Origin of the sequence: Methylobacterium sp. 1973 (assembly GCF_040545035.1) — a bacterium.
Classification (GTDB): Bacteria; Pseudomonadota; Alphaproteobacteria; order Rhizobiales; family Beijerinckiaceae; genus Methylobacterium; species Methylobacterium fujisawaense.
Genome location: NZ_JBEPLA010000005.1, coordinates 226,648 through 282,618, shown reverse-complemented (window position 1 = coordinate 282,618; position 55,971 = coordinate 226,648). Strand labels below are relative to the sequence as shown.

51 protein-coding genes (2 of these 51 cut by a window edge) are annotated in these 55,971 nt (G+C 71.9%); 12 read left to right on the top strand and 39 right to left on the bottom strand.

What is annotated here, in order from left to right:
- Positions 1–399 carry the start of an aconitate hydratase AcnA gene (gene acnA / locus ABIC70_RS12550; RefSeq protein ID WP_043356884.1) on the bottom strand. 2,301 nt of this gene lie to the left of the window's left edge, so 399 of the gene's 2,700 nt are visible here — the first part of the coding sequence; it begins with the start codon at positions 397–399; the stop codon falls past the left edge of the window.
- A 437-nt stretch (positions 400–836) separates the two neighbouring features.
- Complete coding sequence (locus tag ABIC70_RS12545) at positions 837–1,655, bottom strand: tetratricopeptide repeat protein (protein WP_446720978.1); 819 nt, start codon at positions 1,653–1,655, stop codon at positions 837–839.
- A gap of 129 nt (positions 1,656–1,784) precedes the next feature.
- Between ABIC70_RS12545 and ABIC70_RS12540 the strand changes: the two genes are divergently transcribed.
- Entirely contained in the window at positions 1,785–3,185 is a 1,401-nt protein-coding gene (locus ABIC70_RS12540; RefSeq protein WP_354439808.1) for a leucyl aminopeptidase family protein, read from the top strand.
- Positions 3,186–3,526: 341 nt separating this feature from the next.
- Here ABIC70_RS12540 and ABIC70_RS12535 read toward each other — a convergent pair whose 3' ends face one another.
- The 3 genes from ABIC70_RS12535 to ABIC70_RS12525 all read right to left on the bottom strand — a co-directional run bounded on the left by ABIC70_RS12535 (position 3,527) and on the right by ABIC70_RS12525 (position 7,922).
- Positions 3,527–4,699 (bottom strand): M20 aminoacylase family protein, encoded by a 1,173-nt coding sequence (locus tag ABIC70_RS12535; protein ID WP_043381111.1) that lies wholly within the window; start codon positions 4,697–4,699, stop codon positions 3,527–3,529.
- A gap of 278 nt (positions 4,700–4,977) precedes the next feature.
- Positions 4,978–5,451, bottom strand: coding sequence for a Cu(I)-responsive transcriptional regulator (gene cueR / locus ABIC70_RS12530; protein WP_043356871.1), 474 nt, complete (start codon positions 5,449–5,451; stop codon positions 4,978–4,980).
- Complete coding sequence (locus tag ABIC70_RS12525) at positions 5,448–7,922, bottom strand: heavy metal translocating P-type ATPase (RefSeq protein WP_354439807.1); 2,475 nt, start codon at positions 7,920–7,922, stop codon at positions 5,448–5,450. The genes cueR and ABIC70_RS12525 overlap by 4 nt, the downstream gene beginning before the upstream one ends.
- A 178-nt stretch (positions 7,923–8,100) precedes the next feature.
- On the opposite strand from ABIC70_RS12525, the gene ABIC70_RS12520 reads away from it, so the two are divergent.
- Complete coding sequence (locus ABIC70_RS12520; RefSeq protein WP_354439806.1) at positions 8,101–8,712, top strand: glutathione S-transferase family protein; 612 nt, start codon at positions 8,101–8,103, stop codon at positions 8,710–8,712.
- Here the strand turns inward: ABIC70_RS12520 and ABIC70_RS12515 are convergent.
- From ABIC70_RS12515 to ABIC70_RS12465, 11 genes are all read right to left on the bottom strand, one after another.
- Positions 8,694–9,965 (bottom strand): ATP-binding protein, encoded by a 1,272-nt coding sequence (locus tag ABIC70_RS12515; protein WP_078947064.1) that lies wholly within the window; start codon positions 9,963–9,965, stop codon positions 8,694–8,696. The two genes, ABIC70_RS12520 and ABIC70_RS12515, sit on opposite strands and share 19 nt — an antisense overlap.
- Before the next feature lie 15 nt (positions 9,966–9,980).
- Positions 9,981–11,069 (bottom strand): lysylphosphatidylglycerol synthase domain-containing protein, encoded by a 1,089-nt coding sequence (locus ABIC70_RS12510; protein WP_043350479.1) that lies wholly within the window; start codon positions 11,067–11,069, stop codon positions 9,981–9,983.
- A 151-nt stretch (positions 11,070–11,220) separates the two neighbouring features.
- Positions 11,221–11,850, bottom strand: a complete 630-nt coding sequence (locus tag ABIC70_RS12505) for a uracil-DNA glycosylase (RefSeq protein ID WP_043350466.1) — start codon at positions 11,848–11,850, stop codon at positions 11,221–11,223.
- Entirely contained in the window at positions 11,840–12,598 is a 759-nt protein-coding gene (locus tag ABIC70_RS12500; RefSeq protein ID WP_354439805.1) for a PIG-L deacetylase family protein, read from the bottom strand. Before ABIC70_RS12500 ends, ABIC70_RS12505 begins: the two co-directional genes overlap by 11 nt.
- Before the next feature lie 157 nt (positions 12,599–12,755).
- Complete coding sequence (locus tag ABIC70_RS12495; protein WP_287089100.1) at positions 12,756–13,994, bottom strand: glycosyltransferase family 4 protein; 1,239 nt, start codon at positions 13,992–13,994, stop codon at positions 12,756–12,758.
- An 85-nt stretch (positions 13,995–14,079) separates the two neighbouring features.
- Positions 14,080–14,952 carry a sugar phosphate isomerase/epimerase family protein gene (locus tag ABIC70_RS12490; protein ID WP_179697089.1) on the bottom strand — a complete coding sequence of 291 codons (873 nt, stop codon included), beginning with the start codon at positions 14,950–14,952 and terminating at the stop codon, positions 14,080–14,082.
- The gene (locus ABIC70_RS12485; protein ID WP_053609049.1) at positions 14,949–16,550 is read right to left on the bottom strand and encodes a YcaO-like family protein; all 1,602 of its coding nucleotides are present in this window, start codon (positions 16,548–16,550) and stop codon (positions 14,949–14,951) included. Before ABIC70_RS12485 ends, ABIC70_RS12490 begins: the two co-directional genes overlap by 4 nt.
- 224 nt (positions 16,551–16,774) lie before the next feature.
- Positions 16,775–17,770 (bottom strand): Gfo/Idh/MocA family protein, encoded by a 996-nt coding sequence (locus ABIC70_RS12480; RefSeq protein ID WP_354439804.1) that lies wholly within the window; start codon positions 17,768–17,770, stop codon positions 16,775–16,777.
- Positions 17,770–18,951, bottom strand: a complete 1,182-nt coding sequence (locus ABIC70_RS12475; protein WP_354439803.1) for a class I SAM-dependent methyltransferase — start codon at positions 18,949–18,951, stop codon at positions 17,770–17,772. Before ABIC70_RS12475 ends, ABIC70_RS12480 begins: the two co-directional genes overlap by 1 nt.
- Before the next feature lie 44 nt (positions 18,952–18,995).
- Positions 18,996–19,922 carry an HD domain-containing protein gene (locus tag ABIC70_RS12470; RefSeq protein ID WP_043348083.1) on the bottom strand — a complete coding sequence of 309 codons (927 nt, stop codon included), beginning with the start codon at positions 19,920–19,922 and terminating at the stop codon, positions 18,996–18,998.
- A 39-nt stretch (positions 19,923–19,961) separates the two neighbouring features.
- On the bottom strand, positions 19,962–21,152 hold the full coding sequence (locus tag ABIC70_RS12465) for an inositol-3-phosphate synthase (protein WP_043381133.1): 1,191 nt from the start codon (positions 21,150–21,152) through the stop codon (positions 19,962–19,964).
- A gap of 324 nt (positions 21,153–21,476) precedes the next feature.
- Between ABIC70_RS12465 and ABIC70_RS12460 the strand changes: the two genes are divergently transcribed.
- Positions 21,477–22,709: a transglycosylase SLT domain-containing protein gene (locus tag ABIC70_RS12460; protein WP_274927722.1), complete on the top strand. Its 1,233-nt coding sequence runs from the start codon at positions 21,477–21,479 to the stop codon at positions 22,707–22,709.
- Positions 22,710–22,923: 214 nt separating this feature from the next.
- On the opposite strand, the gene ABIC70_RS12455 is transcribed toward ABIC70_RS12460, so the two are convergent.
- Both ABIC70_RS12455 and ABIC70_RS12450 read right to left on the bottom strand, forming a co-directional pair.
- Complete coding sequence (locus ABIC70_RS12455; protein WP_354439802.1) at positions 22,924–24,606, bottom strand: DHA2 family efflux MFS transporter permease subunit; 1,683 nt, start codon at positions 24,604–24,606, stop codon at positions 22,924–22,926.
- 5 nt (positions 24,607–24,611) lie between these two features.
- Positions 24,612–25,889: an HlyD family secretion protein gene (locus tag ABIC70_RS12450; RefSeq protein WP_354439801.1), complete on the bottom strand. Its 1,278-nt coding sequence runs from the start codon at positions 25,887–25,889 to the stop codon at positions 24,612–24,614.
- Positions 25,890–26,080: 191 nt separating this feature from the next.
- Here ABIC70_RS12450 and ABIC70_RS12445 point away from each other — a divergent pair, with 191 nt between their 5' ends.
- Positions 26,081–26,752, top strand: coding sequence for an HdeD family acid-resistance protein (locus ABIC70_RS12445; protein WP_053609044.1), 672 nt, complete (start codon positions 26,081–26,083; stop codon positions 26,750–26,752).
- 161 nt (positions 26,753–26,913) lie between these two features.
- Positions 26,914–29,379, top strand: coding sequence for a PBP1A family penicillin-binding protein (locus ABIC70_RS12440; protein ID WP_354439800.1), 2,466 nt, complete (start codon positions 26,914–26,916; stop codon positions 29,377–29,379).
- A gap of 4 nt (positions 29,380–29,383) precedes the next feature.
- Here ABIC70_RS12440 and ABIC70_RS12435 read toward each other — a convergent pair whose 3' ends face one another.
- A complete protein-coding gene (locus ABIC70_RS12435; protein WP_354439799.1) occupies positions 29,384–29,812 on the bottom strand; it encodes a DUF1810 domain-containing protein in 429 nt (142 codons plus the stop codon).
- Between the two features lie 101 nt (positions 29,813–29,913).
- On the opposite strand from ABIC70_RS12435, the gene ABIC70_RS12430 reads away from it, so the two are divergent.
- Positions 29,914–30,297, top strand: a complete 384-nt coding sequence (locus ABIC70_RS12430; RefSeq protein ID WP_354439798.1) for a hypothetical protein — start codon at positions 29,914–29,916, stop codon at positions 30,295–30,297.
- A gap of 52 nt (positions 30,298–30,349) precedes the next feature.
- Here ABIC70_RS12430 and ABIC70_RS12425 read toward each other — a convergent pair whose 3' ends face one another.
- Complete coding sequence (locus ABIC70_RS12425) at positions 30,350–30,619, bottom strand: hypothetical protein (RefSeq protein WP_043381144.1); 270 nt, start codon at positions 30,617–30,619, stop codon at positions 30,350–30,352.
- A 425-nt stretch (positions 30,620–31,044) separates the two neighbouring features.
- On the opposite strand from ABIC70_RS12425, the gene pcaD reads away from it, so the two are divergent.
- Complete coding sequence (gene pcaD, locus ABIC70_RS12420; RefSeq protein ID WP_279899002.1) at positions 31,045–31,842, top strand: 3-oxoadipate enol-lactonase; 798 nt, start codon at positions 31,045–31,047, stop codon at positions 31,840–31,842.
- A 73-nt stretch (positions 31,843–31,915) separates the two neighbouring features.
- On the opposite strand, the gene ABIC70_RS12415 is transcribed toward pcaD, so the two are convergent.
- The 10 genes from ABIC70_RS12415 to ABIC70_RS12370 all read right to left on the bottom strand — a co-directional run bounded on the left by ABIC70_RS12415 (position 31,916) and on the right by ABIC70_RS12370 (position 40,199).
- Entirely contained in the window at positions 31,916–32,242 is a 327-nt protein-coding gene (locus ABIC70_RS12415; protein ID WP_043381150.1) for a hypothetical protein, read from the bottom strand.
- Between the two features lie 370 nt (positions 32,243–32,612).
- A complete protein-coding gene (gene lanM, locus ABIC70_RS12410) occupies positions 32,613–33,026 on the bottom strand; it encodes a lanmodulin LanM (RefSeq protein WP_043349950.1) in 414 nt (137 codons plus the stop codon).
- A 377-nt stretch (positions 33,027–33,403) separates the two neighbouring features.
- Positions 33,404–35,023: an ABC transporter substrate-binding protein gene (locus tag ABIC70_RS12405; protein ID WP_075380774.1), complete on the bottom strand. Its 1,620-nt coding sequence runs from the start codon at positions 35,021–35,023 to the stop codon at positions 33,404–33,406.
- Between the two features lie 147 nt (positions 35,024–35,170).
- Positions 35,171–36,232, bottom strand: coding sequence for an MBL fold metallo-hydrolase (locus ABIC70_RS12400; protein WP_043349954.1), 1,062 nt, complete (start codon positions 36,230–36,232; stop codon positions 35,171–35,173).
- A gap of 86 nt (positions 36,233–36,318) precedes the next feature.
- Entirely contained in the window at positions 36,319–36,555 is a 237-nt protein-coding gene (locus tag ABIC70_RS12395) for a DUF6894 family protein (protein WP_043349956.1), read from the bottom strand.
- 438 nt (positions 36,556–36,993) lie between these two features.
- Positions 36,994–37,689, bottom strand: coding sequence for a ribosome maturation factor RimM (gene rimM / locus ABIC70_RS12390; protein WP_043349959.1), 696 nt, complete (start codon positions 37,687–37,689; stop codon positions 36,994–36,996).
- Between the two features lie 11 nt (positions 37,690–37,700).
- Positions 37,701–38,063, bottom strand: coding sequence for a 30S ribosomal protein S16 (rpsP, locus tag ABIC70_RS12385; protein WP_020092607.1), 363 nt, complete (start codon positions 38,061–38,063; stop codon positions 37,701–37,703).
- 7 nt (positions 38,064–38,070) lie between these two features.
- A complete protein-coding gene (locus ABIC70_RS12380; RefSeq protein ID WP_043349961.1) occupies positions 38,071–38,403 on the bottom strand; it encodes a chorismate mutase in 333 nt (110 codons plus the stop codon).
- Positions 38,400–39,962 carry a signal recognition particle protein gene (gene ffh / locus ABIC70_RS12375; protein ID WP_043349964.1) on the bottom strand — a complete coding sequence of 521 codons (1,563 nt, stop codon included), beginning with the start codon at positions 39,960–39,962 and terminating at the stop codon, positions 38,400–38,402. Before ffh ends, ABIC70_RS12380 begins: the two co-directional genes overlap by 4 nt.
- 18 nt (positions 39,963–39,980) lie before the next feature.
- Positions 39,981–40,199, bottom strand: a complete 219-nt coding sequence (locus ABIC70_RS12370; RefSeq protein WP_043381159.1) for a glutathione S-transferase — start codon at positions 40,197–40,199, stop codon at positions 39,981–39,983.
- A gap of 299 nt (positions 40,200–40,498) precedes the next feature.
- Between ABIC70_RS12370 and ABIC70_RS12365 the strand changes: the two genes are divergently transcribed.
- On the top strand, positions 40,499–41,128 hold the full coding sequence (locus ABIC70_RS12365) for an ATPase (RefSeq protein WP_354439797.1): 630 nt from the start codon (positions 40,499–40,501) through the stop codon (positions 41,126–41,128).
- A 406-nt stretch (positions 41,129–41,534) separates the two neighbouring features.
- Positions 41,535–42,572, top strand: a complete 1,038-nt coding sequence (locus ABIC70_RS12360) for an aromatic ring-hydroxylating oxygenase subunit alpha (protein WP_502916021.1) — start codon at positions 41,535–41,537, stop codon at positions 42,570–42,572.
- Between the two features lie 7 nt (positions 42,573–42,579).
- Here ABIC70_RS12360 and ABIC70_RS12355 read toward each other — a convergent pair whose 3' ends face one another.
- A complete protein-coding gene (locus ABIC70_RS12355) occupies positions 42,580–43,299 on the bottom strand; it encodes a class I SAM-dependent methyltransferase (protein ID WP_354439795.1) in 720 nt (239 codons plus the stop codon).
- A gap of 75 nt (positions 43,300–43,374) precedes the next feature.
- Between ABIC70_RS12355 and trmD the strand changes: the two genes are divergently transcribed.
- A complete protein-coding gene (trmD, locus tag ABIC70_RS12350; RefSeq protein ID WP_043381166.1) occupies positions 43,375–44,124 on the top strand; it encodes a tRNA (guanosine(37)-N1)-methyltransferase TrmD in 750 nt (249 codons plus the stop codon).
- 352 nt (positions 44,125–44,476) lie between these two features.
- On the top strand, positions 44,477–45,646 hold the full coding sequence (locus ABIC70_RS12345) for a phosphoserine transaminase (RefSeq protein WP_354439794.1): 1,170 nt from the start codon (positions 44,477–44,479) through the stop codon (positions 45,644–45,646).
- A gap of 155 nt (positions 45,647–45,801) precedes the next feature.
- On the opposite strand, the gene ABIC70_RS12340 is transcribed toward ABIC70_RS12345, so the two are convergent.
- The 3 genes from ABIC70_RS12340 to tesB form a co-directional block, all read right to left on the bottom strand.
- Positions 45,802–47,301, bottom strand: coding sequence for an ammonium transporter (locus tag ABIC70_RS12340; protein ID WP_043381174.1), 1,500 nt, complete (start codon positions 47,299–47,301; stop codon positions 45,802–45,804).
- An 81-nt stretch (positions 47,302–47,382) separates the two neighbouring features.
- Positions 47,383–47,721, bottom strand: a complete 339-nt coding sequence (locus ABIC70_RS12335; RefSeq protein ID WP_010683623.1) for a P-II family nitrogen regulator — start codon at positions 47,719–47,721, stop codon at positions 47,383–47,385.
- 299 nt (positions 47,722–48,020) lie between these two features.
- Positions 48,021–48,920, bottom strand: coding sequence for an acyl-CoA thioesterase II (tesB, locus tag ABIC70_RS12330; RefSeq protein ID WP_078947062.1), 900 nt, complete (start codon positions 48,918–48,920; stop codon positions 48,021–48,023).
- Between the two features lie 99 nt (positions 48,921–49,019).
- On the opposite strand from tesB, the gene ABIC70_RS12325 reads away from it, so the two are divergent.
- Positions 49,020–50,285 carry an FAD-dependent monooxygenase gene (locus ABIC70_RS12325; protein ID WP_354439793.1) on the top strand — a complete coding sequence of 422 codons (1,266 nt, stop codon included), beginning with the start codon at positions 49,020–49,022 and terminating at the stop codon, positions 50,283–50,285.
- Positions 50,286–50,292: 7 nt separating this feature from the next.
- On the opposite strand, the gene ABIC70_RS12320 is transcribed toward ABIC70_RS12325, so the two are convergent.
- The 5 genes from ABIC70_RS12320 to ABIC70_RS12300 form a co-directional block, all read right to left on the bottom strand.
- Positions 50,293–51,192, bottom strand: coding sequence for a phosphatase PAP2 family protein (locus tag ABIC70_RS12320; RefSeq protein WP_354439792.1), 900 nt, complete (start codon positions 51,190–51,192; stop codon positions 50,293–50,295).
- Between the two features lie 43 nt (positions 51,193–51,235).
- Complete coding sequence (locus tag ABIC70_RS12315; protein WP_179697103.1) at positions 51,236–52,375, bottom strand: acyltransferase family protein; 1,140 nt, start codon at positions 52,373–52,375, stop codon at positions 51,236–51,238.
- 140 nt (positions 52,376–52,515) lie between these two features.
- A complete protein-coding gene (locus ABIC70_RS12310; RefSeq protein WP_043349987.1) occupies positions 52,516–53,019 on the bottom strand; it encodes a cupin domain-containing protein in 504 nt (167 codons plus the stop codon).
- A 183-nt stretch (positions 53,020–53,202) separates the two neighbouring features.
- Positions 53,203–54,735 carry a glycosyltransferase family 2 protein gene (locus ABIC70_RS12305; protein ID WP_354439791.1) on the bottom strand — a complete coding sequence of 511 codons (1,533 nt, stop codon included), beginning with the start codon at positions 54,733–54,735 and terminating at the stop codon, positions 53,203–53,205.
- Between the two features lie 19 nt (positions 54,736–54,754).
- Positions 54,755–55,971 carry the 3' portion of a rhamnan synthesis F family protein gene (locus ABIC70_RS12300; protein WP_043350000.1) on the bottom strand. 1,930 nt of this gene lie beyond the right edge of the window, so the window shows 1,217 of its 3,147 coding nt (coding positions 1,931–3,147); the start codon falls outside the window, past its right edge; it ends in the stop codon at positions 54,755–54,757.

Sequence of the window (55,971 nt, the reverse complement as noted above, 5' to 3'; positions counted from 1 at the left end):
CACCGAGTGGTCGATGACGAGGTCCACCGGCACCAGCGGGTTGATCTTCTGCGGGTCGCCGCCCAGCGCCACCATGGCGTCGCGCATGGCGGCGAGGTCGACCACCGCCGGCACGCCGGTGAAGTCCTGCATCAGCACGCGGGCGGGGCGGAACGCGATCTCGACCTCGGCCTTGCCCTTCTGGTCGAGCCAGCCGACGGCGGCCGCGATGTCGGCCTTCTTGACCGAGCGGTCGTCCTCGCAGCGCAGCAGGTTCTCCAGGATCACCTTCATGGAGAAGGGCAGCGCGGTGGCCGAGGCGAGGCCGTTCTTCTCGGCCGCGGGAATGGAATAGTAGGTGTAGGTCTTGCCGCCGGCTTCGAGCGTCTGGCGGGCCTTGAAGCTGTCGAGTGAGGGCACGGCTGGTTCTATCCTCGCTGCGGGTTGTCGAACACGCGCAGGCAAGACCTGCGCTACGAGATCCGTGTTCGGCCTGTGTAGCGCCCGACGGGCGCGCGCCGCCCCGGGAGTGCCCGGGCAGGACGATGCGCGGGGGCGATTTGGACGCCCGTGATGCCGCGCGGCGCAGCCGGGGAGGGATATAGAACTTTTCGAATCTGGCCGCTACCGGGTCGTCGTGACAGGTGCGTTTTCCTGTCGGGCACGGTGCGGAGGGGGCACGACGGCGGTGAGCGGGTGCGCGCGCCGTCCCGTTCCGCGCATGGGGTCAGGCGACCTCTGCGTCGGGTGCATCGTCGGTCGCGAACACTGAGGGCGGGCCCGGACCGGCGGGGTGACCGGCCGCCACGGGTTTCGGCGCAGATCGGACCGAAGTATCAGGCCGATGGGCCGTCGCGTCACCCCTGGCCCGGCGCCCCCAGGCCGGACAGCGACTTGGGCCGATTGGGCTGGGCCGCGAGCCGGCGCAGGGAAGCGACGTTCGTGGCCGCCTCCTCGGGGCTCATGTCGCGGCGCAGGACCGCCTCGGCATCGGCGAAGCGGCCTTTGAGGCCCAGGACCATGGCGAGATTCGCCCGCACCCGCGCGTCGGCGCCGGGCTGGTCGGCGGCCTGCCGGAGGGTCTGCTCCGCGAGATCGAGATTGCGCGACAGCGCGTAGGACAGGCCGAGATTGGACAGGAGCGAGGGCTCGTTCGGCCGGATCTTGAGGGCGGCCTCGTAGAAGCTCTGCGCACGCTCCTGCTCGCCGAGCTGGGCGGAGGCCGAGCCCTGTGCCGACAGGATGCGCCAGTCGGGATTGGCGGGCGTATGCGCGTTGGCGAGCACGTCGATCGCCTCGCGGAATCGACCCGCCTCGACCAGCGACTTGCCGTAGGCGCCGAGGAGGACCCGGTCGCGCGGGTTGCGCAGGGCCGCCTGCTGCAGCACCGCCGAGGCCTGGCTGATCTGATCGGTGGCCCGCAGGGCGCGGGCATAGGCGATCGCCGTGCGGCCGTCGGTGGGATCGGCGTTGAACCGCTCGGCCAGCCGGTCGATGTCCTGTCGCGCGGGCACCGCGGCGGCGGCCGGTGTGCCCTCGAGCGAGCCGATCGAGCCGGTCGTTTCCGGAGAGCGGGTGTTGCAGCCGGCAAGCCCCAGCGCGACGACGGCCGCCACCAGAGCGGCGCGGCCACCGGCATTGGCCTGGGATCGTGTGACCCGGATCAGGGCCGTCATCATGGTACGCTCCGCCGGCATCTGGCCTGGACGCGATGGCACGCGCTTCACGCTCCCGGCCGGCCGGTGATAGAGCGTTAACCCTAACCACCGGTTAAGCCGCCCATCCGGACGGCATGCGAGAGGCACATGACCCAGGCCGAGATTCCGGCGACGACCCTCGGGCTCCTGCCCGGCGACACGCAGGCCGTGCCGGTGAGCCTGGTCACGACCGGGAGCTGGGCAAAAGTCGAAGCCGGCCTGGAACCGACCCAGCGGAGCTTCGCCCGGGCCATCGGCTTCAAGCCCAAGGCGGGCGGCCTCGCACTGCTGCCCGGCCCCGACGGCAGCCTCGCGCGGGTTCTGTTCGGCCTCGGCGATCCGGAGGCGGCGGCCCACGACCGGCTGCTCGTCGGCAAGCTGCCGGGGCTTCTGCCGGAGGGCGTGTTCCGGCTGGACGACGCGCCCGAGCCCGCCGAGGCGGCGCTCGCCTGGCTGATGGGGAGCTACCGCTTCGGCCGCTACCGCTCCGGCGGCGGGAGCCAAGCCCGGCTCGTGGCGCCGGCCGGCATCGACGCGGCCGAGGTGGAGCGGATCGCCGCCGCGGTGGCGATGGGCCGCGATCTCGTCAACACGCCGGCCAACGATCTCGGCCCCGCCGAGATCGAGGCGGCGGCCCGGACGCTCGGCGCGCGCCACGGCGCCTCCGTCACCGTCACGCAGGGCGAGGCGCTCGCCACGGAGTATCCCCTGATCCACGCGGTGGGCGCCGCCTCGCCCCGGGCGCCACGGCTCATCGACCTGACCTGGGGGCCGGCGGATGCGCCGCGCGTGACCCTGGTCGGCAAGGGGGTGGCCTTCGACACCGGCGGCCTCGACATCAAGCCGTCGGCCGCGATGCTGCTGATGAAGAAGGACATGGGCGGGGCCGCCGCAGCGCTGGCCGCCGCCGACATGGTCATGGGCGCGCGCCTGCGCCTGCGCCTGCGCCTGCTGATCCCCGCGGTGGAGAACGCCGTATCGGGCAACGCCTTCCGCCCCGGCGACGTGCTGCCGAGCCGGGCCGGGCTCAGCGTCGAGATCGGCAACACCGATGCGGAAGGCCGGCTGATCCTGGCCGACGCGCTCGCCCTCGCGGACGCGGACTCCCCCGACCTGATCCTCGACTTCTCGACCCTCACCGGCGCCGCCCGGGTGGCCCTCGGGCCGGACCTGCCCGCCTTCTTCACGGAGGACGACGCGCTGGCCGAAGCGGTGGCACAGGCCGGCCGGGCGGCGATCGATCCGGTCTGGCGCATGCCGCTGCACGCGCCCTACGCGAGCCTCCTCGACTCCAAGGTGGCCGACCTCAACAACGTGTCCGGCGGGCCGTTCGCGGGGGCGATCACCGCGGCCCTGTTCCTGCGCCGCTTCGCACCCAACACCAAGGCGCACGGCCATTTCGATCTCTACGGCTGGAACCCCTCCACCAAGCCCGGGCGGCCCGAGGGCGGCGAGGTTCAGACCGCGCGGCTGACCTACACGCTGCTCAAGACGCGCTACGGGAACTGATCCGGCCTCCGGCCCGGCAGGGCCGGCGCTGCAAGCCCGTCCCCGCCCCGCTGCGCGCGAGGATCGCCTGATCGGGCCCGATCCGCCTGGCGTGGCAGGATCCCGGCCCCGGCGCACGATGCGGAGCGGCCCGAGACCGAACCGCAAGGCCACGCGGATCGCCGCCGGGGGGCAACCGCCGGCGCCCGATCAGCGGAGCCGTGACAAAGGCCCGTCGGGAGCAGAGCACGACCGTGCCGCCGACCGTCGCATCCCGGCGAATGGGCCGGAGACGGAGAGGTCGGCCCCCCGTTGCGGGACCGGAACGGCCTCCGCGAGGGTCGGGACGGCGGGGCGCGCGCTCAGGCGGTGAGCGGCAAGCCGGTCTCGATCAGGCGCGCCCATAGGGAAGCCCCGTACGGCGCAGCCGCGTCGTTGAAATCGTAATGCGGGTGATGGAGCGAGGCGCTGTCGCCGTTGCCGATGAACATGTAGGCGCCGGGGCGGCGGCCGAGCATGTAGGAGAAATCCTCCGCGGTCATCATCGGCGCCACCGCGCGATCGACGTTCTCTCGCCCCACCAGGGCCTCGGCGACATCGGCCATGAAGTCGGTCTCGGCGGGATGGTTCTCGGTGACCGGATAGCTCGATCCGTACTCGACCCGGCCGCGGGCGCCGAAGCCGCCGGCGATATCGGCCACGAGGGTCTCGATCCGTCCCTTGATCTGGCTGCGCACCGCCTGGGACAGCGTGCGCATGGTGCCGCGCATGGTCACGGTCTGCGGCAGGACGTTGAAGGCTTCGCCGGCCTCGAGCGCACAGACCGAGACCACCGCCTGCTGCACCGGGTCGAGGTTGCGCGACACGATGCTCTGCAGGGCGATGATCACGTGGCTCGACACGAGCACGCTGTCGATGGCGTTCTGCGGGAGCGCCGCGTGCCCGCCCCGCCCCTCGATGGTCACGGTGAAGCGGTCGGTGGAGGCCATGATCGGCCCCGGGCGGATCGCGAAGGTGCCGATCGCCATGCCGGGGATGTTGTGCATCCCGTAGACCGACTCGACGCCGAACCGCTCCATCAGGCCGTCCTCGACCATGGCCTCGCCGCCGCCCCCGCCCTCCTCGGCGGGCTGGAAGATCAGCACGGCCGCCCCGTCGAAGTCCCGGGTCTCAGAGAGGTACTTGGCGGCGCCGAGGAGCATGGTCGTGTGCCCGTCATGGCCGCAGGCGTGCATCTTGCCCGGCACGGTGGAGCGGTAGGGCAGGTCGCGCACCTCCTGGATCGGCAGGGCATCCATGTCGGCGCGCAGGCCGATGGCGCGGTTGGAGGCGCAGCCCTTGCCCCGGATCACGCCGACCACCCCGGTGCGGCCGATGCCGGTGACCACCTCGTCGCAGCCGAAGGACCGCAGCGTCTCGGCCACGAAGCCGGCGGTGCGGGTGACATCGTAGAGCAGCTCGGGATGGGCGTGCAGGTCGTGCCGCCACGCCGTCATCGTGTCGGCGAAGTCGCGGATCCGTTCGAGGACGGGCATCGGGTCGGGGCTTTCGTGGCCTTTGGGGTGGGCCGGACCAGCAAAGCCGGGGCCAGCGCCGCCGTCAACGGCCGCGCTTGGCGCATGCGCGGCGCCCAGGGCCCGATCCGGACGACGCGCAGAGCCCGGCCATCCGGATCACCCACCCGAACCGGGAGCGCCGCGCACCGACCTCGCAGGGGGATTCACCGGATCGCCCCGTTCTGAGAGGGAGGCGAGCCGGGATCGTGGCGCGCCACCGAGCCTCCGCCGGCGGACCAGTGCGCCTTCCGGTCCGCTCAGGCCGCCCCCCGCGCCGGTCCCCGCCCCGCCAGCCCGCGGCTGCGCCGCCGTGGTTCGGGCGGATGGTCGTCCGCGGCGAGATCGTCGAGGATCGGGCAATCCGGCCTCTCGTCGCCGCAGCAGGCCTCCGCCAGATGCTCCAGCGTCCGCGCCATCCCCTCCATCTCGGCGATGCGGCGGCGCAGATCGGCGATCTGCTCCTGCGCGATCGCCTTCACCCCGGCGCTCGGGCGGGCGCGGTCGCGCCAGAGCGCCAGCAGATCCGCGATCGCGTCGACGCTGAAGCCGAGGTCGCGGGCGCGGCGGATGAAGCGGAGCGTGTGGAGGTCGGCGTCGCCGTAATGGCGGTAGCCGGATTCGGACCGCGCGGCCGGCGGCAGCAGGCCGGTCGCCTCGTACCAGCGGATCATCTTGGCCGAGACGCCGGTGCGGCGCGCCGCCTCGCCGATCGTCAGACTCGCCGCGCTCATGCCGCCCTCGCGTTGAGCGCGGGCGCCGCGCCGGCCGCGGGCCGTCCGCCGGCCCGGCGCAGCCGCAGGGCATTGCCGAGGACGAACACGCTGGAAAACGCCATGGCGCCCGCGGCCAGGATCGGCGACAGGGCCGGGCCGCCGAACGGCACCAGCACGCCGGCCGCCACCGGGATCAAGGCGGCGTTGTAGGCGAAGGCCCAGAACAGGTTCTGGCGGATGTTGGCCATCACCGCCCGCGACAGCGCCAGGGCCTCGACCAGGGCCTTGAGGTCGCCCGACATCAGCACCACGTCGGCGCTCTCGACCGCGATGTCGGTGCCGGTGCCGATGGCCAGCCCGACATCGGCCTCCGCCAGTGCCGGCGCGTCGTTAATGCCGTCGCCCACGAAGGCCACCGGCCCGTGCTCGGCCCGGAACCGCTGGACGGCCTCGACCTTCCCGCCGGGCAATACCCCGGCGGCCACCGCGTCGATGCCGAGGCTCCGCGCCACGCCGGCGGCGGTGACGGGGTCGTCGCCCGTGACCATCGCCACCACGAGGCCGCGCGCCTTCAGCGCCGCCACAGCCGCACGGGCCCCCGCCTTCACAGGATCGGCCACCGCCAGGATCGCGGCATGGCGGCCGTCGAGGACGAGGTGGACCGGGCTGCGGCCCTGGCTGGCCAGCGTCTCGGCGCGGGCGGCGAGATCCGGGTTCAGGGCGACGCCGAGCCGTTCCAGGTAGCGCGGGGCGCCGACAGCCACGGCCCGGCCCGCGACCCGTCCGGAGATTCCGAAGCCCGCCACCGCCTCGAAGCGGTCCGGCTCGGGCATGGCGAGGCCGCGGTCGCGGGCGGCCGCCACCACGGCGCCGGCCAGCGGGTGCTCGGAGCGGGTCTCCAGCGCGGCCGCGAGGGCCAGGGCCTCGGCCTCGGCGATGCCCGCAGCCGGCACGATCTCGGTAAGCCGGGGGCGGCCCTCGGTCAGGGTACCGGTCTTGTCGAGGGCCACGACCCGCACGTCGCGCAGGCCCTGCAGCGCGGCACCGTCGCGGAACAGCACGCCGCGCGCCGCCGCGCGTCCGGTGCCGACCATGATGGCGGTGGGCGTCGCCAGACCCATGGCGCAGGGGCAGGCGATGATCAGCACCGCCACGGCGTTGACCAGGGCCGGACCCAGCGAAGGGGCCGGCGCCAGAAGCAGCCACGCCAGGAAGGTCGCCGCGGCGATCCCGATCACCGCCGGCACGAACCGTCCCGTGACGCGGTCGACCAGGGCCTGGATCGGCAGCTTGCCGCTTTGGGCGCGCTCCACCATGGCGGCGATCTGCGCGACCACGGTGGCGCCGCCCACGGCCTCGACCCGCAGGTCGAGGCTGCCGCGGCCGTTGAGGGTGCCGCCGACCACGGAATCGCCCGGCCCCTTGCGCACCGGCGCGGGCTCGCCGGTCACCATGCTCTCGTCGACATGGCTGGTCCCGGAGACCACGGCGCCGTCCGCCGCCACCCGCTCGCCCGGACGCACCCGGACGACGTCGCCGAGGCGCAGGGCGTCGAGGGGCACCTCGGTCTCGGCGCCGTCGCGGACGATCCGGGCGGTCTTCGGGGTCAGGTCCATCAGCCGGGCGATCGCCTGGCCGGTGCGCCCCTTGGCCCGGGCCTCCAGGGTCCGGCCGAGCAGGATCAGCGTGACGATCAGGACGCTCGCCTCGAAGTAGAGGTGCGCGGCCCCCGCCGGCAGGAGGTCGGGCGCCAGGGTCGAGACCAGCGAGTACAGGTAGGCGGCCCCGGCCCCGAGGGCGACCAGGGCGTTCATGTCGGGATGGCCGCGCAGCAGGCCCGGGACGCCGCGCAGGAAGAAGCGCCGCCCCGGCCCTGCGAGGACCAGGGTGGCGAGGATCGCCTGGACCAGGGCCGTCACCGGGCCGCCATGCAGCCCGGGAAGCAGGTGGCCGCCCATGTCGAGGACGACGACGGGCGCCGAGAGCACGGCGGCCGCGATCAGGTCGCGGCGCAGGGCGCGGCCCTCCTCCGCCTGACGGGCCGACGGGTCGGCCGGCTGGCCGGCCTCGACCGGGCGGGCGTCGTAGCCGGCAGCCGCCACGGCCGTCACCAGATCGTCCATCGACACGACGCCCTCGGGATGCCGGATCGCGGCCCGTCCGGCGGCGAGGTTGACGCTGGCTCCGGTCACCCCCGGCACGGCGGCCAGCGCCCGCTCGACCCGGCCCACGCAGCTCGCGCAGGACATGCCATCCACGGCCAGCAGGCTCTGCGTCTCGGGGACGGGGTAGCCGGCCTCCGCCAGCGCCATCGCGACCTCCACCGGGCTCGTGCCCCCATCGAGGACGAGGCTGGCGCGCTGGGTGGCAAGGTTCACCGCCACGTCCCGGGTGCCGGGCAGCGCCGCGAGGGCGCGCTCCACGCGGCCGACGCAGGAGGCGCAGGACATGCCCGTCACGGGCAGGGTCAGGGCGACGGATTTCGACATGGCGGTGATCCGGTTCGAAGCATCCATGCCGGGTCAGATGGGGCTTCCCATCATGGGAAGGTCAAGGGCGCGCGGGCCGGATATCGGACAGATCCGGGCGATGGCGAGCCGCTTCGCCCGTTGTCGAATCGCTCGCGCCCGGCCAAGCTTCCCGCATACCGGAGCGACGAGGGCGCGGATGAGCGAACCGCTGACGATCTATGGCGACCCGGGCTCCGGGAACTGCCTCAAGGTCAAGTGGGTCGCGGCCCATCTCGGCATCCCGGCGGTCTGGCGCGACGTGGATGTCCCGGGCGGCGGGACCCGCACGCCCGAATTCCTGGCCCGGAACCCCGCCGGGCGGGTGCCGATCGTCGTCCTGCCCGACGGCGCCGTGCTGTCGGAGTCGAACGCGATCATCGTCTATCTCGCGGAGGGCTCCGCGCTGATCCCTGAAGCGGCCCTGCCCCGTGCCCGGATGCTGCAGTGGATGTTCTGGGAGCAGTACAGCCACGAGCCCTACATCGCAGTCCGCCGCTACCAGCTCCATTACCTCAAGCGGGCGCCGGAGGATCTCGACCCGAAGCTCGCCGAGCGGGGCGCCGACGCCCTGCGGCTGATGGAGCGGACGCTGGCCTGTTCCGCCTTCCTGGCGGGCGAGGCCATGACCCTCGCCGATGTGGCGCTCGTCGCCTACACCCGCATGGCCCATGAGGGCGGCTTCGACCTCGCGGGCTACGGGGCCATCCGCGCCTGGATCGGGCGCGTCGAGGACGGCCTCGGGATCGGCCCCTATGCCGGGCCGGCCTGATCGGCCGGGGGCGGCAGCGCGGCGGTGCCGTATTCCGGCAGGCTGACCCGCACGGTGGTCCCCTCCCCCACCGCGCTCTCGATGGCGATGCGTCCGCGGTGGCGGTTGAGGCTGTGCTTGACGATGGCGAGCCCCAGGCCCGTGCCACCGCGGGCGCGGCTCGACGCGACGTCGACCCGGTAGAAGCGCTCCGTGAGCCGCGGGATGTGCTCGGGCGGGATGCCCGGCCCATCATCGACCACGGACAGGACGATCCGGGGCCCGAGCCGCGGATCGTCCTCGCGGGCGAGCCCGACGCTGATCCGGCCGCCACCGTATTTGACGGCGTTCTCGATCAGGTTCTCGATCACCCGGGCGAGCTCGTCGGAATCGCCGGGGACCGCGAAGGGGCCGGCGCCCTCCTCCAGGCGGATCGTGGCGCCCCGCGCCTCGGCGGGCGGCCCCTGGGCGTCGACCATCTGGCGGGCCAGCGCCGCGAGATCGACCACGGCGGTGGGGGCCACGTGCTCCCGCAGCTCGATCCGCGACAGCGACAGCAGATCGTCGATCAGCCGGGTCATGCGCAGGGCCTGGACGCGCATGATCTCCAGGAAGCGCTCCCGGGCCTGCGCGTCATCGCGGGCGGGGCCCTGCAGGGTCTCGATGAAGCCGATCAGGGTGGCCAGCGGCGTGCGCAGCTCGTGGCTCGCATTGGCGACGAAGTCGACCCGCATGGCCTCCAGACGCCGGGCCGAGGTGAGGTCGCGCAGGAACAGCAGCGCGCTGACGCCGGATCCGTCGGGCATCGGCAGGGCGCCGATCTGGACCTCGAAGGTCCGCTCCAGAGGCACCCGGGTCGACAGCGCGACGCGGCGCGGCAGGCCGGAACTCAGCACCGCCTCGACGCCGTCGAGGACCTCCGGGTCGCGGAGCGCAAAGGACAGGGGCCGGGCGTGGTGCAGGGCCGGCAGGAGGGCCCGGGCGGCGGGGTTCGCCTCCACCACCAGGGTGCGCCGGTCCACCAGGATCACCGGATCCGGCACGTGAGCCAGGAGCGCCTCGGCGACGGCGTGGCGCTGCGTGGTTGCAGCCGGACGCGGCACCGGGGCCTCGCGGCCGCGGCCGCCGAGCCAGCCGCCCAGGCAGACGGCCACGAGCCCGGTCAGGATCAGCGGGAGATCGAGCCGCCCGGCCAGCGCGGTGGCAAGCCCGAGCAGGCCCGCGGCGATCGCGGCGCCGGTCCAGGCGGGGGAGCTGCGCAGGCGACCGGACATGGCAGGCGCGGCGGATCAGCGGGTTTCGGACTCGTCGCGCCACGCCCGGCCGGACGGGCCGGCCGTGCCCTCCGGAGGCCCCGGATCGCGCGCGCCGCCCGCCCGCTTGACGATCTCGTACAGGCCGAGCATCGCCAGGGCGGTCACGAACGGGACGACGTAGTAGCAGCCCCGGAACAGCAGCAGCGAGGTCAGCACCTCGTTGCGCGGCAGGCTCGACAGGGCGAGCAGGACCGTCGCCTCGAACACCCCGATGCCGCCGGGGGCGTTCGACGCGATGCCCAGCATGGCGGCGAGCACGTAGATCGCCAGGAAGGTGGTGAAGCCGAGCGTCGTCTCCTGCGGCAGCAGAACGTAGAGCACGGCCGCCGCCGCGCAGACGTCGCCGATCCCGACGATCATCTGGCCGATGGAGACGGAGGCCCCGGGCAGTTCCAGGCGCCAGTGCTTGACGGTGATGCTGCGCTTCTTGGCCGAGACCCAGGCGAGGTAGCCGAGCACGAGGGCGAGCGCCGCGAGGCCGACGCCCTGGTTGATCCGGATCGACGTGAAGGCGAGCCCGGCGAGCTGGCCCGCCTCGATGATCAGGCTCAGACCCAGCACCACGCCCATGCCGAGCCAGAAGGTGAAGCCGGCGATCACGGTCAGAGCCGCGATCTTGGCGGTGGACAGGCCCTGCCGGGCATAGATCCAGTAGCGGATCGTGCCGGCGGTGAGCAGCGGGAAACCGAGGGTGAAGCTCACCGCATAGCTCGTGAACGAGGCGAGCGCGGTGATCCGGTACGGCACCTTGATCTTGAGCTGGCGCAGGGCCAGCGCGTCGTAGCCGGTGAGGAACACGTAGCTGACGCCGACGAACAGGAAGGCGAGCCCGAGCTGCTCGGCGGTCGCGGCCGCGATGGCGCTGCGCACCTCCGCCCAGCTCACGCTCTGGACGAGCTTCCACAGGACGCCGAGTGAGACCGCGAACAGCACGATGCTGGCGCCCGTGCCGATCCAGGCATAGCGGCTGCGCCGGACCTTCCGCTTCGCGTCCGCGGCGGCATCGTGCTCAACCGGCTCGACCGGCTCGGCCGGGCTCCGGTGCTGTCCCTGAAAATTCATGCCGATCGGCGTCCGCCCTTCCGGCTGCGCGGCCCGGCCGAAGGCCGTCAGCCCGAGCCGGAAACTCCCGGACCGCGGCCCGTTGCCCCGCATGTAGGCCGAACCGGCGCCCAAGACCAGGGAAGCGGCCGCCGGGACAGGCGTTCTATCCTCAGCCGGGCATCCGCCCGAGCCGCGCCGCCGCCTCGGCGAGGCCTCGCCGGATCCGAGCCGGCACCTCCGGCGCGGTGCAGACATAGGTCGGACTCGGATGCGGCACCCGGATGACCGGCAGGTCGGGGCGGAGCACCGCGAGCGCCGGTGCCGCCTCGCCGGCGAAGCGGCCGGCCAGCACCGCCACGGCGAGGCGCGGCAGGAGGTCGAGGAGCGGGGCCAGATAGGGCGCGGCGGCCGCGACCTCCGCGCGGCGGGGTGCGCGGTTGCGTGCGCCCTCCTGGTGGATCAGCCAGGGGACGGCGTTCCAGATCAGCGTGTCGGCGCGGGCGATGCCGGCCTCGGCGAGGAAGCGGAACAGGTTCGCGGCGGTGCCGTTCGCGCTGTCGCGGGTCACGAAGCCGGTGCGCAGCACCGCCGGGCCCGGCGTCTCGAGGAGGAGCAGCATCCGGGCGTCGACGCCGCCATCCAGGGGGTCGGGCGCCGGGACCGGGGCGCCACGCTCGGCCGCAATGCGCGCGGCGAGGGCCCGGATGGGGGCGATGTGGGGGCTGCCGATCAGGGCGCGGCGTGCCGCGAGGGCGTCCGGATCGGCCAGGGCCCTCGGCGCCTGCGGCTCAGCCGGCATCGAGCCCGGGGACGGTCACGCCGAGCGGGCCGGACAGGCGGAAGCGCTCGAGGCCCTCCTCCCGGGCGAGGCGCGCGTCGAGGCCGGCCACGCCGCCGAACTGGAAACCGATCTGGCTGGCATAGGCCGCGCAGGCGGCGCGCTTGCGGGCTTGCGCCTCCGGATCGAGGCGCATCACCGGCTCGGGAAGCCCCGCGAACAGCGCGGCCAGCGGCGCCTTCGGCGCGGCCTCCCGCACCGTGTAGGGAAAATCGCGCCACCACAGGATCGGTGACGGCACAGCGAGCCCGCGCAGCGCCCGGACCGCCTGGACGTGATCGACATGGCCGCCGATCGCCTGGGGGGCGAGGATCAGGTCGGGCCGCTCGGCGGCGATCAGATCCGCCAGGGCGGGGGCGAGGTCGCCCACGATGCCGTCGTCGGCGCGGGTCTCGGAGAAGAGCTCCGGCGGCGCGCCGTAGCCCCGGTGCGGCGCCTCCCGGAACTGCAGGTGGACGGGCGGCGCGATGCCGAGCGCGGCGGCGGCGCGGACATCCTCGTCCCGGCGCAGGGCCATGTAGTCGACCTCCGGCGCCAAGCCCTTGTCGAGCTGGCAGGCGAGGGCGAAGCCCGTCGGGTCGGCGACGCTGCCGGTGAACAGGGTCGCCATCACCACGCGCCAGCCGTCCCGCGCCAGGCCCGCCAGGAGGCCGCCGCAGGAGAAGGCCGCATCATCGAGATGGGGGGACAGGGCGAGGGCGATCGGCATGGTTCAGAGCCTGTCGGCTGGGGGGATGCTCCAACCCCGAGCCTCATCCGGAGGTGCCGGAGCGCAGTGCCGGCGCGAGGGCGCCTTCGCGGCTTGCGCCCCGCGGGCGCACCTCAGGACGAGGCCCCGGATGGGACGGCCCAAGTGCGGAGTCCCGTCAGAGCAGGTGTGGCTCGGCGCGGAACCGGCAGCTGGGATCGTCGGGCAGGTCCGTCGCAAAGTCGGTGGCCGGCGTCTCGGAGCGTACCCGCGCGTAGACCTCCATGATCTGCCGCCCGACCGCGTGCCAGGAATAGACCCGCCGGCACTCCTCAAGGCCGGCGCTCGCGATGCGGCGGCGGAGCGCCGCGTCCGTGATGATCCGGGTAAGCGCGGCGGCCTGCGCCGGCACGTCGCCCGGATTCACCAGCAGCCCGTTCTCCCCGTCGCGCAGGCAGTCCGACACGCCGACCGCGTGGCACGAGACGGTGGCGAGCCCGGCCGCCAGCGCCTCCAGGATCGTGTTCGAGAACCCCTCCGCGTAGGTCGGCGAGACGAACACGTCGGCGCGGCGGTAGAGGTCGGGCACGGAGCCGTACTCGGCATAGCCCGTGAAGGCGATCTCGCGCTCGGAGAAGGCGTGCTCCGCGGCCAGCGCCTTGGCCGGGTCCACGTCGGGCCCGATCCCCGAGATCGTGGCCGCGAAGGGCGTGCCCTGCGCGCGCAGGATCGCCAGGGCCTCGATGAAATCGAGCACGCCTTTCCGGCGGTCGACCCGGCCGTGGTAGAACAGCCGCACCGGCCCGCCATGGGGCGCCGGCAGCCCGTCGGGCGTGCCCTGCGCGAAGCGCTCGGTGTCGACCGCGCCGGGCACGATCGTGAAGCGGGCGGGGTCCGAGCCCAGGCGCTCGCAGACCTCGTCCACGAAGGAGGCGCCGCCGATCAGCAGGGCGTTGGCGTGGGCCAGCACCTCGCACATGGCGACCCGGTGGGTCTCGCAGCAGGAGCCGACCCAGTGGCCGTCCCCGCCCTGGATCGAGACGACGCTCGGCACCCCGAGCTTGCGGGCGGCCAGCAGCACCGCCCAGCCGGTCGGGTAGCCGTACTGCGCGTGCAGGATGTCGAAGGGGTTCTGGGCGTGCTCTTGGGCGATCGCGTCCACCATGGTGGCGATGTCGCGCTCGAAATCGCCCGACGTCTGCTCGCCGAGCTGCTCCAGGCCGATCACCCGCACCCCCGGCACCGGCGGCGGCGGCCCGCCGCCGTAAACGCGGGTGCCGAAGGCGTCGCCCCGGTACTGCGAGATCATCGTCACGTCGTGGCCGGCGCCGACCAACTCGCGCAGCAGGTTCTGCGCGTAGACGCTCATGCCCGATATGGCGGGGAAGTAGCGGCGGCTGAGGAAGAGGATTCTCATCGTGCCGCCCCTTCGCGCAGACCGGGAGAGGCGCCGCGTGGCCCCCTCTCCCGCGCCGGCGTCCCGTCTCGCCCCGGCTCGTCTCTCACTGCCATTGCCGCCGCGTCTCCTGCTCGCCGGCCAGAACCGGGCCGGGGCGCCGGCAGCCGCGGAGGTAGTCGAGCGCCTGCGGGATCATCACGTCGGCCCGGTGGCTCTCGCGGGACAGCTCGACGCAGATCAGCTTGCCGAAGTTGATCGCCTCCAGCGCCTCCAGGACGCCCGGCACGTCCATGTCGCCCTCGCCGAAGGGCAGGTGGATGTGGCTGCCGCGCTTCATGTCCTCGATCGCCACGGTGCCGATCCGGTCGGCGAATTCCCGCACGGCCGCCGCCGGCTCGCGCTCGCCCGTGACGAGGCAGTGGCCGGTATCGAGGGCGAGCTTCAGCCCCGGCACGTCGAGGGCCGCGTAATCGTCGAGGGTCTCGATCAGCATGCCGGGCTCCGGCTCCAGGCAGGGGACGACCCCCGCCTCCGTGGCGAAGGCCGCGACTTCGTGCAGCCCCTCGGCCAGCCAGCGCCGGGCCTCGCCGGGATCGACGCCGGGCTTCGGCACGCCGGCCCAGAACGAGACCGCCTCGGCGCTCAGCATGCCGCCGATCTCGATGGCCCGTTTGAGGAAGCCGACCCGCCGGGCGCGGCCCGCGGCATCGGCCGTCACGAGCGTCGGCTCGTGCTTGGCGGTGGGGTCGAGGAGGAAGCGGGCGCCCGTCTCGATGACGCAGCTCAGCTCCAGCTTCTCCAGCAGGCTCGCCACCCGGCCGGCCTCGGCCGCCCAGGTTTCGGAGAACGGATCGAGGTGGTGGATGTCCAGCGTCAGGGCCACGCCGTCGTAGCCCGCGGCCTTGATCAGGTGGATCGCGTCGTCGAGGCGGTGGTTGGCCGCGCCGTTGGTGTTGTAGGCGAACCGGAGCGTCATGCCGCCCTCCCCTGACGCTGGGCGAGGCGGAACGGCGCGTGGTGCGATTCCGGCTCGCGATAGAGCGGATAGTGCCGCCCGACGATCCGCTCGGCCAGGGCGACGTCGAACAGCGGCTGCCCCCCGAAACGCTCCAGGGCCTCCGGCGTCAGGCGGACCGGCCGCAGGGTCTCGCTCTCGGTGCCGAACTTGATCAGCGGGTGGTCGCGGTCGATGAGCTTCTTCGTGTTGCGCTCGCCGATCCGGTAGTAGCTCATGGTCTCGACCTCGAGCCCCGGCACGATCGCCTTGACCACGCCGACCCCGCCGCCCGGGGGCGTGCAGTCGACGTAGAGGACGTCGAACCCGGCCTCCGTAAGCCGGTCGCAGGCGATCTTGCCCCTGGCATGCCCGTCCGCGGCCGGGGTCGAGGGCAGGTCCGCGAAGCGCTTGGTGCTCCGCTCCGAATAGACGGTGTCGGCCAGCACGCCGCGCAGGTCGGCGGCGGGCATCTCGATCCATTCGAGCATCGCCTGCAGGGCGCGGCTCTCCTCGAGATCGAGGCTCGGAAGCGCCTTCTGGATGAAGGCGTCGATGTAGCCCGGCGGAGTCACCGTGGCGGCCATGTCGAGGGGGCCGTGGCCGAAGGTCTTGCGCACCCGCGCGGCCTGGAACTCGAGCAGCGCCTTGCGGAGGGCCCGCTCCCGGTCCGGATCGCAGGCCTCGCCGCAGGCCGACAGGGCGATCGGTGCCGGGGTGCGCGCCGGATCCGCGTCGTAGCCGACGACGTAGAGGTTGGTGAGGCCGAACTGGTCGGTGGCGAATTTCGGCAGCGCGTGGATCCCGAGCTCCTTGAGCCGGGCCAGCATCGCGGCATTCTCCGGGCCGATGCCGTCGAGGTCGAGCATCACGCCCTGGTCGAGAGCCCGGAACAGCAGGCCGTTGCCGTCCCGCTGGAGCAGCTCAAGGACGCCGTGGCCCAGCGCGAAGGGCACGTCGGGCCCCGCGCCGAGACCGTTGGTGATCAGGTTGGTGAAGGGTTTGTAGCCCTCGGACAGCTCGAAATAGTCGGTGGCGGCGACGTCGAGCGGCATGAGCACGATCTCGCCCGTGGCGTGCCGGACGCTGGGCGTCCATTCGAGCACCGTGTCCCGGCCCACCGGGGAGCCGGCGGGCAGGCAGAGGGTCAGCGGGTCGGCGACGGATTTGGCGCCGTAGACGCGGGCGAGGTCGGTGTAGCTCGCCCGTTCCTTGGCCCGGGGCAGCACCGCGAGCGAGGGCATCAGGTTCTCGGCGATTTCGGCGACCGCGCCGATCAGCGCCTCGTCGTCGGTGGCGCCGTAGCCGATGCCCGACGGCATCGCGCCCACGAAAAACGGGTCGTCGAGGAACAGGGCCACGAACCAGACCGGGATGCCGGTGCGGTCGAGGGGCGCCAGCGGGAAGCCGACGATGCGCCCTTCCGGCAGGACGTCGAGATAGGCGCGCACGGGATCCGGCAGGGTCTCGGGCAGCCCCTCGATCGGCCGCTTGGCGCCGAAGCGATAGGGGCGCGGCGCCTTGATCCGCGCGTGCCGGGCGCGGTCGTCCTGGTCGTGGAAGCCGTCTGCGTTGCTCACGTCGTGTTCCCGTGTTCCTCGGACCGCCTGCTCACCTTCGTCCTGCCCATCCCCTCATCCTGAGCTACCGGAGCGCAGCGAAGGCCTCGAAGGAGGGCTCTGGACGGCACAGCGCTTCCTGGAGCCCTCCCGCGAGGCCCGCTGGTGCGGGCACCTCAGGATGAGGGTGCGGCTTGGATTGGATAGGTAGCTGTCCGGTGTCTGCTCATCCTGTCCTGCGGTCGCTACCCCTGCCCATAGGCGCGGGCGACGAGTCGCATCGTGTGGAGATCGCGTGCGGCCGAGTACGCCCCCCGCTCCTCGGGCCGGCGCAGGGCCGAGCCGAAGGCGCGCACCTGCTCGGTGAAGGGGGAGCTGTCGGCGTCGAAGACGAGCGGTTCGACGCGCCCACTGGCGCCGTCGATGAAGGACAGCGATCCGCCGGCCGTCTGGCCCATGGTGTTCTCGGCGATCAGCATCCCCTTCGTACCGACCACCTCCAGGCGGCGGCGGGGCAGCGCGTCGGGGCAATTGTAGGCGACGTGCAGGCTCGCCAGCGCGCCGCCCGCGGTTCGCCCGATCAGCAGGGCGCCGTCATCGACGGAATAGTCCTGGGCCCGGCTCTGGGTCAGGGCCGCGAGGTCGGCGATCGGCTCGTCGAGCAGGAAATCCACGAGGTCGAGCCCGTGCGGGGCGAGGTCCATCAAGGCGCCGCCGCCGGCCTGGGCGGCATCGATCCGCCAGTTGGGCTGGCCGGCCTCCGACCAGTCGCGCCCGAGCCAGCAGGCGTAGACGATCCGCACCGTGGTGACGGTGCCGAGCCGCCCGGCCGCGACCTGGGCGCGGATCGTCCGATGGGCCGGGTGATGACGCTGATCGAAGGCGGTGCCGTAGAAGATTTGTTGCGATTCGACCGCGCGCGCGATGGCTTCCGCGTCCGCGAGCGTCGCCGCCATGGGCTTCTCGCAGAGCACCGCCTTGCCGGCGGCGGCCAGCGCCTCGACGGCGCCGCGGTGGAGATGGTTCGGCGTCGCCACGTAGACCGCCTCGACCCCGGGCTCGGCGATGAGACCGGCGAGATCGGCATGGCCGCGGGCGCCCGCCCGCTCGGCCGCGGCGCGGCATTCCGGGTTCGGATCGCAGACCGCCACCAGCCGGTGCCCGGCGGCGCGGATGCCCGGCTCCATGTAGTCGCGGGCGACCCAGCCGTAGCCGACGATGCCCCAGCCGACCGCGTCCATCACCACCGCTCCGGCAGGTCGACGAATTCGCGCACCCGGATACGCTGCGTCTCCGGGCTATCGAGCGTGCCGTCGAAGGTCAGATGCTCCGGGCCGGGCGCGTGCAGCGGGTAGGTGGCCCGGGAGGCGTATTCCGCCTCGTAGCGCTCCGAGGGCCAGCGGACGACGTAGCCGTCCCCCTCGGGCGCATAGAGCGGGTTGAGCCGCAGCATCGTGCCGGGCTTCGGCAGGGTCAGCCCGTCGACCAGAGCGCGCGGCGCCGGGCGCATGCCGGGGCCGCATACCACCGAGAACGCCTCGCAGGTCCGCAAGGCCCCAGGCTCCTGCGGGCCAGGCGCCCGCGCCTCCACCAGCGCCCGCGTGAGCTCCGCATCGTCGTAGACCAGGGCGTCGGGGAAATACTCGGCGATCTCCTCGGCGGTCACCGCCCGGCCGGCCGAGAAGCCCGGGCAGTCGCGGTTGTGGATGTGGCTCAGCGCCAGCCAGCCGTCGTCGCCGGCATTCTGGCGGAGGTTCTCCAGCAGGGCCGCCTTGTCGTCGAGGAAGTAGAAGGCGTCGTTGCACACGACGAGGTCGACCGGCGCGCCCGGGATGGGCCAGTGCGGCGAGCCGGCGTCGAAGCAGACGAGCTGCGCCTTCTCGTCCACCACCCAATGGCGCGCGACCCAGAGCTTGGCGAAGACCACGTCGGCGCCAGCGACCTTGCAGCCGCGCCGCTGCAATTCCCGCAGGTAATGGCCGATGCCGCAGGCGAATTCGAAGACGCAGATGGGCTCGTTCCAGTGCGCCTCCAGAAGCGACAGGCCGGCCAGGAAGGTCGGATCGCTCCAGCGATGCAGGAAATAGTCGCCGACGCGGCCCCAGCCGAGACCCTGGACCGCGTCACGCAGCGTCGCGGTGCGGCGCTCCTTGATGAGGCGGATAACCCCGGCGGGATCGGCCGGGGGCCCGTTCCACCAATCGTCCTGATCGACGAGCAGCGCGGCCAGCGCCTCGTCGGGCTCGCCGGCGTCGAGATGGGCCAGAACCCGCTCGACCAGGGCCTCACGGTTGATCCGCAGGTACGGGATGCCGTCGATCACGGGCCAGCGGGCGCCGGTCTCCGCATCGCGCAAGGCGTGCGGGCCGTCGGCCTTCAGCGGGTTGCCGGTGTCCGGCGAATGGAGTTCGAACGGGATCATGGTTCTCGGAGCCGCCCGGGCAGATGGGCGGCGGGGTCCGGCGATCAAGGGATGCGCATGTCGGCGAGGACACGATCATGGAAGCCCTTCACCGGGCCGGCATGGACCAGCTCCCACTCGTCGAGCACCATCCCCATCGTGGTCGAGGCCCCGCGCAGATGCTGGGCAATCTGGAGGACACGGTCGATGCAATCCGCCGCGTGGAAGGCGCGGCCCTCCGCGGTGGCGTCGTCGGGCAGCACCGCGCGGGCCCGCTCCACCTGACCCCGCAGGGGCTCGGCGAGCTCGGCCAGCGCCCAGGCGGTGGTGGTCGCCATGATCGGCCCGAGATGGTCGCCGAGCAGCATCTCGCCGGTGAAGCCGGCATCGGGCATCGCGGCGTTGTGGAAATGGTGCGCCATCGCGGCCAGGAACACGGTGCCGGGGTCGGCCCGGTAGAACGGGCTGAGGCAGACCCCGTAGACCGCCACGATGAGGCAGTGCTCGGCGTGGTTCTCCGGCGGCTCCAGCAGGATCCGGGCGCGGCCGGGACAGGTGACGCCCGCCCGCGGCTGCTGCGCCAGGGCGGCGACGAAGCCCGGCAGCGGTCCGGGCCTGCCGGCCGGTCGCGGCGCGAGCCGCCCGCGCAGGCGCTCGCGCAGAGCCGGGTCGAGCTCCCCGGTGACGGCGTCGAAGCCAGCCACCAGCACCGCCGAGGCCGCCTCCTCCGACAGCCCGGCCGCGGTCAGGAAGGCCGCGTCGAGATCGCAGAGGCGCGTCGCCGCGAGGGTGACGGCGGTGATGTCGAGGGCGACGTCATCGGGCGCGGCGCCCCCGGTGAGGAGGCCCCATCCCTGCGCGAACAGCCGCTCGGCGATCGACCCCTCGCGCCCCGCCGAGCGGACGCGCTTGAGGTCGTTCATCTCGATCAGGAGGTCGCGCAGCGCCTCGGGGGCAGCGCCGGAGGGAGGCGGCTGGTTCTCGCTTGGCATCGTCTCGCTCCGGAAGCCGCTCCTTGGTCGCGACGAGGCCTAGTGCACGCCCAGCCAGTCGCGGAGCATCTGCTCCTGCTTGCCGAAGGCGTGCTCCGGCCCATGGCCGTTCTTGACCATCGGGGCCTTGAAGAAGGTCGAGAGCTGCTCCTGCACGCCGCCGTCGCCGCGCGTGCGGGCGAGGTCGAGGACGCGGGCGATCTCGATGACCAGGGGCGCGGCCAGGATCGAGTCCTTGCAGAGGAAGTTCACCTTCACCTGCATCCGCTGGCCCATGAAGCCGGTGACGTCGATGTTGTCCCAGGCTTCCTTGTCGTCGCCGCGCGGGCGGTAATAGTGGATGTGCACGAGGTGGTCCTCGACCGGGTAGCCGAGGATCGAGTCGAGCACCGTGCCCTTGGTGTTGAGCTTCGACTGGAGGGAGTTCGGATCGTTCAGGGCGAGTCCGTCGCGGTTGCCCAGGATGTTGGTCGAGAACCAGCCGTCGACGTGGAGCGCCCGCGCCTTGAAGGCCGGGGCCAGCACCGTCTTCATCATGGTCTGGCCGGTCTTGCCGTCCTTGCCGGCCACCGGGACGTTCAGCTCCTTGGCGAGGTCCAGGAGGGCCGGGACGTCGGCCGCCACGCTCGGGGTGAAGTTGGCGTAGGGGATGCCGCTCTTGATCGCCGCGTAGGCGTAGAGCATCGCGGGCGAGATCGCCTCGTCGCTCGAATCGAGCCCCTTCTCGAAGGCGGCCGTGGAGTTCAGGGCCGGGTCGTTCAGGTCCGGCCAGCGCTCGGTGGAGGCGAGGTTCACCACGACGACGTCGTCGAGGTTGCTCTCCTTCTGGAAGCGGCGGAGGTCGTTGGCGATCACCGAGACCGCCTCGCGGTGGTCCTTGGCGACGATGCGGTTCTGGCCGTCGATGTTCTTGCAGAACTTGGCGCTGCCCACCGCCGGCCAGGGGGTGATGCCCTTCAGGGCCTGCGCGCCGCTCTCGATGTCGTCCTTGGAGAGCACGCCGTGGCCGCTCGCAGCGGACGCGAGGTCGTCGCCGTTGAGATCCCAGCCGCCGAAGACGAGATCCTTGTAGTCGGCCATGCCGGCCACGGAGAGACCGGCGAGCGGCAGCCCGTCGAGGCGATTGGAGCCGGATTTGATCATTTCGATGCCGGCGATGGCAGTGGTGGCGACGGCGCCTCCCATGCCAACGAACGCGACACCGATGCGGCGACCGGACTGCATGCTCATCGGAAAATGATGTCCTTGTGCGGACGCGGGTGGCGTCTTGGGACGGAAAGTTCGACCCCCCCGGGGCCGTATCTAACTGGCTCGACGGTGCCGCGTTCCAACCCGAATGCGACAACATTGCCCCTCCGTCGTCCGAAGCGTGGCCGGTTGACGGTGTTAACGGCCCCCTAAGCGGCAGGGTTAACCCTTCGTTGACCGTGCCACGCTTGGATCACGGGGCCGTCCCATTCTGGTCACGGCCGGCGTCGATAGGGCCGCCGCTTCCGAAAAAACCCGGCCGTCAGAGCCGGGCGGACGCAAGGACCGATCTGAAGAGGACCAATGATGGGGGTTTTCCCGGAGCCGGCGCGTTGCGCCGACGACGTGAGCCGACTCGTGCCGCCGACCCTGAACGGCACGGGCCATATCGAGGATGAAGCCGTGGCATGGCTGCCGCGGGCCGGACGCGGGACAGGGCGCCGGTCACTTCGCCGCACCGGCCTCGGCCGGATTTCCGGGACGCTGGCCCTGGGGCTCGTCGCCGGGCTCGGCCTGCCGCAGGCCGCCTTCGCGCCGGCGTATTTCGCCCCGGCCGCCCAGGCCCACGACCGGATCGACACCAGCCCGCGCGCCGCTCAGGTGCTCGCACAGACGGCTTCCCAGCCCGCGGCCCCGACCGTCGCGCCGGACGAGCCTGTCCAGAACACCTGGAACGGCCTGCCGGTTCCCGAGCAGGAGCCCGCCACCACGGCGCTGATCCAGGAAGACCTCGCGGCCCTGCCGCGGGTGACGCAGGAGCAGGGTCAGGACGCGGTCAAGTTCGGCGAGCGCAGCGTGCCGCGCAAGGTGGTCGACACGATCGTCAAGGCCTCCGACGAGGCTGGCGTCGACCCCGTCTACATGATGGCGCTGGCCGACAAGGAATCGAGCTTCGACACGGACGCGAAGGCGGCGACCTCCTCGGCGGCGGGCCTGTTCCAGTTCGTGGCCCGCACCTGGCTGGAGATGATCCGTGATTACGGCGCCCGCTACGGGCTCGCCGAGGAGGCCGCCGCCGTGAAGGGCCGGGGCGCCGCGATCACCGTCACGGGCAGCATGCGCGGCCGGGTGCTCGGCCTGCGCAACGACCCGCGCGTCGCCGCCCTGATGGCGGCCGAGCTGATCAAGCGCGACCGTGAGCGGATCGAGGCCCGGGTCGGGCGTGCGCTGACCACGACCGAGCTGTACCTCGCCCATTTCCTCGGGACTGCGAGCGCCGGGCGCTTCCTGTCGCTCTCCTCCGAGAAGCCCGACGAGGTCGCAGGGCGCGAGTTCCGCACCGCGGCGCGGGCCAATCGCAGCCTGTTCACCGCGAAGACGGGCGGCAAGCGCCGGAGCCTGACCGTCGCGGAACTGCACGGACGGATCGACGACATGATCGACCGGCGGCTGACCCGCTACCAGGGCGTCGCGGCGGTCGCCGAGGCGCTCGACAAGGGCCAGTCCCAGAACGAGATCGTCAGCGCCGAGGAAACGGCGCCGGTGGCCGGCAACCGCCGCGTCGAGGTGACGGAGGCGTTGCCGCCGGACGGCGTGTGAGGATCGCGCAGGGGAAGCGGATCCTGTTGAGGCGCTCGATCGTCTCAATCGGGGCGCGGGGGGCTTCCAACGCGCCTCCCGCTCCCTTCAGGTCAGGGGACCCGAACCCGAACCCGAATCCGGGGCTCCGGCGCCGGAGCCACCGGATGATTTCCGCCAATCCGGGTGGGCGGGCGCGGCGCCTCGGGATGACGTCCAGCCAAGCCGATCCGCCTCAATGGCCCCCGGCCGGCGCCCCGCCGCCGAGCTTGACGCTCTTCAGGCTCAGCGCCAGCGGGACCGCGCAGGCGGCGACGAGGCCGAGCACCCAGAACACGTCGATATAGGCCCAGTACGCCACCTGGGTGCTGAGCACGCTCCCGATCCACGCGGTCGCCTGGCTCTGGGCCTCGACGCCGGCATAGCCGTGCTCGGAGAAGTACTGCGTCGCCTGCCGCATGGTCTCCTGATAGGCCGGCGCGGTCGGGTTGACGCTCTCCACCAGGCGGCTCTGATGGAACTGGCTCCGGTAGGCCAGGATGTTCTGGGCCAGCGAGACGCCCATCGAGCCGCCGACATTGCGGGCGACGTTGATCAGCGCCGAGGCCTGATCGGTCTGGTCCTTGCGGATCCCCTCGTACGAGGCCGAGGTGATCGACAGGAACACCATCGGCAGGCCGATCCCGATATAGACCCGCGACCACGCGAAGAACGAGAACGTCGTGGAGCCGTCGAGCCGCGTCAGGTCGACCATGCCCAAAGCCACGATGGTCATGCCGGCGGCGATCAGCCATTTCGGCTGCACGTAGGCGGAGACGCGGCCGGTGAGGAACATCATCACCACCGTGACGATGCCCCCCGGACCGAGCACGAGCCCCGACAGCGTGGCGGTGTAGCCGTAATATTCCTGCGTGATCTGCGGGATGAACTGCGTGGTGGCGATCAGGATCGCCCCGGTGAACATCATCACCAGGAAGCAGGAGCCGAACTGGCGGTTGCCGATGAGGCGGAGATCGACGGCCGGGTTCTTCTTGGTCAGGAGCCAGGGGATCATGGCCACGAACGACACGACCATCAGCACGCCGGAGACGTTCATCAGCGTCGAGGTCCCGAACCAGTCCTTCCGCTGGCCCTCGTCGAGGATCACCTCCAGCGAGCCGAGGAACAGGGCGACCAGCACGAAGCCGACGATGTCGAAGCGGATCCCCTTCCGGACCAGCGCACGGCGCTCCTTCTTGGCCGCCGCGCTGTCCTCGATGAGCCAGTACATCAGCCCGAGAGCGATGACCCCCACCGGACCGTTGATCAGGAAGCACCAGTGCCAGGAGGCGTTGTCGGAGAGCCAGCCGCCGAGGGTCGGGCCGATCACCGGGGCCACCACGATGGCGACGCCGTAGAGCGCGAAGGCCTGGCCGCGCTTCTCGGGCGGGAAGGAATCCGCCAGGATCGACTGGGCGAGCGGCGCCATGCCGCCGCCGCCGAGCCCCTGCAGCACCCGGAACAGCAGAAGGGATTCCAGGCTCCAGGCGAAGCCGCACAGGATCGACGAGACGGTGAACAGGGCCACCGACCACATGAAGAACGCCTTGCGGCCGTAGCGCTTGGCCAGGAAGCTCGACGCCGTGAGCGTGATCGCGTTGGCCACGAGGTAACTCGTCACCACCCAGGCGGCCTCGTCGGGGCCGACCGCGAGGCCGCCCGAGATGTAGCGCAGCGCCACGTTGGCGATGGTGGTGTCGAGCACCTCCATGAAGGTCGCCAGCGCCACCACGCCGGCGATCAGCCACGGATTGTGGCCACCCGGCGCCTTCGCGGATTCCGTGCCGCCTCGCGCCTTGCTTCCTTGCGTCTTGCCTCCTTGCGCCTTGCCCGTGTTCGGCTTGCGTCCGGACGCGGCCGCACCGGTCCCGCCGGCCATGGCGCTCACCGCACCGTAACGGTCGGGACGATCGACATACCCGGGCCGATCGACACGTCCGTCGGCCAGTTCTTGACCACGATCTTGACCGGGATGCGCTGGGTCACCTTCACGTAATTGCCGGTGGCATTCTGCGCCGGCAGCAGGCTGAAGGCCGTACCCGAGCCCGGCTGCACCGAAGCCACCGTCCCCTGGATCTTGCGGCCCGGATAGGCGTCGATCTCGATGTCGACCGGCTGGTCCGGCCGCATGTCGGTGATCTGGGTCTCCTTGAAGTTCGCCGTGACCCAGATGTCGTCGGGCACGAACATCGCCAGGCTCTGGCCGGCCTGGGCGAGCTGGCCGATGCCGCCGGTCAGCCGCACGACGCGGCCGGCCTGCACGGCGCGGACCGTCGTGTAGCCGAGGTTCAGTTCGGCCTGCTCCACCTGTGCCCGGTCGCGGGCGAGCTGCGCCTGGGTCGAGGCCTTCTGCGCCTGGAGGGCGCCGATCTGCTTCTGGGCCGCCACCACGCTCGCCTGGGCGCTCTGCAGGGAGGCCTGCCGCTGCTGCAGCGTCGAGGTCGCCGATTGCGATTGCTGGATCGAGCCGGAGCCGCGCTCGGCGAGGTCCTTGTAGCGGGCCGCATCCTCCTGGGCGAACTTCAGCGCCGCCTCGGCGGTGGCGACCTGCGCCTTGGACACGTCGATGTTGGCGTATTGCGCCTGGATCTGCGCGTCGATGTTTTTGATGCCGGCCTCGTCGGCCTCGATCTGCGCCTTCGCCTGATCGAGGGCGATCTGATAGTCGCGCTGGAAGATCTGGAACAGGATCTGGCCGGCCTCGACGTGCTGGTTGTCGGTGACCGGCACATCGACGAGGTAGCCGCCGACCTTCGGCTGGACCGCAATGCTGCGCGCGTCGACGAAGGCATCGTCGGTGCTCTCGTAGGGGTGCATGTACAGCAGCCAGTAGAAGAACACGCCGACGCACAGCGCGACGACCGCGAGGCCGCCGAGCAGGAACGCGAACGGGTGGCGCCGCAGGACGTTCGGGCGCCGGGCGTCGTCCTCGCCGTCGTCGGCATCTTCCGCGGCGTCGTCGGATTGGCCGTCCTGCGCCTCTGCGTCGTCGGCCGCATCCTCCGTGCCCGGCTTGCGGCCGGTCTCCTGGGCGGCGCCAACGTCCCCGGCGGGCTTGGCTCGGCCGAGATCCAGCACGTCCCGTTCGCGGGCGGCCGGACGGCCGTCGGCGGGATGCGGGCGCGCCTCACCCTCGGAGGAAGGCCGCTGATCGTCAAACATGGGAAGTCGCCGCCCGATGGCCGGTCACCGCACGGTGACCGGGCTTGTCGCATCGCCCGCCTCAGGCAGCAAAAGCCGGCCGCAGGCTCAAGGTTCCATGCGCGGAGCGGGCCACCGGAACGCAGGCGGCCCTGCGGCGTTCTGCGCCCGGAACCTTTGCCGTTCTCGGGCACCGAGCCCAGGAGTACGCCATGACGCACAGCCCATCCCCGACCCCGCAGAGCCCCGGCTCCGGCTCCGGCTCGCCGACCTCGCCCACCGGCATCCCGCTCGTCGGCGTCGCCCGCCTCGACGCCATGAGCGCGGCGCTGGCGCGGAACTGGTGGCTCGTGGCGCTGCGCGGCGTCATCGCGATCCTGTTCGGTGTCATCGCGTTCGTCGCCCCGGGCGCCTTCGTGCTCTCCCTGGTGCTGTTCTTCGCCGCCTACATGCTTGCCGACGGTATCATCGCCATCGTGGGCGCGGTCCGCGCGGCGCAGCGTCACGAGCGCTGGGGCTTCCTGCTGCTCGAGGGCGTCGTCGACATCGTCGTGGGCGTCGCCGCGGCTCTGGTGCCGGCCGCGGCCGTCTGGGCCTTCGTGCTGCTGCTCGCCGTGTGGGCGCTTGTGACCGGCGGCCTGATGATCGCGGCCGCCTTCCGCCTGCATCTGCATTACGGCCGGTGGTGGCTCGTCCTCGGCGGGGTCGTGTCGATCCTGTTCGGCCTCGCGCTGCTCATCAACCCGGGCATGTCGGCCCTGGTGCTGACGTGGTGGATCGGCTCCTACACCTTCGCCTTCGGCATCCTGCTGCTGATCCTGGCCTTCCAGCTGCGCAGCCGGCACGGGGCGGCCGCGGGGCCGGGAACGCCGCTCGGCCGGTGAGCCGGTCCCGAACCGGATCGGGCCCCGTGGCCCGATCCACACGGTCGCGGTGCGATCGACGCGCCGGCCGCCCTGCGTCCCCGCACGCGCGGGACACGGGATCGGATGCGGCCTAGAAGGCTCCCTCGACCGGATCGATCGGTCCCGGAACCCGAACCACGATGACGCCCGACGCGCCGGAACGCGCCCCGGCCGACGGGCCGAACCCGCCGAAGCCGGCTCCAGCCGCCGAGTCCCCGGACCCGCGCCTCGCCGCCCGCGAGGCCGGGCGCGCCGCGCGCGACCTGGCCCGGCATCTCCGGACCCTGGTGACCGCGGCCGGCCTTGGCCTCGCGCGCGGTGGCCGGGCCATTTCCGCCCGCGCGGCGGCGCGGGCGCGCACGCGGGCGGCTTCGGTCGAGAGGCCGGCCGACACCGCTGTCCCGGAGGTCGATGGGCGCGTCGAGCGGCGGGGCGCCCGGACGATCCTCGGCCGCCGGCACCCGGCCCTGCTCGCCGCCGGCCTGGTGATCCTGCTGCCGGTCCTGGCGCTGGCGGTCTACCTGTTCGCGGCCCTGGTGACCCTGCCGCCGCTCGGGGGCGCCGTGGTCGAGACCGGCCAGCGGGCGATCACCGTGGAGGCCGACGACGGCCGGGTCTTCGCCACCCGCGGCAGCTTCCGCGGCCAGAAGCTCACGGCGGCCGACCTGCCGCCGCACCTCGCCCAGGCGATCGTGGCGATCGAGGACCGCCGCTTCTACAGCCACTGGGGCATCGACCTGCGCGGCCTCGCCCGGGCGGCGTGGCGCAATCTCCGCGGCGGCGGCGTGCGCGAGGGCGGCTCGACCATCACCCAGCAATATGTCCGCCTGACCTCCCTCAACCAGGAGAAGACGCTCTGGCGGAAGGTGCAGGAAGCCTTCCTGGCGCTGCGGGTCGAATCGACGATGAGCAAGGACGCGATCCTGCTCGGCTATCTCGATTCCGCCTATTTCGGCGCCGGCGCCTACGGGGCGGACGCGGCGGCGCGGCGCTATTTCGGCAAGCCCGCCAAGGCCCTGAACCTGCCGGAATCGGCGATGCTGGCCGGGCTGGTGCGGGCGCCCTCGCAGCTCGCCCCGACCCGCAACCTCGGCGGCGCCAAGGAGCGGGCCGACGTGGTGCTCCAGGCCATGGTCGAGACCGGCGCGATCACGCAAGCAGAGGCCGACGCCGCGCGCAAGCAGAGCGTGACCCTGAAATCGCCCCCTGAGGCGCCGCCCGGCACCAACTACTTCCTCGACATGATCGCGGGCGACGTGAAGCGCCTCGCCGGCACCGACGGCGACATGACGGTGCGCTCGACCCTCAACCTCGACCTGCAGAGTCTCGCCGAGGGCGTCGTCGCCCGCCGGCTCGACAAGGACGGCGCCCGCCGCAAGGTCGGCCAGGCCGCCATGGTGGTGCTGTCGAAGGAGGGCGCGATCCTCGCCATGGTCGGCGGCCGCGACTACGAGGACAGCCAGTTCAACCGCGCCGTCCAGGCCAAGCGCCAGCCCGGCTCCCTGTTCAAGCTCCTCGTCTACCTGACGGCCTACGAGAAGGGCTACACGCCGGAATCCGTGATGGTCGACCGTCCGGTCCAGATCGGCGACTGGGACCCGGAGAACGACGACGGGCGCTACCGCGGGCCGGTGCCGCTGCGGACCGCCTTCGCGCTCTCGATCAACACCGTAGCGGCCCAGCTCGGGCAGGATGTCGGCATCCCGGCGGTGATCGCCACCGCGCGCAAGCTCGGGATCCAGTCGGACCTGCCGAACGTGCCGAGCCTCGTTCTCGGCTCGGGCGCGGTGAGCCTCCTGGAGATGGCCCGCGCCTACGGCTCGGTCCTGTCCGGGCGCACGCCGCTCCAGGCCTACGGCATCCAGGCGATCCGCGGGGCCGCGCCGCAGCCGCTTTACGTCCGTGCCGACGCGGCCCCGGGCCAGACGTTGGCGCAGGGGCCGCGCACCATGATGCTCGACTCGCTCCAGGCGGTGGTGGAATCCGGCACCGGCCGCGCCGCGCGGGTGCCGGGGCAGATCATCGGCGGCAAGACGGGCACGAGCCAGGACTTCCGCGATGCGTGGTTCGTCGGGATGACCCCCGACCTCGTGGTCGGGATCTGGGTTGGCAACGACGACGACAGCCCGATGAACCGCATGTTCGGCGGCGAGATGCCGGCCGGGATCTTCCACGACTTCATCCAGCGCGCCTCCGAGAAGCTCGCCAAGGGCAAGCCCCGCCCCTCGGCGGAGCGGGCCGAGCCGCCCCGGGCGCCGGCGCCGGCCCCCACGGTCGAGCCGGCCGCGGCCGGCGAGGTCCGCGGCGTGCCGGAGGTGATCGACACCGGCACCCTCAACCTGCGCGGACGGGTCGTGCGCCTCCTCGGCGTCGTCGGCGAGCGCGGCCATCTCGCCCGCCAGCTCGCCAGCTACCTGCGCCGCCGCGAGGTGGTCTGCTCCGGCCTCTCCGACGGGGCCACGGCCCGCTGCCGCATCGAGGGCGACGACCTCGCCGGGCTGATCCTGGCGGCGGGCGGCGCACGGGCCACGGAGGACGCGCCCCCGGACCTCCTGGGCGCGGAGGAGCAGGCCCGCGCCGAGCGGGTCGGCCTGTGGGGCCGGTGAGGGCTTAGGCCACCTGGAGCTTCGCCAGCGTCCGCGGGTCGGGGACGCCGTCGAAGTAGCGCGCCAGCGCCGCGGCGAAGAGCGGCTCCTCGGGCGCGGCGCGGTCGAACAGCGTCATGCTGGAGCGGAACTTCAGATCGTCGGGCGACCCGAAGATCGCGTGGGCCGAGCGCCCGTCGACGGCGTTGACGGCGGCCGTGCAGGCGCGCAGGCGCGCGCCCAGCACCGGATGCGCCGCATAGGCCTCGGCCTCCGCCAGGGATCCGATCGCGTAGCGCTGCGCCATCGGGCTCGACCCGAGCCCGGCGATCTGCGGGAAGACGAACCACATCCAGTGGCTGCGCTTCGCACCGGCCCGCAATTCCGCCAGCGCGCATTCGTAGATCTCCTCCTGCGCGTCGACGAAGCGGCCGAGTTGGTGGCTTTCGGTCATGGCGCTGCTCCGGTGCTCGGTCCCGCTCCGTCAACGACGTTGCGCCGGTCACGGATGCAGGCTGCGGAGACGGGCGGCCCCGATGGGTGTAAGGGCGGCCCATGCTCGGAACGCTTGTCGCCTTCATGGTCGCGAACCCCGCGATGAGCCACGCCCTGACGGCCACCCTCGAGACTGCCGGCCTGGCGGCCGCGCTGATCCTGCTGCGCAGTCCCCGCCCCGAAGGCATCGCGGCGCTGGCGGTCTCGACCTATTACTATGGCCGCGAGGCCGGGCAGCGGGAACACGACCTCAAGCATGCCGGCTGGGATGCCGTGCAGGCGCATCTCGGCGCCGAGTTCCTGTACGGGTGGTCGCTGCCGAACCTGCAGCAATGGGTGGCGCCGACCTGCGCCGCCTGGGTGGTGGCGGGGGCGATCTACCTGATCCGGTCACGGATGGCGCGCGCGGCGCCCCTTCAGCCGCCGCGCCGCGGGCGCTTCTGACGAGCCGCCCGGCCATCCGTCGCGCGATCAGGCGCGGCGCCGGGCGCCGCGTTCAGGCGTGGGTGAACGGACCATCCGACGGCCCGATCTCGCTGCGGTCGCCGAGAAGCCGCCGGCCCGAGGCGATGATCTGGACCGTCTCGCGGCTGCCGCATTGCCGCCGTGCCAGGGCTTCCAGGTCGCGCAGGTAGTCGATCACCGGACCCCGCTGCCGGTCGCCCCGGCCGATCACCGGCTCGACCTTGGCGGTCACAAGCCCGGCCACCGTGTCCCAGAACTCCGCCGGTCGGATCGCGGCATCGCCAGTCGAAGGGTCGTGCATCGCTCGTCTCCTCCTGCCTCGCGGCGCTCGTTGTCGGACGTTTCCCCCGCCGGTGCATTGACCCATGTTGAAGGCAGCACCCCGATCCGTGCCGGCGCCGGGGGGCTCGCGGCATCGTCATCCGCGCCCGGGCGGATCCGGTGGGCCGCGTCCGGTGCGACGCCCATAACGGATCGTGCCGCCGCGCAATTGTTTCGCATGGACGACAGGGAGACCGTATGCCCGCGGACGCTGTGCCATCGCATGACCGCCCCGCCGCCGCACCCGCGGCGCAGGCCGGCTCGTCCGCCCCCGTGACGCCCCCGTGACGCTGCCGCGCCGGCACAGGCCCCCGCGCGCGCGTCGGCGCCGACATCGCGCCGGCGTGACATCTGCGAAGACCTCGCGCGAAGGCCCTCGCGAAGACCTTGGACGGAGACAACCGCATGCCGCAGATCACAGTCGGAGGGATCGGGTTCCGCTACCTCCTCGAGGGGCCGGAAGGCGCTCCCGCCGTCGCATTCTCGAACTCGCTGGGTGCGACCCTGGAGATGTGGGACGCGCTTGTGCCGGCCCTGACCGGGCGCTACCGCACCTTGCGCTACGACACGCGCGGCCACGGCGGCTCGGAAACCCGGGATCAGCCCATCACGGTGACGGATCTGGCCGGTGACCTCGCGGGGCTGCTCGACGCCCTCGGAATCGGCAGGGCCCATCTGGTGGGCCTCTCCCTCGGCGGCATGACCGTGCAGGCCCTCGCGAGCGCCGAGCCCGAACGCGCGCTCAGCGCCACCCTGATGGCGACGGCGGCCCACATGCCGAGCCCGCAGAGCTGGGAGGAGCGCGCCGCGACCGTTCGCGCCCGGGGACTGGCGGCCGTGGTCGAGGCGACGCTCGGGCGCTGGTTCACGCCCGGCTTCGCGCAGCGCGATCCTGCGGCGATCCAGGCGATCCGTGAACGCTTCGTCGCCTGCGATCCGGCGGGCTACGCGGTGTGCTGCGGGGCGATCGGGTGCATGGATCTCCGGCCGGCGCTCTCCGCGATCACCGCGCCGACCCTGGTGATCGCCGGGCGCGACGACCCTTCGACACCCCCGGCCATGGCCGAGGAGATCTGCGCCGGCATCGCCCAGGCCGAACTCCTCGTCCTGCCCCACGCCGCCCATCTGCTGGCCGTCGAGCGCGCCGAGGCCGTCGGAGGCTATCTGCGGGCCTTCCTCGACCGCGCGTCGCGGGACGCCTAGGCAGCCCTCCGGGCCGCTCCGGTCGATGATGGCGGGCAGCGCCGCATCGACCGGTTGCCGCGGGAATCCCGTTTCAGTGACAGGATAGGCCGGCTTCCGCGGGCGACATCCCCCGCGCCAGCCGACGCCCGGTATGCAGCAGGGCCTGTCGGATAAGGGTCACGGTCGTCGGATCGCCGTCCTGAACCGCCAGACGATAGGCGACGATCAGCGTGTCGCCGATCTCGCCGAGCAGGTCCGCGGCGCCCGCATCGGCGGCCTGCCCGTCCCCTTCGGCGCCCAGGGCGGGCGCATCCTCCGCCGATGGCCGTGCGGCGTCCCCGTGCGGCGCCTCCGCGATGGCGCACAGATCCGCGAGCCCGAACCTGTTCGCTCCGTCTTCCGGTGGGTCGTTGCGCATCGTCTTGGCCCCTCAACCATCGTGAGGTTGCACTCACAGGTTGAGAAGCGTCAACCGGCCTCCGGGCCGTCCATGAGCGGTCGAGCGTCGCAGCCCGATTGCGCCGCGCGGCTATCGGGCAGGCCCGTCCGGGACCTGGCTGCAGGGCGGGAACAGGGGACGGGGGATAGAGGATTTTCGGGCCGCAGCCGAACCGGGTTGAGGATGGGGCTGCGAATTTACCCGTGGTTAACCACAACTTTTACGTGCAGAATCGGTCCTGCAGAGCCCCGCGCGAAGGTGAAGGCCCTGTCGAACGCAGAAGGGCTCCCGCGGCCATCTCCGCGGGAGCCCTTCTCATCGGTGCTCCACTGGGAGCGACCGGCCCGTTTTACTTGATGAGGGCGATGAGAGCCTTGCCGGCCTTGGAGTTCAGCTCCTTGGCATCGAGGGTGCCGTCATTGTCCGGATCGGCCATCTTGAAGCGCTCGCCGACCGCCGCGAGGTACTCCTTCTTGTCGAGGGTGCCGTCGCTGTCCGGATCGGCCCGCTTCACGCCGGCCTGGCTGAGGCGGCCCTTCAGCTCGCGGGCGTCGAGGGTCCCGTCGGCGTCCTTCTCGAGACGATCGAAGGTCGCGGAGGCCACCGCCTCCACTTCCTTCATGTCGACGGTGCCGTCGTTGTCGGTGTCGATCATCTTGACGGCGCTCGCTCCGCCCATCGGCTTCGCCAGCGCGGCCGGAGCAGAGAGGCCGCACACCGCGAGGGTCACTGCCGCGAAGCCACTGATGAAACGAAGGGTCATTGCCAGATGCTCCCGAAAAATTATGCCCGATCTTCCTAGTCGCCGACTCCTCATGCTGCAAGTGCGAAATTGCGCCCCGGGGGCAGATCGGTGCGGCTCAGAGGGCACAGACATAGAGAAAGGGGCCGGCTGCAGCCGACCCCTGAAGAGAGCGCATAGTCGCCGGACGGCGCGCGGCGGCGCGTTTCAGTATCCGTCGCCGGGCCGAATCATCGGAGCTTTACCGAATCACGGCCGGCGGCCCGGGCGATCCGCGAGAGAGGCGCCGGCGCCCCGGCGGGACAGCACGGGGCGCCGCTCCGCCCGGCAAGACGGATCCCGAAAGCCCTAAGCGGCCGCGGGACCGCCGCCCGGGACAATCCTCACCGCACGTCCGGTCAGGCGAGGGTCGCGAGATCCTGGAACCAGTGCTGCGCCTGGATGTAGTTCTTCACCCGCGGCGAAAGCGCGTGCGGATTGGTGTCGTGGACCACCCAGACCTGCACGGCATCGTCGACGACGATCTCGTGGATGCGCGCCAGCAGCCTGTTCTGCTCAGCCACATCGAGGCTCGCCTTGACCTTGTCGCAGAGGGCGTCGACCTCGGGATTGCGGTAATGGCTCCAGTTCACCCCGTTCGGGGCGATCTGCCGCGAATCGTAGAAGCGCAGGATCGCGTAGAACGGGTCCGAGGTGACGTAGGCGATGTTGCCGGCGCTCACGCCCTTGAGGCTCGGATCCGCGGCGCCCTGGCGCCACGCGGTGTAGGCCACCTCCAGCTCGACGGTCTTGAACTCCACCTGGATGCCGACCTCCGCCCAGCTCTGCTGGACGAACTCGTTGATCGGCAGCGACAGCATCTGCCCCGTCCCCCCGGTCGGGATCAGCACCGTGGCCTTCACGGGGTTCTTGACCGAGTAGCCGGCCTCCTCGACGAGTTTGCGGGCCTGATCCACGTCGGTCTTGATCTTGAAGCTCGGCTTGCCGAACCACGGGCTCGATTCCTGCACCTGCCCGACGGCCGGCTGGGCGAGGCCGCCCATCAGTTCGACGACGCCCGCGCGGTCGATGGCGAGGTTGGCGGCCTTGCGCAGGCGCAGGTCGCGCCAGGGAGAGCCCTCCAGCATAGACAGGTGGTAGTTCCAGACATGGGGCGTCTCGTTGCCCACCACCCGCATGCCGGCGGCCTTCAGGCGCGGCACCGCGTCGGGCGCGGGCGATTCGATCAGGTCGACGCTGCCCGACAGGAGCGCGTTCACCCGGGCGAGATCCTCGGGCACGCAGGTGAGGGTCAGCTTCGCGAGCTTCGGGACCCGCTTCGGGTTCCAGTAGCCGACGTTCGGCAGCAACTCGAGGCGCACCCGCGGCACCAGCTGCCCCAGCCGGAACGGCCCGGTCCCCGAGGGGTCGAAGGCGAACTTCGCCCAGTCCTTCCCGACCTTCTCGTACTGCGCCGGCGATGAGATCAGGAACCAGAGCATCTGGTAGGGGAACAGGCTGTCGGGCGTCTTCGTGACGACCTGGACGGTCTTCGCGTCGAGCTTCCGGTAGCTCGCGACCCCGGGCAGGCGCGGCCGGACCTGGGCGGCCTGCCGCTGGTCGAAATGCGGCGCCTCCTTGTTCAGCACCTTGTCGAAGTTCCAGATCACCGCGTCGGCATCGAAGGTCGAGCCGTCGTGGAAGGCCACGCCCTCCCGCAGGTGGAAGGTCCAGACCTTGGGATCGGCCGGATCGGCCTCCCAGGCGGTGGCGAGCCCGGGCACCATCCGGCCCGGCCGGTCCGCGACGTCGAGTTCCCAGGCGACCAGGGGATCGTAGAGGGTCAGGCCGGTGAACTGGTAGCCGCCGGCCCCCCGGTCGGGCTGACCGGTGGTGAGCGGCAGGTCGGTCATCGAGATGCCGTAGGTCAGGGTGCCGGGGGCCGCGCCCTGCGCGCCGGCCCGGCCCGCCGCCCCGAGCGCGGCGAGGGCGACGCCCCCGGCCATCAGGGATCGGCGTGTCGGCTTGATCGGGTCCATCGTGTCTCTCGGCTGAAGGCGCGGGCGTCGCAGGGCGCGGCACACGCCTTCAGGCGCGCGGCGGCGCTGTCCGGACCGTGCCCCCATGCGGCACACCGAATGATGCATGCATCATGCCCGACGGGCCGGGCCCCGGGTCTGCTCCGGTCAGACCTCCCAGACCTGGCCGGGTCTGAGGGCGAGGAACCGCCCGGGCGCGATGCCGGCCCCGCCGAGGGCGGCCGTCAGCGCCTCCGCGGGCCGCTCGACGCCCTCGTCGGTGAGTTGGAACGTGCCCCAGTGGTGGCCGAGGGCCTGCTCGGCGCCGAGCAGCGCGAAGGCCCTCACCGCCTCGGCCGGATCGACATGCTGGGCCTGCATGAACCAGCGCGGCTCGTAGGCCCCGATCGGCAGCGTCGCGAGGCGGGGCGGCCCGAAGCGGGCCCGTATGTCGGAAAAGAGCGATCCGTCGCCGAAGCCGGTATCGCCGACGTGGTAATGCACGCCGCGGGGCGAGGTGATCACGAAGGCGCACCACAGCGCCATCCGCCGGTCGTTCACGCCCCGGGCCGACCAGTGGTTGGCGGGCACGAGATGGACCTGCAGGCCGTCGCCGAGATCGACCGACTGCCCCCAGTCGCGGGTCTCGACATGCATCGTGTCGTCGTAGCCGCGCAGGATCGTGTCGTTGCCCAGCGGCGCCACGATCAGCGGCTGGTGCGCCTGCCAGATCCGGGCGAGGCTCGGCCCATCGAGATGGTCGTAGTGATTGTGGGTGACCAGCACCGCATCGATGGGCGGCAGGTCGGCGAAGGCGATGCCCGGCGGGTTGACGCGCTTCGGCCCGGCGAACCGGACCGGGCTCGCACGCTTGGCGAAAACCGGATCGATCAGGATGTTCCGGCCGGCGACCTGCACGAGGTAGCTCGCATGGCCGATCAGCACGACCCGCAGGCCCGCCACGCGCTCGGGCGGCCGGTCGGCGGGATAGGGGCTGGGAAAACTCTTCGGCCAGGGCTCGCGCTGCCGCTTGGCCTGCCAGCGCAGCACGTCGGACAGCGCCTTGTCGGTGGCCTGCTCCGGCAGGAAGAACCGCAGACCGTCGAAATGGTCGGAGGTCGGGCCGCGGTAATAGGGATTCCGGCCGCGCCGGTGCGCGGCATAGCCGACACCGCCGAGCGTCATGACCGTGGCCGCACTCGCGACCGTGAGCAGGCTGCGCCGTTTCATGGATCCGAGATGGCCGGATCCGGGGGCCGGTCAAGCGCCCGGGTGGCGCGACGGGGAGCCTCAGGCGCCTGCGGGACGCCGCCGGCTCACTCCACCATCTCGGCGGCGAGCGACAGGCGCGCCCGGTAGACGATCTTGCCGACGCCGTCGCGGACGCAGGCGACATAGTCCTGACGCTCGACATCCGGCAGCATGTCGCGGGCGATCGCCGACATGATGCGGGTCACCTTGGCGCGGGCGGCGGGGAGGTCCGGCAGGTCGAACCCGACCTCGTCATGGATCGGCTGCGAGCCGTCGTGCAGGTCGATGAAGAAGCGGGGCATCGGCTCGAAGCGTCTCAAAGAGAAGTCGTTCGCCGAGAAGATTGGTCTTGCTATGGTTAATGATGCCTTAAATTTCAGGTTTTGAGGCCGCTCGGTCGCTCGGCCGACGCCGCCGCTGCGACGGCCGGAGGGTGCGCATCGGGCAGTCCGGCGAAGGGCCCGTCCGGTGGATTGCGCCCGTCCTGGACCTGAAACCGACGAGCTTTTTTCGGGATGAAGGGCGGCCTGGAGATCCGCCGCCGCAGCGCCGATGGGCAGCGCGTTGGCCCGGGTTGGGCCCGTTCCGAGGGCCGGCTCGGCGCACGAGAGAACCGCGAGAGAGATTCGCGGGAGAAAACTAACGGAGCCGCGTCCGGCGCGGACGTCCCGGCCCGGACGAGCGAGGGCACGGGCTGCCTCGATCGGGCGACGACCGTTCGACAGGCCGCGCCCGACCCTTCAGCCGGGATCGTCGGCGGGCTTCTCGCCCGGGGGCGCGAACAGATCCTCCGGCGCCGCCACGGTGACGCGGCGCTGCGCCATGTCGAGCACCGGCACGAAGGCCTTGGTGAAGGGCAGGAGCGCCGTGGCGCCGCCGTTCGGAGGGCGCAGTTCCAGAAGATCGCCGCCACCGTAGTTCGGCACGGCCACGATCGTCCCGACGAGTGTCCCGGCCTCGTCCACCGCCGTGGCGCCGATCAGGTCGGCCGTATAGACCTCGTCGTCGTCCTCGGGGGCCGTCAGGCGGTCGCGGGGGATGAACAGGGCGACGCGGTTGAGCGCCTCGGCGGCGCTGCGGCCGGAGACGCCCTTCACCCGGGCGATCAGCATGTCGGGTGATGAACCGGGGGCGAGACGCACGTCGGCGAGCGTCAACGACCGTCCGTCCGCGGTTAGCAGGGCGCCGTAGCCGGCGATCGCCCGCGGATCGCCGGTGTAGGATTTGAGCCTCACCTCGCCGTTGAGGCCGTGCGCCCGCCCGAATTCGCCCAGCAGGACGAGGTTCGGATCGGGCGGCACGGGGAGCGGCGCCGGCTTGGGGGCCGGCGCCTTGGGCGAGGTCGCCGCATCGGGGGCGATCTTGCCGATCGCCGAGCTCGTGCGGCCGCGGCGGCCGCCGTCGCGGGGCGTGGAACCTGCGGGGCGGCGCGCCATGATCGGGCGCCTTACGCGGCGGCGTCCTCGGCGGGCGCCGCGGCCTTCTCGGCGCGCTTGGCGGCACGCTCCTTGGCCTTCTCGCCCGGCTCGGCCTTCTGCGGGTTGTTGCGGGTCGGGCGCTTGGCGAGACCGGCCTGGTCGAGGAAGCGCAGGACGCGGTCGGTCGGCTGCGCGCCCTTGGCGAGCCAGCTCTGGATCTTCTCGTTGTCGAGCACGATGCGGGCCGGATCGTCCTTGGCCTTCATCGGGTCGTAGGCGCCGACCTTGTCGATGAAGCGGCCGTCGCGGGGGGCGCGGGCGTCGGCGACGACGATGCGGTAGTACGGGCGCTTCTTGGCGCCACCGCGGGTGAGACGGATCTTGAGGGCCATGGTCTGACTACTTTCGCTGTTGCTCGATCTGGGACTCGTGGTCCGCCTTGATCGACTGGTGGTGCCGAATGACTTCCTTGACCACGAAGGCCAGAAATTTCTCGGCGAAGTCGGGGTCGAGCTTGGCCTCGACCGCGAGCTTGCGGAGCCGGGCGACCTGACGGGCCTCCCGGTCCGGATCGGAAGGGGGGATCCCCTTTCGGGCCTTGAGCTCGCCGACCCGCTGCGTGCAGCGGAAGCGCTCGGCGAGGAGATGGATCAGCGCCGCATCGAAATTGTCGATGCTCTCCCGCAGGCGCGCGAGTTCGGGATCGACGGCTTGAGCGGAGAGGATGCTCATTTCTTCTTCCCCGGCATGAACCCACCGAGACCCGGCAGCTTCGGACCGCCCAGGCCCGGAAGTCCGGGAAGCTTAGGCATTCCGCCCCCGCCCAAGCCCGGCGGCATCGGCGGCAGCTTGCCGCCGAACTGCTTCTCAAGCTGCGCGATCTGCTCCGGCGTCGGCTCCGGCATGCCGGGGGGCAAGCCGGGCATGCCGCCGCCCATCCCACCGCCGCCGAGGCCGAACATCGAACCGAGCGCCTGCCCGATCCCGCGCTTGCCCTGGCCCATCGCCTTCATCATGTCGGCCATGGTCCGGTGCATCTTGAGCAGCTTGTTGATCTCGGAGACATCGACCCCCGAGCCCGCCGCGATGCGCTTCTTGCGGCTGTTCTTGAGGAGGTCGGGGTTCTTCCGCTCCTGCGGGGTCATCGACGAGATGATCGCCCGCTGGCGCTTGAACATCTTCTCGTCGAGGTTGGCGCCCTCGACCTGCTTCTTGATCGCGCCCATGCCGGGCAGCATGCCCATCAGGCCACCGATGCCGCCCATCTTCTCCATCTGGGCGAGCTGCATCGACAAGTCCTCGAGATCGAACTTGCCCTTGCGCATCTTCTCCGCGGTGCGGAGCGCCTGCTCGTGGTCGATGGTCTCGGCCGCCTTCTCGACCAGCGAGACGATGTCGCCCATGCCGAGGATGCGGTTGGCGACGCGGGCCGGATGGAACTCCTCCAGGGCGTCGACCTTCTCGCCGACGCCGACGAGCTTGATCGGCTTGCCGGTGACCGCGCGCATGGAGAGCGCCGCGCCGCCGCGGGAATCGCCGTCCATACGGGTCAGCACGATGCCGGTGACGCCGAGCCGCTCGTCGAAGGCGCGGGCGGTGTTGACCGCGTCCTGGCCGGTGAGCGCGTCGGCGACCAGCAGCACCTCGTGCGGCCGGGTCGCGGCCTTCACCTCGGCGGCCTCGGCCATGAGGCCCTCGTCCACCGTGGTGCGGCCGGCGGTGTCGAGCATCACCACGTCGAAGCCGCCGAGGCGGGCGGCGTCCATGGCGCGCTTGGCGATCTGCACCGCCGACTGGCCGGCGATGATCGGCAGGGATTCGACGCCGACCTGCTTGGCCAGCACCGCGAGCTGCTCCATGGCAGCCGGGCGGCGCGTGTCGAGGGAGGCGAGCAGCACCTTGCGCTTCTCGCGGTCGGAGAGGCGGCGGGCGATCTTGGCGGTGGTGGTGGTCTTGCCCGAGCCCTGCAGGCCGACCATCAGGATCGGCACCGGCGCGGGGGCGTTGAGGTCCACGGTCTCGGCATCGGTGCCGAGCATCGCCACGAGCTCGTCGTTGACGATCTTCACGACCATCTGGCCGGGCGTCACCGACTTCAGCACGACGGCGCCGACGGCCTTCTCCTTCACCCGGTCGGTGAAGCCGCGGACCACCTCCAGGGCGACGTCGGCCTCCAGCAGGGCGCGCCGCACCTCGCGCATGGCGGCGGTGACGTCGGCCTCGGTGAGCGCGCCGCGGCGCGTCAGCCCCGAGAGGATGCCGGAGAGGCGGTCGGACAGGCCTTCGAACATGATCCTAGAGCCCCGCCGTCACTGTTCGAGCCCGGCGCGCTCGACGCGGCGGGCCTGCAGGGCCGCCTCGAAGCCGCGCACCGCGCTCGCGAACTTGTCCCGGCACTCCGGGTTGCAGAAGCCGACCACGGCCCCGTTGTAGAGGGTCAGCGAATCCGCCGAGATCGGCTTGCCCGACCACGGGCAGGTCTCGTTGATCGCGTCCTCGATGTTCAACGCTTCTTGATCGCGCGTCATGGGATGCCTCGGCCGGCGGATCCCGTCGCCGCGAATCGGCCAACACCCATCGCGCCCGAGGGCGCGGACGCGCTGTCGGGCGTTGACCTCCGGTCTCATGGGACCGGTCGGCTTGGCATCGGTCGATCTGCAACGGATCGGGAGGGCGGGGCGTAGCGGTACACGGCCGGAAAGTCAATTTTCCGGCCCCGCCGCCGGCGGCGGCGTGCCGGAATGAGCGGCCGATCGAAGTGCGGCTTTACCGAACGTTAAGCATGTTCGGATTGTCTTCGTGCCATATTCGCTCAGGACGCCCTCCGATGTCGGAACCCGCCCGCTCCCTCTCGCCGACCGAGTCCGGCAGCTTCCCCGCCACCGGCCCGCTCCGCGACTGGCTGGCGGCGATGAAGGCCCACGCGCCGGCGGAGACGCACGGCGACGCGCGGCCGGCCGAGGCCCAGCCGGAACCGAAGCGGGTCCGCGGCGGAGAGGCGGCGTGGTCGCCCCGGGTCGTGCCGGCCCCCGAGGCGCCGCGGGCGGCGACCGAGGATCCCGACATCGCCGAGCTGATGGCCGAGAACCTGATGCTCAAGGCCAAGCTCCGCGTGGAAGCCGGGCGCCAGGACGAGTTGCAGGCGATCCTGGCCGAGGAGATCCGGACCCTGCGCGAGCACATCCGCGACGAGATCGGCTCGCTGGAGGATCTGCGGGCCGAGCAGGAAGAGATCCGCATCGAGCGCGAGGAGTTCCGCGGGGAGCGGGAACGCTTCCGGATCGAGCGCGAGGAGATGCGCGCCGAGCGCGACCGGGCGCTTGCGGACCGCGACGCCCTGCGGTCCGAGCGGCTGACCCTGGTCGGCGAGCGCGATGCCCTGCGCGAGGAGCGCGACCTGTGGCGTGCCCGGACCGAGGCGCTGGCCCAGCCGCTGTTCCAGTCCCAGCGGCGCTGACGCGGCATCCGAACCCCGAAACGACGAAGGGCCACCCGCGAGGGTGGCCCTTCCATTGCCGAACCGTGCTGTCCGGCGGAACTGTCCCGAGATCGGGTCTCTGACGCGTCTTAGAGCGACGCGCCGGAGGCGACGGTCCAGGTCCGATGAGCCGAGACACACGGCTGATGACAATGAGACACTGGATCACCTCCTTTCGTTGGTTGCGGGTGACGCGAAGGTAAGTGGCCGCGCCCGGCTTGTGAAGCCCCGCGCCTGCGCCCGTTTGTCCTCTCCCGGCCCGCGCTTCCCCGCATCTCCGGCGGGGCGTATGACGGGTGCCCCGAGGTCAGCCCGTACCGCCTTGAACGCGCCCTTCGCCAATCCGCAACGTCCCGCCGACGAGGCCGCGCTCGATCCCGACGCGATGCGCCAGCCTCTGGGCAATGCGTGGTACTGCGTCGGGCAGGCCCGGAGCCTCGGCACGGCAGGCAGCCGGACGGGCCTGCGGGCCGTGGAACTCAACGGCGAGCAGATCGTGCTGGGCCGCGCCCCCGACGGCACGCCCTTCGCGCTGCGCGACCGCTGCCCCCATCGCGGCATGGCCCTGTCGAAGGGCCGCTTCGACGGCGATACCCTGATGTGCCCGTTCCACGGCTGGCGCTTCGGCACGGACGGGCGCTGCCGCGATGTCCCGACCCTGTCGGAGCACGACGCGGCCGACTTCTCCCGCATCCAGGTGCAGCGCTTCCCCATCCGCGAGAGCGCCGGCTTCCTCTGGGTCAACCCGCATATCGGTCCCGCCACCGGGGCTGTGCCGGAGATGCCCACACTGGATTTCGCGCCGGCCGGCTCCCTCGTGGTCGAACTCGTGGTCGAGGCCTCCTTCGACCTCACCACCCTGAGCCTCGTCGATCCCGGGCACGTCGCCTTCGTCCACGATTCGTGGTGGTTCCGGCCCTCGAAGCAGCTCCGCGAGAAGGTGAAGACCTTCCAGCCGGTGCCCCACGGCTTCGTGATGACGAGCCACGCCACCACGACGAGCTCGCCGGTCTACCGCCTGCTCGGCGGCGTCCCCGAGGTGGAGATCGAGTTCCGCCTGCCCGGCGTGCGGCTGGAGCGCATCCGCGCGGGTGAGAAGCGGGTGGCGAACTACACCTTCGCGACGCCGCTGACGCCGGACCGGACGCTGCTCACCAACGCCCTCTACTGGAGCATGCCGGCTCTGAACCTGCTCAAGCCGGTGGCGCGCCCGCTGATGCGGCAGTTCCTCACCCAGGACCAGCAGGTGCTTCAGCACGCGCAGGACGGGCTCGACCGCAAGCCCACCATGGTCCTGTTCGGCCAGGGCGACCTGCCCTCGCAATGGTATTTCCGGCTGAAGCGCGAGGCCCTGGAATCGGCCCGCGACGGGCGCCCGTTCGTCAACCCGCTGGAGCGCCGCGAGCTGCGCTGGCGCTCCTGAGGCGCGTCTAGCGCGCCGTCGCGTCGTCCCGGCAGGGACGGATCGCCTCCGGCTTCGGGCGCGCCTCCGGCGCGGGCGCCGCGAAGACCGCCAGATAGGCCCCGTCGGTCAGCGGCTGGAAGCCGGTCTCCCGATAGCCGGCGGCGGCGAGTTCGCAGCGCAGGAGCGCCGGCGGGGTGCCGTGCCGCGAGGGGATCGCGTCGGCATCCACGATCCCGACGCGGCCGCCAGGACGCATCGCCGCAGCGAGATTGTGGAGCAGGCCGAAGGGCTGGGTGATCTCGTGGTACATGTGCACGAGGATCGCCGCATCCACCGAGGCCGGCGGCAGGCGCGGATCATGGGGCTCGCCCCGCACCACCGTGACGTTTTTCAGCGCCTTCACCCGCGTCTCCAGGGCCGACAGGTAGGCGGGCGTCACGTCCTCGGCGAGCACGCGGCCCGCCGACCCGACCCGGGGGCTCAGCCGCACCACGTAGTAGCCGCTGCCGGCGCCGATATCCGCCACGGTCTCGCCGGGGGCGATGCCCATCCCCTTGGCGACCTGCTCGAACTCGCCGGCTTTGTCCCGCTCGGCCTCCGAGGACCAGCGCGGCGCGACGATCTCGGCCACCGGCCGGTCGGGCCTGGGAAAGGCGCCCGCAGGCGCACCCGGGGGGCCCAGCGGCTCGGCGGCGAGGGCCGGGCCGGCCAGGGCGACGGAGAGGACAGCGAGGGCACGGATCATGGCCGACAACCCGCGGGGGGCCCCGACGGTGCCGGGTCCGTTGACCGTGCCGCACCCGGCACGCCATCAAGCGCCATGACACGCGCGGACACGCCCTGGCGGGCCACGATCCTCACCCTCTATCCGGAGATGTTCCCGGGCCCGCTGGGCGTCTCCCTGTCGGGCGATGCCCTGGCGCGCGGCGACTGGACCCTGGAGGCCCGCAACATCCGCGCGCACGGCCTCGGCCGCCACCGCTCCGTGGACGACACGCCGGCCGGCGGCGGCGCCGGGATGGTGCTGCGCTGCGACGTGCTCGGCGCCGCCATCGACGCCGCGACCGGGGCGGAGGATCCGCGCCCGCGCCTGCTGATGTCGCCGCGCGGCCGGCCGCTCACCCAGGCCCGCGTCCGCGACCTCGCGGCGGGACCGGGCGCGCTGATCGTCTGCGGCCGCTTCGAGGGCGTCGACGAGCGCGTGATCGCCGGACGCGGCCTGGAGGAAGTCTCGATCGGCGACTACGTCCTGTCCGGCGGCGAGATCGCCGCCCTGGTGGTGCTCGACGCCTGCGTGCGGCTCCTGCCGGGCGTGATGGGCAAGATGGAATCCGGCGTCGAGGAGAGCTTCGAGGGCGGCCTTCTGGAATATCCGCACTACACGCGGCCCCGCGCGTGGGAGGGACGCGCGATCCCGGACGTCCTCTCCGGCGGCAACCATGCCGCCATCGCCCGCTGGCGTCGGGCGGAAGCCGAGCGGATCACCGCCGAGCGGCGCCCGGACCTGCGCGCCGGGGGCGACCCCGGTCAGGCCGGCTCGAGGTCGATCACCGGGCCGTCGCGGTCGTAATCCAAGGGATCGAGCTGCAGCGGCTGCGGCACGAGCCGCGGCGTCCGGCTCGCCAGCACGACGCGGGGTATTAAGGCCCCAATAACCAAGAGAAGAACTGACCAAATCGCCAATATCGCGGCGCTGTGGAAAGACATCGGCGCACCTCAAACGCAACGCGGCACCGCATTAAGGCTAACGGGCCTGGATTAATCGACTGTTCCCCGCGTCTCGACGCATTGTCCCGGGCAGGGGCATCGACGCGAAGACTGCTGACGGAACAAGCGCTTGCAAGCCGGCGGGTTTCGGCGCATGCGCGAGCCGGGACACGTCTCCCCGCGGAGGAGCGTCCCTCTGCAAGGATGGATCCGTCATGACTAGCCGCCCCACGCAGCGCCCGCGCGTGCCTCATTTCTCCTCCGGCCCCTGCGCCAAGCGGCCCGGCTGGTCCCCGGCCGCCCTGGCCGACGCCGCGCTGGGCCGGTCGCACCGCTCGCCCCTCGGCAAGGCCAAGCTCGCCCGGGCCATCGACCTGACGCGGTCCGTCCTGCAGGTGCCCGCCAGGTACCGGATCGGCATCGTGCCGGCCTCCGACACCGGCGCCGTCGAGATGGCGATGTGGACGATGCTCGGGCCGAAGCCCGTCGAGGTCGCCGCCTGGGAGGCGTTCGGCAAGGAATGGGTCACCGACGCGCTGAAGCAGCTCAAGATCGCGCCCCGCATCCACCAGACGCCCTACGGGATCCTGCCGGACCTCGCGGCGATCGACACCCAGCGGAGCGACGTGGTCTTCACCTGGAACGGCACCGCAGCCGGGGTGAAGGTGCCGGACGGCGCCTGGATCGCGGCGGACCGCGAGGGCCTGACGATCTGCGACGCGACCTCGGCGGCCTTCGCCCAACCCCTGCCCTGGGACAAGCTCGATGTCGTGACCTTCTCCTGGCAGAAGGTGATGGGCGGCGAGGCGGCGCACGGCATGCTGATCCTCTCGCCCCGCGCCGTGGCGCGGCTGGAGAGCCACACGCCGTCCTGGCCGCTGCCGAAGATCTTCCGCCTCACCAAGGACGGCAAGCTGATCGAGGGCATCTTCAAGGGCGACACGATCAACACGCCCTCGATGCTGGCGGTGGAGGACTACCTCGACACCCTGGACTGGGCCGAGCGGATCGGCGGACTGCCGGCGCTGCACGCGCGGGCCGACGCCAACGCCCGGGCGATCTACGACTGGGTCGCCCGGGCGCCCTGGATCGCGCCGCTGGCCGTCGATCCCGCCACCTACTCCAACACCGGCGTCTGCCTCGTGATCGCCGATCCGGACGTGCTCGCCCGGGGCGATGCGGCGGTCTCGGCCTTCGCGGCGGGGATCGTGGAGCGCCTCGACCGCGAGGGCGTCGCCCTCGACATCGGCGCCTATCGCGACGCCCCGGCGGGCCTGCGGATCTGGTGCGGCGCCACCGTGGAGACCGCCGATCTGGAGGCGCTCACGCCCTGGCTCGACTGGGCCTTCGCGGAGGAGAAGGCGGCGCTGACGCGGGCGGCGTAAAAGCGTCGGGGTCGATGCCCGGTCGCAGCCCCGCATCGTCATCGCGAGCGCGGCGCAGCGAAGCGATGACGGCCTGACGTAAAAAACCCCGGCCCTTTCGGAGCCGGGGTTTTCGTTTGCCTGGACGCGGCCCCGCAGGGCCGCGCCGTCCCGTCTCAGTAATTGTAGGCGCGCTCGCCGTGATCGGCGATGTCGAGGCCCTCGCGCTCCTCTTCCTGCGTGACACGCAGGCCGATCGTCACGTCGACGAGCTTGTAGAGGATCGCCGAGCCGAGGCCCGACCACAGGAGCGTCAGGCCGACCGCCTCCGCCTGGATGATGACCTGGCTCACCATGTCGTAGGCACCGACCGCCAGCTCGCCCGGCTTCGAGGTGTAGTCGGGGATGCCGACGCCGCCGAGGTTCGGATCGACCAGGATGCCGGTCGCGAGCGCGCCCAGGATGCCGCCGACGCAGTGGACGCCGAAGACGTCCAGGGAGTCGTCGTAGCCCAGCGCGTTCTTCACGGTGGAGCACATCACGAAGCAGACCACGCCGGCGACGAGGCCGAGCACGATCGAGCCCATCGGGCCGGCGAAGCCGGAGGCCGGGGTGACGGCCACGAGGCCGGCGACCGCGCCCGACAGCATGCCGAGCAGCGACGGCTTGCCCTTGAGCGCCCACTCGGCGAACAGCCACGCCACCGCGGCGCCGCAGGTCGCCACGAAGGTGTTGAGCATCGCCAGCGCGGCGGTGCCGTTGGACTCGAGGTTCGAGCCGGCATTGAAGCCGAACCAGCCGACCCACAGCAGCGAGGCGCCGATCATGGTCATGGTCAGCGAGTGCGGGGCGAGGAGGTCGCGGCCGTAACCGATGCGCTTGCCCATGATCAGGCAGCCGACGAAGCCCGCGATGCCCGCGTTGATGTGGACCACGGTGCCGCCGGCGAAGTCGAGGGCGCCCTTCTGGAAGAGGAAGCCGGCATCCTTGTTGACCGCGTCGAGGGCCGCCTGGGCGGTCGCCTTCGAGGCGTCGTCGGTGGCGGCGGCCAGCGCCTTGGCGGCGTTGCCGACGGCGTCCGGGCCGGCCCAGTACCAGACCATGTGGGCCATGGGGAAATAGATGATCGTGACCCAGAGGATCGTGAACACCACCAGCGCGGAGAACTTCATCCGCTCGGCGAAGGCGCCGACGATCAGCGCGGGCGTGATCATGGCGAACGTCATCTGGAAGCACAGATAGGCGTATTCCGGGATCACGACGCCGTTCGAGAAGGTCGCCACCGTCGAGTTCGCGTCGATGCCCTTCAGGAAGGCCTTCGAGAGACCGCCGACGAAGTCGTTGAGGCCGCCGCCGTTGGTGAAGGCGAGGCTGTAGCCGTAGAACACCCAGAGCAGGCCGACGATCGACACGATCGCGAACACCTGGGTCAGCACCGACAGCATGTTCTTGGTGCGCACGAGGCCGCCGTAGAACAGCGCGAGGCCGGGGATGCTCATCATCAGCACCAGGGCCGAGGAGATCATCATCCAGGCCGTGTCGCCCTTGTTGGGGATCGGCGACGGCGGCGGCGAAGCGGCTTCCGGGGTCGGCGTCTGTGCGAGGGAAGGCTCGATCAGGAGGGCGGCGATGGCCGCCCCTCCCAAGCCGAGCATGAGGGCATGACGAAGTTTCATGGGCACGTGGCTCCCGGTCTTAAATCCGTGTTGTGTCAGAAGGTCTCGACATCGGCGGGCCCGGACGCGCCGGGCCGCGGATCAGAGGGCGTCGGCGTCGGTCTCGCCGGTCCGGATGCGCACCGCCTTCTCCAGCGGCATCACGAAGATCTTGCCGTCGCCGATCTGGCCGGTGCGGGCAGCCCCGGCGATGGCGTCGATCACGCTGGACGTCAGGTCGGAAGCGACGGCGACCTCGATCTTCAGCTTGGGCAGGAAGCTCACCGCGTATTCCGCGCCGCGGTAGATCTCGGTGTGGCCCTTCTGGCGGCCATAGCCCTTCACTTCCGTCACCGTCAGGCCGTGGACGCCGATTCCGGTGAGCGCGTCGCGCACCTCCTCGAGCTTGAACGGCTTGATGATGGCCATCACGATTTTCATGGGCGACGCCCCCTTCGAAGTCCTTGGGAACCGTTGCCGTCACCCGACTGCGGGATGGCCCGGCCCGGACCATCCGCAAGCTCGGGATGACCCGCGGTCGCAAGCCGCTATTCAAGGACTATGCCAGTCGCGCTTGGCTGGGAACATTTTCGCGGATCGTCATTCTGCCCATCGATTAGCCCGGATCGATCACATCCCGGGCAGACCCGGCGCAGGAGCCGCACAACGATCAGGCAAACTGCACGATTCCGTGCACACAATGATGTTGCGGATCGGCAACGCACGCGCCGGATCGCGATTTAATCCCGGATCGGGCGGATCAAACCCTCCTGGGCGACCGAGGCCACGAGGTTGCCGGCCCGGTCGAAGATCTGGCCCCGCGCGAAGCCGCGGGCGCCGCCCGCGACCGGGCTGTCCTGCGCGTAGAGGAGCCAGTCGTCGATCCGGACGGGCCGGTGGAACCAGAGCGCGTGGTCGAGGCTCGCGGCCTGGATCGCCGGATCGAACACCGACCGGGCGTGCGGGATCAGCGAGACGTCGAGCAGGGTCATGTCGGAGGCGTAGGCCAGCACGGCCCGATGAAGCGCCGGATCGTCCGGCAGCGCCGAGGCCGCGCGCAGCCAGACATTGAAGATCGGGTCGGGGGCCCGGCCGCCCGCGCCCGCGGGCAGGTAGCGGTTCAGGTCGACCGGCCGCAGGGCGATCGGCCGCTCGCGACCGAAATAGGCCGCGATCGCCTCCGGCATCCCGGTGCCGCCGGCGGCCGCCAGGGCCTTGCCGTCGAGGAGCCCCTCCGGTCCGGCCACCGCGGGCATCGCCGGCTGGTGCGTCAGGCCCTCTTCCACGACCTGATAGGAGACGGTCGTGGCGAAGATCGCCCGCCCGTGCTGGATCGCCTTGACCCGGCGGGTCGTGAAGCTCCGTCCGTCCCGGATGCGCTCGACCTCGTAGACGATCGGCGTCCGGGGGTCCCCGGGCAGGAGGAAGTAGGCGTGGAGGGAATGGGCCGGGCGGTCGTCCGGCACCGTCCGGGTCGCGGCGACCAGCGCCTGCGCCACCACCTGCCCGCCGAAGACCCGCCGCCAGCCCGTCTTGGGGTTCTGGCCGCGGAACAGGTCGACCTCCAGGCGCTCCAGATCGAGGATGGCGATCAGCTCGGCGACGGCATCCGTCATCGCGTCGGTGTTGGCGTCGGTCATGACCCGCGGGGTTTCCGTTCGTTGTCCGCGTGCGACATAGGCTTTTCGAATGCACCAATCCACGCGTCCCGCATGCGCGACCGAAGGAGATCCGCCACGATGACGGCCGAGACGTTCCGACCCGGCAGCCGCCGCCTCCTGATCGCCGGCGGCGGCCTGCCCAGCCTCGCCCTGGCCCTGGCGCTCAAGCAGGCCCATGGACCGGCGCTCGCCGTGACGGTGATCGATCCGGGCCGCGCCGATCCCGGGCGGCATCGCGGCCGCGCCTACGCCCTCGCGGCGGGCGGCCGGCGGATGCTCGACCGCCTCGGCCTGTGGCCCCGCGTCGCGGAGGCGGCCGAGCCGATCACCGAGATGGTCATCAGCGACAGCCGCCTCGCCGACCCGGTGCGGCCCGTCTTCCTGACCTTCGGCCGCGAGGCGGAGGACGACCGCGACCCCGGCGAACCCTTCGCCCACATGATCGAGGCGGAACCGCTGGCCGAAGCCCTGGCGGAGGCCTGCCGGGGGGCGGGGGTGTCGATCGTCGCCGCGGGAGTCATGCGCGCGGTGCCGGAGGGTGCGGCGATCGGTGCGGTGCTGACGACCGGCGAGACCCTGCGGGGCGATCTGCTGGTGGCCGCCGACGGGGCGCGCTCGCGGCTGCGCGAGGCGGCGCGGATCGGCTGGGTCGGCTGGTCCTACCCGCAGGTCGGCATCGTGGCGACCATCGGCCATGCCCGGCCGCACGGGGGACGCGCCGTCGAGCATTTCCTGCCCGCCGGCCCGTTCGCGATCCTGCCGCTGCGGGACGGCGGCCCCCTGGGGCACCGCTCCTCCATCGTCTGGACCGAACGTTCGGACGACGCCGAGGCCCTGCTGTCCGGCGGGCCCGACGAGGTGCTGGCCGAGATCGAGCGGCGGTTCACCCTGGATCTCGGGACCCTCGCGCTGGAGCACGGCCCGAGCCGGCATCCCCTGGCCTTCGGCATCGCCCGTGCCTTCCGGGCCGAGCGCGTCGCCCTGCTGGGCGATGCCGCCCACGTGATCCATCCGATCGCCGGCCAGGGCCTCAATCTCGGGCTCGCGGATGCCGCGGCTTTGGCCGAGGCCGTGACCGAAGCGCTGCGTCTCGGGCTCGATCCCGGCGGACCCGACGTGCTGCGCGCCTACGAACGCGCCCGGCGCTTCGACAGCTTCGCCATGGCGGCGGCCACCGACGGGTTGAACCGTCTGTTCTCGAACGACGCCCTGCCGCTGCGCCTCGCCCGCGACCTCGGCCTCGGGATCGTGGACCGGCTGCCGGGGCTCAAGCGCTTCTTCATCGGCGAGGCCGCGGCCGCGCGCGGATCCCGGCCGCGTCTGATGCGGGGCGAAGCGCTCTGAGCGGGCGTCAGGCCCGCTCCGGAGCGGGACCGGACTCGGAGACGAGCGGGCGGTCGGCCTCCGGAGCCGGCCTCCCCCCGAGGGCCCGCGCGGCACAGATCGCCAGGGCGGCGACGACCAGTCCGGCGATCACGTCGACGAAGTAGTGGCCCCCGTCGATCGGCGTGGCGGCGATGAGAAGGGCGTTGACCAGGAGGGCCGGGAACCGCGCCGCGCGCACGCTCCAGAAGGCCCAGATGTAGAGGCCGCCCAAAGCCGCGTGGAAGCTCGGAAACGTGATGATGCCCTCGACACGATCGAGGGAGATCGTCCGGAGCGTGCCGTCGCGCAGGCCGGTCAGATCCGCGACATGGACGTCGGCTGCGGCCGGCTCCAGCTGGGGGAAGTCTGCCGGAGACAGTCCCAGGAACTCGAAGTTCGCCATAGCTGGCGTCAGCGCCGAGATGAGGACCGTCACGGTCCCGGCGATGGCGAAGGCGAGGACGAAGTCCTGCAGGGCCCGCAACCGGCCGCTGAAGCCCAGCAGGATGACCGCCAGCATGGTCTGCAGGATCAGGCTGCGATAGGCGAGCGAGAGCACCAGCCCGAGCCGCGGATGGCCGTCCACGAAGGCCAGGTAGGCGCGCCAGTCCAGACCGAGCCGCTGGTCCCAGGCGTAAAAGGTCGCGTCCCAGAGCGGCCCGCCGGTGCTCGCCACGGCGTAGGACAGGGCGGCCGCGCAGGCGCTGAAGGCGATGACCTGCGCCAGGCCGTCGAGCGTGGCCGCGATGCGCGGTTCGGGACGGCGCGTGCGATAGATCAGCGCCAGGGCTTCGAGGCCCAGGCAGGCGCCGAGGGTGACGAGCGCGCTGTCCCAGGCGAAGCGCAGCCCGGCGATCGCCATCCAGACGCCGGTCGCGACCAGCATGGCGGCGATCAGAGGCCAGCTGCCGACGCGACCTCGGGGGCGCTCAGCGAACATCGGGCCCGATCGCGTGTGGCGCTGTCATCGAAGGTCTTGAGGCCGGACTGGCCGGGGATGGTCCCGCACAAGTCTTAAGGATCCGCATCGGAAAAGCCCGGCTTCGCCGCGTCGACCCGGGCGCGTCGATCCGAGCCCGCAGGCGCCATCGGCCGGCCAGCCCGTCGACCACGCCCTCGGCGCCCCTGCGGACGGCCCGGATCGGCCCTCGCAGCGACAGGGCCGCCAGCAGGTGCAGCGGCAGACCGACGGCGGCCAGCGGCACCAGAAGACCCCACCTGTCCCAGTCCGGACGATACGGCGCCAGGAGCAGGAAGGCGCCGCTGACGATGTAGAGATCGAAGCTCGTCCGCCCCAGGAAGGCCGCCACCGCGCGCGGCGGACCGCGCAGCCGGCCCGCGACCGCCAGCATGAACCCGCAGCCCGCCACGGCCGTGACCGCGAAGAGCGCCGGGTTGCCGTACTGCCCCGTCGCGACATGGACGAAGTTCCGCGGCGCGCAGAGGAGGAGCACGGCCAGACCGCAGACGCCGAGCAGCGCGGACGCGTCGAGCGCGCGCCGGCCGAGCCGCCGGCCCGCGACGTAGAACGGCAGGGCGCCGAGGAGCGCGTGGATCTGCCAGAACGGGAAGGCCTGCGCGCTGCAGATCCAGGACACGGCCAGGGCGGCGCCCAGAACGACCCAATAGGCATGGGGAAAGGCCAGGGCGAGCGCGGCGGCGTAGACCACCCGCACCAGCCCCAGGGCGACCAGGAACCAGAGCACGCTCAGGCTGAGGTCACGGCCGCGCAGCATGTCGAGGAGTGCGCTCCCCGGCGAAACGGTGCCGTCGAGAAGCGGCGGGATCAGCGCGAGGGTGCTGAACGCCAGCGCCGTGAGGACGAGCTTCAGGGCGGAGAGGCTCGCCGCGGCGATATCCTCATCCCCCCTGACCCGGTCGACCATCCCGCAGAGCAGGAAGAAGAACGGCATGTGGAAGGCGTAGATGACCCGCCAGACCGCGAGGGCGGGCCCCGGGTTGGGCCCCGACGGGCCGTAGAAGACGGGCTGCAGGAGGTGGCCGAAGAGGACCAGCAGCACGGCGAGGCCGCGCGCGGCGTCGAGCTGCGTGTCGCGGTGTCGGGCCATGAGATCGGTTCGCGGCATCGGGGACCGGATGATGCCGCGCCATGCTTTAGCAAGCCGTATCACCCGCTTGCGGAATCCACCCTCGACGGCGCCCGCGCAGCGCCGCGCGTCGGGACGCACCGGCGGGCCGCGCCTTGATCTCAGCCGGTGACGAGGGCGCGGGCCCGGCGCAGCCAGCGCAGGGACGCCTCGATCAGGGTGGGGCTGCGATGCTTGAGGATCGCCGATTTCAGCAGCGTCCGGGGCACCTCCCAGAGCTGGACGGATCCCACGGGGAAATGCGCCACGTCGCCCGGCGTCAGGTGATGGCGCCGGCCATCCGCGTCGGTGATGAAGACCTCGCCGTCGAGGATGGTGACGATCTCGTCGGCGTGGTGGGTCCAGCGGAACGTGCTGGCCGTGGTGCGCCACAGGTAGACCTGCGCGCTCCCGTCGTGGGTCTGCGCGACTTCCGCGACCTCGGTGACCGGATCGCCCGCGACGACCCAGTGCGCCGGGATCGGCGCCGGGGCAAAGGCGGCCCCGCCGGGCCGGATCGCCGTGCTGGCGACGGGACGCCCCTGCTCGTGCAGCCGGATCTCGGCGAAGGCGCCGGCGCCGACCAGAACCGGCAGGATGGCGGCGGCGACGAGAAACTTCTTCACGGTCAGCTCCGCACCTCGGCGCGCGGCCCGCTTTCAGGCGAAGACAAGACTATCCGCGCATTGCCCGCGCAGGGGTAGCGGCTCGGGCGACCCTGTTCCAGCACAACGCCAAGATCTTCTTGGGTCGTCCTTAATGCGCCCGCGCCGGGGCGGACGCGGCCCGGGCCGCCCGTGCGATCCGGCTCAGGCCGCGTCGGCCCGGCGCTCCGTGATCCAGCGCGTCGCGTCGGCCCGCGGGGCGACGACATCGGTGTCGATGCGCAGTTGCGGGCTGTAGGCAGGATCCTCCGCGATGACGTCGCCCCAGCGGCGCAGGAAGCGCGCGATCTGCGAGCCCGGCGCGAAGCTGGTCTGCCGCGAGGCGCTCTCGTGATGCGCCATCTCGGCGAACGGCGTGTAGACGATGCGGTAGCCGAGCTGCCGCATCTTCAGGCACAGGTCGACGTCGTTAAAGTCGAGGGCGAAGGCCTCGTCGAAGCCGTTCACGGCCTCCAGCACCGCCTTGCGGGTGGCGAAGAGCGCGCCGGTCACCGCCGAGCAGTCGCGCTGCGTCAGGGCCCAGTCGCCGTAGGTCGGCTCGGCCGCGTCCCGGTTGTACCAGGGGTGGGCGAACACGTCGAAGATGCCGCCGGTCATGCCGGCATGCTGGATCTTGCCCGTGGGAAACAGCAGCCGGCCGCCGACCCCGCCGACGCCGCGATCCAGCGCGAAGGCCAGGAGCGCCTCGATCCAGCCGGGCCGGCGCACGACGAGATCGTCGTTCATCAAGATGATGAGATCCGTCTCGGCCGCGCGCCAGAGCGTGTTCATCTTGGCCGCGTAGTTGAACCGCTCCCCCGGAGCTCGGGTGGTCAGCAGGCGGGTCACGGCGAACCGGTCGGAGCGCCCGCGATAGATCGCATCGTCGGCCACGTCGTCGCCGATCAGCACGCGGATCCTGTCGGCCGGGTAGGTGCTGCGGCCGAGGCTGTCGAGCAGGTTGATCACATGCGGCTTGGCGCCCTCCACGACGCGACCCTGATCGTCCTTCGGGCGGCTCTGGTTGGTCGGCACCACCAGGGTCACGCCGGGCCGCGCGTCGAGGGTCCGGCGGATCTCCAGCGTGTCCGCGGTCAGCCCGGGGACGGCGCGCAGGGGCATGCCGGACGCGTCGAACCACCGGTCGAGGGCGTGGGCGCGGGCCGTACGCGTCGCCTTCGGGCGTTGCAGCGGCGAGGCGATCAGCGTTTGGGGGATCCGGTCGATGCCGATCCCGGCGGAGATCGCGCCGAGCAGGACGCGGAACCACGCGGCGCTGCCGTGGCGCTTCCCGAAATCCGGGCTCAGACCGGCCAGGGCCGAGACCCGGATGAGGAGGGGGAAGCCGATATAATCGTCGGCCATGAGGAGGGCCGGGTTGAAGGTCGGCTTGCAATGGACGCTGCGGACCTGACCCGCGCCGTCCACCACGGCGTCGTCGCCGTAGAAGATGCCGATATCGGGCCGCTCGGCCATCGCGCGCGTGAGATGCGCCACGAGGTCGGGGCACAGCTCGGAGGCTGCGGGAGCCACGAACACGGCCCGGCAGGCGGGCATCTGACCGGCCGCGATCTGGCCGAGCCGGCGCTCGTCGAGGGGACGGACCTGCGCGTCGAGGGGCAGCGGCAGGATCGCGTCCGGCCACGGGAGCGTGCCCCACGAGGCCGACGGGGCCGGAACCGGCTTCTTCTTCAACACGGGTCGCGTCTCCGGGGAATCAGGACCGTTCGGCGGCGAGCAGGCGGGTCAGGCTCGCCTCCATAGCGGTCGCCACCGCGCCGATGGACAGCCGCTCGCGGATGCGCGCCCTTGCGGCGGCGCCGATCCGGGCCGCGTCGCCGCCGGTCACCGCCCGGGCCGCGTCGTTGAGGGCCCGGGTGAGGTCCGCCTCGTCCACCTGGCCCCATTCGGCGCCGCGCAGATACGGGCCGTAGGTCTGGTCGAGGGCCGTGACCTCCGCCTTCACGGGGAAGCCGCAGGTGGCGTCGAGGAAGTCGCGGCAGCCGCCGTAATCGGTGGCGACCACGACCTTGCCCATCTCCATCGCCTCGGCGATCGTGAGGCCGAAGCCCTCCGAGGAGTGCGACGAGGCGTAGACCGCGCAGAGGTCGAACAGCGCGCCGAGCTCGTTCTGGGAGAGCGGCTGGTCGATCACCACCACGTCGCCCGCCGTTCCGACGAGGTCGAGGAGCTTCTTGCCCTCCTCGGGCAGGTCGAAGACGTGCTTGGTCTTCAGCACCAGTTGCCAGCCCGCCTGCCCGAGCCCGGCCGCCCGGAAGGCCCGGATCAGGGCGTGCGGGTTCTTGCGGGCGAGATAGCTCGAGCCGTCGAAGGCGTAGAGGATCACCCGCTTGGACGGGTCGATGGCGAAGGCCTTGCGCAGGTTCGCCTTGGCGGCGGCGCTCGCCGGCTCGCCGGCCTCGTTCTCGACCACGTAGGGCACGACGTCGACCGGGATGTCGGTGATCTGCCGGAAGATCGCCGCGCAGAACTCCGTGGGGGCCCAGATCGCGTCGAGGCCGTCGACGGTGGGCAGCCAGCCGCCGGGCACGTGGGAGGTCTCCCAGACGAACAGCCCGATCTTCAGCCGCGCCGCCGCGGCGATCGCCCGCTGCCGGTCGCTCATCAGCGAGTGCCAGCTGTCGCCGTTGAAGTGCACCAGCGCGACGTCCGCGGGCCCCGAGAAGGTCCGGGCCTGCCACGCGGGCGCCACCCGGGCATGGACGTGGAACGGCCGCTCCATCGGGTGGACATTCAGCGCGAAGGGCGCGCGGTGCAGGGCGCGGGCGTAGCTGCGGGCCGCGACGCCGAGCCCGTTGGCGTAGTTCATCGGTGAGACGAAGGCGACGCGCAGCGGCCGCTCCGGCGCCTGGGGCTTGCGCAGGTCCGCCCAGACCCTGCCGCCCGGATACGTGTAGGTCACGTCGAGCCGGT

Coding starts and splice junctions, on each gene's coding strand:
- ABIC70_RS12490 (WP_179697089.1), bottom strand. CDS start 14,952: ATGACGCTCCGGTTCGCCTACAACACCAACGGCGCGGCCAACCACCGC.
- ABIC70_RS12455 (WP_354439802.1), bottom strand. CDS start 24,606: ATGGCCGGCGGGACCGGTGCGGCCGCGTCCGGACGCAAGCCGAACACG.
- ABIC70_RS12445 (WP_053609044.1), top strand. CDS start 26,081: ATGACGCACAGCCCATCCCCGACCCCGCAGAGCCCCGGCTCCGGCTCC.
- ABIC70_RS12515 (WP_078947064.1), bottom strand. CDS start 9,965: ATGTCCGGTCGCCTGCGCAGCTCCCCCGCCTGGACCGGCGCCGCGATC.
- ABIC70_RS12535 (WP_043381111.1), bottom strand. CDS start 4,699: ATGCCCGTCCTCGAACGGATCCGCGACTTCGCCGACACGATGACGGCG.
- ABIC70_RS12395 (WP_043349956.1), bottom strand. CDS start 36,555: ATGCCCCGCTTCTTCATCGACCTGCACGACGGCTCGCAGCCGATCCAT.
- ABIC70_RS12450 (WP_354439801.1), bottom strand. CDS start 25,889: ATGTTTGACGATCAGCGGCCTTCCTCCGAGGGTGAGGCGCGCCCGCAT.
- ABIC70_RS12545 (WP_446720978.1), bottom strand. CDS start 1,655: ATGACGGCCCTGATCCGGGTCACACGATCCCAGGCCAATGCCGGTGGC.
- cueR (WP_043356871.1), bottom strand. CDS start 5,451: ATGAGCGCGGCGAGTCTGACGATCGGCGAGGCGGCGCGCCGCACCGGC.
- rimM (WP_043349959.1), bottom strand. CDS start 37,689: ATGGCGCGCCGCCCCGCAGGTTCCACGCCCCGCGACGGCGGCCGCCGC.
- ABIC70_RS12540 (WP_354439808.1), top strand. CDS start 1,785: ATGACCCAGGCCGAGATTCCGGCGACGACCCTCGGGCTCCTGCCCGGC.
- rpsP (WP_020092607.1), bottom strand. CDS start 38,063: ATGGCCCTCAAGATCCGTCTCACCCGCGGTGGCGCCAAGAAGCGCCCG.
- ABIC70_RS12510 (WP_043350479.1), bottom strand. CDS start 11,069: ATGAATTTTCAGGGACAGCACCGGAGCCCGGCCGAGCCGGTCGAGCCG.
- ABIC70_RS12335 (WP_010683623.1), bottom strand. CDS start 47,721: ATGAAAATCGTGATGGCCATCATCAAGCCGTTCAAGCTCGAGGAGGTG.
- ABIC70_RS12465 (WP_043381133.1), bottom strand. CDS start 21,152: ATGAGCATGCAGTCCGGTCGCCGCATCGGTGTCGCGTTCGTTGGCATG.
- ABIC70_RS12525 (WP_354439807.1), bottom strand. CDS start 7,922: ATGTCGAAATCCGTCGCCCTGACCCTGCCCGTGACGGGCATGTCCTGC.
- ABIC70_RS12320 (WP_354439792.1), bottom strand. CDS start 51,192: ATGCTGGTCGCGACCGGCGTCTGGATGGCGATCGCCGGGCTGCGCTTC.
- ABIC70_RS12430 (WP_354439798.1), top strand. CDS start 29,914: ATGCTCGGAACGCTTGTCGCCTTCATGGTCGCGAACCCCGCGATGAGC.
- ABIC70_RS12380 (WP_043349961.1), bottom strand. CDS start 38,403: ATGAGCATCCTCTCCGCTCAAGCCGTCGATCCCGAACTCGCGCGCCTG.
- ABIC70_RS12360 (WP_502916021.1), top strand. CDS start 41,535: ATGCGCCAGCCTCTGGGCAATGCGTGGTACTGCGTCGGGCAGGCCCGG.
- ABIC70_RS12345 (WP_354439794.1), top strand. CDS start 44,477: ATGACTAGCCGCCCCACGCAGCGCCCGCGCGTGCCTCATTTCTCCTCC.
- ABIC70_RS12440 (WP_354439800.1), top strand. CDS start 26,914: ATGACGCCCGACGCGCCGGAACGCGCCCCGGCCGACGGGCCGAACCCG.
- tesB (WP_078947062.1), bottom strand. CDS start 48,920: ATGACCGACGCCAACACCGACGCGATGACGGATGCCGTCGCCGAGCTG.
- ABIC70_RS12495 (WP_287089100.1), bottom strand. CDS start 13,994: ATGAGAATCCTCTTCCTCAGCCGCCGCTACTTCCCCGCCATATCGGGC.
- ABIC70_RS12370 (WP_043381159.1), bottom strand. CDS start 40,199: ATGACGCGCGATCAAGAAGCGTTGAACATCGAGGACGCGATCAACGAG.
- ABIC70_RS12480 (WP_354439804.1), bottom strand. CDS start 17,770: ATGGACGCGGTCGGCTGGGGCATCGTCGGCTACGGCTGGGTCGCCCGC.
- trmD (WP_043381166.1), top strand. CDS start 43,375: ATGACACGCGCGGACACGCCCTGGCGGGCCACGATCCTCACCCTCTAT.
- ABIC70_RS12355 (WP_354439795.1), bottom strand. CDS start 43,299: ATGATCCGTGCCCTCGCTGTCCTCTCCGTCGCCCTGGCCGGCCCGGCC.
- ABIC70_RS12460 (WP_274927722.1), top strand. CDS start 21,477: ATGGGGGTTTTCCCGGAGCCGGCGCGTTGCGCCGACGACGTGAGCCGA.
- ABIC70_RS12405 (WP_075380774.1), bottom strand. CDS start 35,023: ATGGACCCGATCAAGCCGACACGCCGATCCCTGATGGCCGGGGGCGTC.
- ABIC70_RS12475 (WP_354439803.1), bottom strand. CDS start 18,951: ATGATCCCGTTCGAACTCCATTCGCCGGACACCGGCAACCCGCTGAAG.
- ABIC70_RS12500 (WP_354439805.1), bottom strand. CDS start 12,598: ATGCCGATCGCCCTCGCCCTGTCCCCCCATCTCGATGATGCGGCCTTC.
- ABIC70_RS12365 (WP_354439797.1), top strand. CDS start 40,499: ATGTCGGAACCCGCCCGCTCCCTCTCGCCGACCGAGTCCGGCAGCTTC.
- ABIC70_RS12400 (WP_043349954.1), bottom strand. CDS start 36,232: ATGAAACGGCGCAGCCTGCTCACGGTCGCGAGTGCGGCCACGGTCATG.
- ffh (WP_043349964.1), bottom strand. CDS start 39,962: ATGTTCGAAGGCCTGTCCGACCGCCTCTCCGGCATCCTCTCGGGGCTG.
- pcaD (WP_279899002.1), top strand. CDS start 31,045: ATGCCGCAGATCACAGTCGGAGGGATCGGGTTCCGCTACCTCCTCGAG.
- ABIC70_RS12415 (WP_043381150.1), bottom strand. CDS start 32,242: ATGCGCAACGACCCACCGGAAGACGGAGCGAACAGGTTCGGGCTCGCG.
- ABIC70_RS12505 (WP_043350466.1), bottom strand. CDS start 11,850: ATGCCGGCTGAGCCGCAGGCGCCGAGGGCCCTGGCCGATCCGGACGCC.
- ABIC70_RS12520 (WP_354439806.1), top strand. CDS start 8,101: ATGAGCGAACCGCTGACGATCTATGGCGACCCGGGCTCCGGGAACTGC.
- ABIC70_RS12435 (WP_354439799.1), bottom strand. CDS start 29,812: ATGACCGAAAGCCACCAACTCGGCCGCTTCGTCGACGCGCAGGAGGAG.
- ABIC70_RS12470 (WP_043348083.1), bottom strand. CDS start 19,922: ATGCCAAGCGAGAACCAGCCGCCTCCCTCCGGCGCTGCCCCCGAGGCG.
- lanM (WP_043349950.1), bottom strand. CDS start 33,026: ATGACCCTTCGTTTCATCAGTGGCTTCGCGGCAGTGACCCTCGCGGTG.
- ABIC70_RS12315 (WP_179697103.1), bottom strand. CDS start 52,375: ATGGCCCGACACCGCGACACGCAGCTCGACGCCGCGCGCGGCCTCGCC.
- ABIC70_RS12425 (WP_043381144.1), bottom strand. CDS start 30,619: ATGCACGACCCTTCGACTGGCGATGCCGCGATCCGACCGGCGGAGTTC.
- ABIC70_RS12340 (WP_043381174.1), bottom strand. CDS start 47,301: ATGAAACTTCGTCATGCCCTCATGCTCGGCTTGGGAGGGGCGGCCATC.
- ABIC70_RS12325 (WP_354439793.1), top strand. CDS start 49,020: ATGACGGCCGAGACGTTCCGACCCGGCAGCCGCCGCCTCCTGATCGCC.